29 protein-coding genes are annotated in these 42,599 nt (G+C 71.0%); 11 read left to right on the forward strand and 18 right to left on the reverse strand.

The features are described from left to right. Positions 1-295: 295 nt before the first annotated feature. From KDK95_RS20575 to KDK95_RS20590, 4 genes are all read right to left on the reverse strand, one after another. On the reverse strand, positions 296-1,603 hold the full coding sequence (locus KDK95_RS20575; RefSeq protein ID WP_307844509.1) for an RNA polymerase sigma factor: 1,308 nt from the start codon (positions 1,601-1,603) through the stop codon (positions 296-298). 406 nt (positions 1,604-2,009) lie between these two features. Continuing rightward, positions 2,010-3,920, reverse strand: a complete 1,911-nt coding sequence (dnaG, locus tag KDK95_RS20580) for a DNA primase (protein WP_212519855.1) — start codon at positions 3,918-3,920, stop codon at positions 2,010-2,012. Between the two features lie 81 nt (positions 3,921-4,001). Further along, entirely contained in the window at positions 4,002-5,252 is a 1,251-nt protein-coding gene (locus KDK95_RS20585; RefSeq protein ID WP_212519856.1) for a deoxyguanosinetriphosphate triphosphohydrolase, read from the reverse strand. 9 nt (positions 5,253-5,261) lie between these two features. After that, positions 5,262-6,650, reverse strand: a complete 1,389-nt coding sequence (locus KDK95_RS20590) for an MFS transporter (RefSeq protein ID WP_212519857.1) — start codon at positions 6,648-6,650, stop codon at positions 5,262-5,264. 91 nt (positions 6,651-6,741) lie between these two features. Between KDK95_RS20590 and KDK95_RS20595 the strand changes: the two genes are divergently transcribed. From KDK95_RS20595 to KDK95_RS20610, 4 genes are all read left to right on the forward strand, one after another. Continuing rightward, the gene (locus KDK95_RS20595) at positions 6,742-7,695 is read left to right on the forward strand and encodes a LysR family transcriptional regulator (RefSeq protein WP_212519858.1); all 954 of its coding nucleotides are present in this window, start codon (positions 6,742-6,744) and stop codon (positions 7,693-7,695) included. Positions 7,696-8,069: 374 nt separating this feature from the next. Next, positions 8,070-10,970, forward strand: coding sequence for a glycosyltransferase family 2 protein (locus KDK95_RS20600; protein ID WP_212519859.1), 2,901 nt, complete (start codon positions 8,070-8,072; stop codon positions 10,968-10,970). Next, positions 10,963-12,576: an ArnT family glycosyltransferase gene (locus tag KDK95_RS20605; protein ID WP_212519860.1), complete on the forward strand. Its 1,614-nt coding sequence runs from the start codon at positions 10,963-10,965 to the stop codon at positions 12,574-12,576. Before KDK95_RS20600 ends, KDK95_RS20605 begins: the two co-directional genes overlap by 8 nt. A gap of 206 nt (positions 12,577-12,782) precedes the next feature. Continuing rightward, positions 12,783-14,936, forward strand: a complete 2,154-nt coding sequence (locus KDK95_RS20610; RefSeq protein ID WP_212519861.1) for a carbohydrate-binding protein — start codon at positions 12,783-12,785, stop codon at positions 14,934-14,936. Between the two features lie 81 nt (positions 14,937-15,017). Here KDK95_RS20610 and KDK95_RS20615 read toward each other — a convergent pair whose 3' ends face one another. The 5 genes from KDK95_RS20615 to ppdK all read right to left on the reverse strand — a co-directional run bounded on the left by KDK95_RS20615 (position 15,018) and on the right by ppdK (position 22,745). Next, positions 15,018-17,375: an FtsX-like permease family protein gene (locus KDK95_RS20615; protein WP_212519862.1), complete on the reverse strand. Its 2,358-nt coding sequence runs from the start codon at positions 17,373-17,375 to the stop codon at positions 15,018-15,020. Next, positions 17,375-18,115, reverse strand: a complete 741-nt coding sequence (locus KDK95_RS20620; RefSeq protein ID WP_212519863.1) for an ABC transporter ATP-binding protein — start codon at positions 18,113-18,115, stop codon at positions 17,375-17,377. Before KDK95_RS20620 ends, KDK95_RS20615 begins: the two co-directional genes overlap by 1 nt. Next, on the reverse strand, positions 18,112-18,639 hold the full coding sequence (locus tag KDK95_RS20625) for a PadR family transcriptional regulator (protein ID WP_212519864.1): 528 nt from the start codon (positions 18,637-18,639) through the stop codon (positions 18,112-18,114). Before KDK95_RS20625 ends, KDK95_RS20620 begins: the two co-directional genes overlap by 4 nt. Positions 18,640-19,053: 414 nt before the next feature. After that, the gene (locus tag KDK95_RS36005) at positions 19,054-20,007 is read right to left on the reverse strand and encodes a glycoside hydrolase family 26 protein (RefSeq protein WP_212519865.1); all 954 of its coding nucleotides are present in this window, start codon (positions 20,005-20,007) and stop codon (positions 19,054-19,056) included. 20 nt (positions 20,008-20,027) lie between these two features. Then, a complete protein-coding gene (gene ppdK / locus KDK95_RS20635; RefSeq protein ID WP_212519866.1) occupies positions 20,028-22,745 on the reverse strand; it encodes a pyruvate, phosphate dikinase in 2,718 nt (905 codons plus the stop codon). Positions 22,746-22,890: 145 nt separating this feature from the next. Here ppdK and dusB point away from each other — a divergent pair, with 145 nt between their 5' ends. From dusB to KDK95_RS20650, 3 genes are all read left to right on the forward strand, one after another. Further along, positions 22,891-24,018: a tRNA dihydrouridine synthase DusB gene (gene dusB, locus KDK95_RS20640; protein ID WP_307844512.1), complete on the forward strand. Its 1,128-nt coding sequence runs from the start codon at positions 22,891-22,893 to the stop codon at positions 24,016-24,018. 98 nt (positions 24,019-24,116) lie between these two features. Then, positions 24,117-24,737, forward strand: coding sequence for a hypothetical protein (locus tag KDK95_RS20645; RefSeq protein ID WP_212519867.1), 621 nt, complete (start codon positions 24,117-24,119; stop codon positions 24,735-24,737). A 209-nt stretch (positions 24,738-24,946) separates the two neighbouring features. Next, a complete protein-coding gene (locus KDK95_RS20650; RefSeq protein WP_212519868.1) occupies positions 24,947-26,146 on the forward strand; it encodes an ROK family protein in 1,200 nt (399 codons plus the stop codon). Here the strand turns inward: KDK95_RS20650 and KDK95_RS20655 are convergent. From KDK95_RS20655 to KDK95_RS20670, 4 genes are read right to left on the reverse strand one after another with little or no spacing between them, the layout of a single operon-like run. Further along, positions 26,129-26,851, reverse strand: a complete 723-nt coding sequence (locus KDK95_RS20655; RefSeq protein WP_212519869.1) for a class I SAM-dependent methyltransferase — start codon at positions 26,849-26,851, stop codon at positions 26,129-26,131. The genes KDK95_RS20650 and KDK95_RS20655 overlap by 18 nt on opposite strands. Positions 26,852-26,884: 33 nt before the next feature. Next, positions 26,885-28,960: a glycosyltransferase family 39 protein gene (locus tag KDK95_RS20660; RefSeq protein ID WP_212519870.1), complete on the reverse strand. Its 2,076-nt coding sequence runs from the start codon at positions 28,958-28,960 to the stop codon at positions 26,885-26,887. Further along, the gene (locus KDK95_RS20665) at positions 28,957-30,018 is read right to left on the reverse strand and encodes a glycoside hydrolase family 26 protein (protein ID WP_212519871.1); all 1,062 of its coding nucleotides are present in this window, start codon (positions 30,016-30,018) and stop codon (positions 28,957-28,959) included. The genes KDK95_RS20660 and KDK95_RS20665 overlap by 4 nt, the downstream gene beginning before the upstream one ends. A 29-nt stretch (positions 30,019-30,047) precedes the next feature. Next, complete coding sequence (locus KDK95_RS20670; protein ID WP_212519872.1) at positions 30,048-31,559, reverse strand: glycosyltransferase family 2 protein; 1,512 nt, start codon at positions 31,557-31,559, stop codon at positions 30,048-30,050. A gap of 372 nt (positions 31,560-31,931) precedes the next feature. Between KDK95_RS20670 and KDK95_RS20675 the strand changes: the two genes are divergently transcribed. Next, entirely contained in the window at positions 31,932-33,287 is a 1,356-nt protein-coding gene (locus KDK95_RS20675) for a polysaccharide biosynthesis protein (protein ID WP_212519873.1), read from the forward strand. Positions 33,288-33,403: 116 nt separating this feature from the next. Here the strand turns inward: KDK95_RS20675 and KDK95_RS20680 are convergent, their stop codons facing one another. Together KDK95_RS20680 and KDK95_RS20685 are read right to left on the reverse strand one after the other, a co-directional pair. Next, positions 33,404-34,447: a phosphotransferase family protein gene (locus KDK95_RS20680; RefSeq protein ID WP_212519874.1), complete on the reverse strand. Its 1,044-nt coding sequence runs from the start codon at positions 34,445-34,447 to the stop codon at positions 33,404-33,406. Between the two features lie 148 nt (positions 34,448-34,595). Further along, positions 34,596-35,978 (reverse strand): glycine--tRNA ligase, encoded by a 1,383-nt coding sequence (locus KDK95_RS20685; protein WP_212519875.1) that lies wholly within the window; start codon positions 35,976-35,978, stop codon positions 34,596-34,598. Positions 35,979-36,179: 201 nt separating this feature from the next. Here KDK95_RS20685 and KDK95_RS20690 point away from each other — a divergent pair, with 201 nt between their 5' ends. Next, positions 36,180-36,626, forward strand: a complete 447-nt coding sequence (locus KDK95_RS20690) for a Fur family transcriptional regulator (protein WP_249161611.1) — start codon at positions 36,180-36,182, stop codon at positions 36,624-36,626. Here the strand turns inward: KDK95_RS20690 and KDK95_RS20695 are convergent. The 3 genes from KDK95_RS20695 to KDK95_RS20705 all read right to left on the reverse strand — a co-directional run bounded on the left by KDK95_RS20695 (position 36,623) and on the right by KDK95_RS20705 (position 40,300). Then, on the reverse strand, positions 36,623-37,714 hold the full coding sequence (locus tag KDK95_RS20695) for an IS630 family transposase (protein WP_212519876.1): 1,092 nt from the start codon (positions 37,712-37,714) through the stop codon (positions 36,623-36,625). The two genes, KDK95_RS20690 and KDK95_RS20695, sit on opposite strands and share 4 nt — an antisense overlap. Positions 37,715-37,950: 236 nt before the next feature. After that, the gene (locus KDK95_RS20700; protein WP_212519877.1) at positions 37,951-38,526 is read right to left on the reverse strand and encodes a GNAT family N-acetyltransferase; all 576 of its coding nucleotides are present in this window, start codon (positions 38,524-38,526) and stop codon (positions 37,951-37,953) included. Positions 38,527-38,605: 79 nt separating this feature from the next. Then, positions 38,606-40,300: an enoyl-CoA hydratase-related protein gene (locus KDK95_RS20705; RefSeq protein ID WP_212519878.1), complete on the reverse strand. Its 1,695-nt coding sequence runs from the start codon at positions 40,298-40,300 to the stop codon at positions 38,606-38,608. Between the two features lie 372 nt (positions 40,301-40,672). On the opposite strand from KDK95_RS20705, the gene KDK95_RS20710 reads away from it, so the two are divergent. Then, on the forward strand, positions 40,673-41,551 hold the full coding sequence (locus KDK95_RS20710; protein WP_212519879.1) for a DUF4097 family beta strand repeat-containing protein: 879 nt from the start codon (positions 40,673-40,675) through the stop codon (positions 41,549-41,551). Continuing rightward, the gene (locus KDK95_RS20715; protein ID WP_212519880.1) at positions 41,548-42,531 is read left to right on the forward strand and encodes a PadR family transcriptional regulator; all 984 of its coding nucleotides are present in this window, start codon (positions 41,548-41,550) and stop codon (positions 42,529-42,531) included. Before KDK95_RS20710 ends, KDK95_RS20715 begins: the two co-directional genes overlap by 4 nt. Positions 42,532-42,599 lie beyond the last annotated feature (68 nt).

Below are 42,599 nucleotides of genomic sequence, written 5' to 3' on the forward strand. Positions count from 1 at the left end.
ACCGGTTGCCCCCTTTTTCGGGCCGCCGGTCGCCCGTCCTTTGCACCAGCGGTCGTCCGCGCTTCGCACTGCCGGTCGGCCCCCGTCGCGCCGTTGGCCGCCCGACCTTCGCATCACCGACCGCCGGCCCGCCCTACACGCCACCGGCCGCAGACCTCCGCACCACCGACCGATAGAGCGCCCTACGCGCCAGCGGCCGATAGACCGCCCTACGCGCCACCGGCTGCGGATGCACCACCGACCGATAGACGGCCCTACACGTAGACCGCCCTACACGCCGCCCACCCCCTTCGCCCTACCGCAGGTAGTCCTTCAGCTGGTCGGCGTAGCAGTGGCCGCGGAGTTTGGCGAGGGTCTTGGCCTCGATCTGGCGGATGCGCTCGCGGGTCACGCCGAAGGTGCGGCCGATCTCCTCTAGGGTGTGCGGCTCGCCGTCGGTGAGGCCGTAGCGGAGCTGGACGACGCGCTTCTCGCGCTCGCCCAGGGTGGATAGGAGGGTGTCGAGGTGCTCCCTGAGCATCATCACGGCCACGGAGTCGGCGGGGGATTCCGCGTCGGCGTCCTCTATCAGGTCGCCTAGGGCCACGTCGTCCTCCTCGCCCACGGGGGCGTGCAGGGAGACGGGCTCCTGGGCTAGGCGCAGGACCTCGATGACGCGCTCCGTGGGGACGCCGAGGACCTCGGCGATCTGCTCGGGGGTGGGCTCGATCGAGTTGGCCTGGAGCAGCGCCCGCTGGAGGCGGACGACGCGGTTCATCAGCTCGACGACGTGCACGGGGACGCGGATGGTGCGGGCCTGGTCGGCCAGGGCGCGGCTCATCGCCTGGCGGATCCACCAGGTGGCGTACGTGGAGAACTTGTAGCCGCGGGCGTAGTCGAACTTCTCGACGGCGCGGATCAGGCCGAGGTTGCCCTCCTGGACCAGGTCCAGGATCGACATGCCGCGGCCGATGTAGCGCTTGGCGATGGAGACGACGAGGCGCAGGTTGGCCTCGATCAGCTTCCGCTTCGCGCTCTGCCCCTGCAGCACGAGTACGTGCAGGTCGCGGCGGTCCTCGGCGCGCAGGTCGAAGGTCGTCAGCAGGCGCTCGTCGGCGAACAGGCCGGCCTCCACGGCTCTGGCGAGCTCCACCTCCTGCACGGCCGTCAGCAGCGGGATGCGGCCGATCTCGCGCAGGTACTGGCGGAACAGGTCGCCCGCGGGCCCGGCCGAGTCGGCCCAGGCGGTCACGTGCGCCTCGGCCGCGGCCTCCTCCTTCTCGGTGGGCTGGGCCTCCTGCTCCTCCTGCTCCATCTCGGCGGGGTCGGGTTCGCGCAGGTTCCGCGACTGCGCCTCGGTCCGTGCGAGCGGCAGCTGCACGACCTCCGCCAGCGTCCCGCCCTCGATTTCGCCGATTTCGCCGACCTCGCCGACCTCGCTGGTCTCGACGCCCTCGCCCCCGACTTCGCCGACCTCGATGCCCTCGCCGGCCTGAGCGTCGTGCGCGCCCTGCGCGCCCGCGTCCGCCGCCGCCATCGGCTCCTCGTCCGTCTGCGCCGGCCGGGCCTGCGCCATCAGGGACTCCGGACGGGTCTGCTCCGGCGGATCGGCCGGCGGCTCCACGAGTCTGAGGATGCGCCCGCTCCGCGGCCCGCCGACGCCCGCCGGGGCGGCTGTGGTATCAGGATCCGTCAACACTCGGGCGAGCGCGCCGTCCATCCGAACTCCGTTCGCATCAACGGCCAGTGGATTGCGTGCGCGGGCTGCTGCACCCGCTCGGTCCCGCCGCACACTCGGCTCCACTGGCGATCCTTGGCTCGCACCGCCGGGCGCCAAGCTGGGACCGACGGCACTGTGGGTTCCTTGCGATACACCCCTACCCCGGCGCGCGCAGGTTTGCGCCTCCCGAGCCGAGGAACTTTGCGCTATTTACCGGTGCAGGTGCGCGGAATCCGGGTCAATCCGGGCCGCATCCCCCGCCCGTAATGTCCCGGAGCGCGGTGAAACGCCCCCCGCGGGAGCCCGGGTTCTACAGCCCGTAGCGGGACTTGAGTTGCGCGGCGTACTGTTGGTACTGCTGGAGTTGGCCGAACAGCGCCGCCTGCGCGTCCGGGTCTCCGGCGGCCCCGGCGCGCAGCATCTGGGCACGCAGCAACGAGATCCGCCGCTCCACGGCGCTGAGCCGGACGGAGCTCATGCACGTCTCGACGTAGTGCTGCTCGACCTGGTCGCGGGTCTTCGCCGTGCGCCGCACCTGGAGCGGCTCCACGAGCAGTTCGTTGATCATCCCGCGGACCCGGTCGTCCGCCGCCGAGGCCATGACCTTCTCCCGGAACTCGTCCGCCGACCGGGCGGCCGCGCAGCCGCCGGCGGCGGCGATCGCCTGCCAGACGAGGGCGTGCGCGGGCAGGGTGAACTCGTTCAGTTCGAGGTCGTCGAAGAGGGCTCCGGCGGCGCCGGGGTACTGCAGCGCCACCTTCAGCGCCTCCCGCTGCCGATACCGGTCCCGCGCGGGGACTTCGACGGCGGGGGCGGCGGGGACCGCGGCGGCGCCGGGCGACGGCGGTCGGTGAGCGCCGGGGCCGCCGCCGGACACGGCGGTCCGCTCCCGGCGCGGGGCGGCGCGGCGGACCTCGGCGCGCACGACCTGCTCGTCGAGGCCGAGCCAGCCGGACAGCCGCAGCGCGTAGCCCTGCCGCAGCGCGTCGTCCCGGATACCGGCCACGACGGGGGCCGCGGCGCGCAGCGCCTGCACCTGTCCCTCGGGCGTGTTCAGGTCGTGCTCGGCCAGCTGCGTCCTGATCACGAACTCGAACAGCTGCACCCGCGAGTCGACCAGGTCGCGCACCGCCGCGTCGCCGCGGGCCATCCGCAGATCGCAGGGGTCGAGGCCCTCCGGCTGGACGGCGACGTACGTCTGCGTCACGAAGCGCTGGTCCTCGGTGAACACCCGCAGCGCGGCCTTCTGGCCGGCCGAGTCGCCGTCGAAGGTGAACACGATCTTCGCGGACAGGAACTGGTTCCGGTCCCCGGTGAGCCTGCGCAGTATCTTGATGTGCTCCTCGCCGAAGGAGGTGCCGCAGGTCGCGATCGCCGTGCCTTCGCCGGCGAGGTGACACGCCATCACGTCGGTGTAGCCCTCGACGACGACCGCCTTCTGCTGGCTGACGATCTCGCGCCGCGCGAGGTCGAGTCCGTAGAGCACGGAGGACTTCTTATAAAGGGGCGTCTCCGGGGTGTTGAGGTACTTCGGCGAGTTCTTGTCGTCGGACAGCCGGCGTCCGCCGAAGCCGATGATCTCGCCGCCGACGTCGGCGATCGGCCAGATCAGCCGGTGCCGGAAGCGGTCGATCAGCCCGCGCTGCCCCTGCGAGGCCAGACCCGCCGTCATCAGCTCGCGCTCGGTGAAGCCGCGGGAGAGCAGCAGGCGCACGAGGTGGTCCCAGCCGTCCGGCGCGTACCCGATGCGGAACTTCTCCGCGGCCGACTGGTCGAACCCGCGACCCGCCAGCAGCTCGCGGCCCGCGCGCGCGCCCGGCGTCGCCAGCTGCTCGCGGTAATACTGTGCGGCGGCCTGGTTCGCCTCGAGCAGCCGCGCACGCTCGCTGCTCACCGCGCGCTTGGTGTAGCCGCCTTCCGCGTACCGCAGCTCGATCCGGGCCCGCTTCGCCAGCCGCTCGACGGACTCGTTGAAGCTCAGGCCCTCGATCTTCGTGATGAAGGTGATGACGTCGCCGCCCTCGCCGCACCCGAAGCAGTAGTACATGCCGCGCGAGGGCGTGACGTTGAACGACGGCGACTTCTCGTCATGGAACGGGCACAGGCCCTTCAGGTTGCCGCCGCCCGCCGAGCGCAGCTGCAGGTACTCGCCGATCACGTCATCGATCGGGGACGCGTCGCGCACCGCGCGCACGTCCTCATCTCTGATCCGACCGGCCATAGCTACAGATATTACCGCTCCGGACGCTCGCGGGATGAGCCGTCAATGCAGTGACCAGCGGGAAAAGTCGTACCGCGCCGGTCATCGTGTTCCGGCGCTGACAATGAGGTTGCGGTAGGTCGCGTAGGCCCTGGTGTCCGTGAAGGTGGCGACCTGGTCGACGATCACGCGCAGCCGGGCGGCGTCGTCCGGCGCGGCGGCGTACGTCTCCGCGTACGGCGGGTCGAGCAGGTCGGGCCGGTTACTCAGCCGTGCCACGAGGTCCTTGATCAGGTCGCTCTGCGTCCGGCGCAGCGCCAGCGCCCGATCGGTCTCCATCACGTAGCGCGCGGCGACGGCCTTCAGCAGCTCGCACTCCAGGCGCACGGTGCGCGGCACGACCAGCCGCGCCGCGTAGCGCCGGTGCGGTCCGGGGCCGTGTTCGTCCTTCGTCGCCTTCACCACCGGGCGGCAGAACCGGCCGATCAGCTCGCTCGACGTGCGCTTGAGCCGGGCCTGCGCGCCGAATGAGCCGTCGAAATCGGTCGGCCACCACTCCACGGACTGCAGGCGGTCCAGCGATTCCGCGAGCTCCTCGACCGAGGCGTCCGGGGCGTACCCGAGCGTGCGGCGGTAGAGCGCCTCGCGCTCCTCGTCGATCTTCAGTATCCGAAGATCCAGCTGTCCGGACACGATCGCGTCCTCGAGGTCGTGCACCGAGTACGCGACGTCGTCCGACCAGTCCATGATCTGCGCCTCGAAGCACTTGCCCTCGGCGTACTCGGGCGGGGTCGCGGCGCGCACCCAGCGGAAGACGGGCAGGTCGTCGCGGTACGTGCCGAACTTCCGCAGGCCCTCGCGGCGCCGCCAGGGGTACTTCGTGGTCGCGTCGAGCAGCGCGCGGGTGGCGTTGATCCCGGCGGAGCGGCCGTCGGCGGTGATGATCTTCGGCTCGAGCCGGCTCATGATCCGCAGGTTCTGCGCGTTGCCCTCGAAGCCGCCGATGTGCCCGCACACGTCGTTGAGCGCGTCCTCGCCGGTGTGCCCGAAGGGCGGGTGGCCCAGGTCGTGCGCCAGGCAGGCCGCCTCGACCAGGTCAGGATCGGCGCCGAGCGCCCCGGCGATCTCCCGGCCGATCTGCGCGACCTCGAGCGAGTGGGTCAGCCGGGTGCGCGGGAAGTCGGACTCGCCGGGGGCGACCACCTGGGTCTTCCCGGCGAGTCTGCGCAGCGCGGCGCTGTGCAGGATGCGCGCGCGGTCCCGCTGGAAGGGCGTGCGGTCGGTCGCGCCCCGCTTCTCGCCGCTCACCGGCTCCACGGCGTACCGCTCGATGTCCGAGGGCTCGTAACTCACATCCCAACGCTATCGGCTCTGGCTAGCCCTCCCGCCGAACGTGATGAGGACAAGCGCCAGCGCGGCCCCGACGAACAGGGCCGCGGCCGCGCCGCGCAGGTTCGCGACGCCGACCGCGCTGACCACCGCGACGCCGAGCGCCGAACCGGCCTGCCGTGCCGCGTAGAGCGCGCCCTGGCCGGTAGCCGCGTACCGCCCGGGCGCCGCTACCGAGATCTCGGAGGTGACCGCGGGTACGACCTGGACCGCGGCGAGGGAGAACATCAGCGCGCCGACGATGTAGATCCAGAGTGCCGCGTGCGATCCGGCGGCGATGAACAGGGCGGCGGCCAACGCGTAGAGCGTGAACCCGGTGACCTGCACGCGTCGGGCGCCGAAGCGGTTGACGGCGCGTGCGGTGAACGGCGGCACCATCGAGCAGGGCAGCGCGGCCGGCACGAAGAAGAGGCCTGTCTCCAGCGGGCTGAGATGGCGGACCGTCTGCAGCCAGATCGCGAGCAGGAACCAGAGTCCGTACCAGAGGTAGTTGGTCAGCAGCGCCGAACCGAGCGCCGTCCTCACCCGCGTGAGAGAGAACAGCACCGGCGGCAGTGCGGGCGCCGCGGTACGCCGCTCCACGAGGGTGAGCGCGCCGAACGCGAGTACTGAGACGGCGATCGCGGCCAGGACGACGGGGTTCGTCCAGCCCGCCGAACCCGACTCGATCAGGCCGAAGCTCGCGGCGCCGAGTCCCACGACGGACAGCAGCAGTCCGGCCACGTCCACGTTCCGCCGCGGGCCGCGTTCGGGCTCGCCGATGCCGCGGATGAGTGCGAAGCCCAGCAGCGCGAACGGTGGGTTCACCAGGAAGATCAGCCGCCAGGCGTCGGGCGAGTCCAGTGCGAGCAGCAGGCCGCCGAGCGCGGGACCCGCCGACAGGCCGAGCGTGGTCACGGCCGCCCAACTGCCGACGGCGCGAACGCGCCGCGCCGGATCCGGGTAGAGCACGCGCAGCAGGGCCAGGCTCGCCGGCATAAGTCCGGCGGCGCTCACGCCCAGCAGCGCGCGTCCCGCGATCAGCGTTCCGGCGTTCGGGGCGAGCGCGCACAGCACGGAGAAGACCGCGAATGTGATCAGGGCGCCGCGGAACACGCGGCGCGACCCGAGCCGGTCCGCGAGCGCTCCGGCCGCGAGCAGCAGTCCGCTGACGACGACGGTGTACGCGTCGGCGGTCCAGGGCAGCGCGGCCGCGGCGGAGTGCAGATCCTCGCCGATGCGGGGGAGGGCGACGTTGAGGACGGTGGCGTCGAAGTTGACCAGCAGCAGGCCGATGGTGATCCCGAAGAAGCGGCGGCGGGCCGCCGGATCCGCGGCCGTGGCGGCCGCGGCGGGCACGCGCGGCGGGGAGATCGTCGTCATGCTTCGAGCATCGGGACTCCGGGGGCGCGCCGACAGGCCGGGATCCCGGTGGGGCTATCGGAGCTTCCGATAGCCGTGGATAATGACCGGTATGCAGGCTCGGCACTTACGCGCGTTCCTGGCGGTGCTCGACTGCGGCGGCATCGCCGCGGCGGCCCAGCAGCTCGGATTCGCCCAGTCCAGCGTCAGCGACCAGCTGCGCGGCCTGGAGCAGGAGCTCGGTGTGCCCGTCTTGCACCGTACCAGCACCGGCACCGTGCCGACCCCGGCCGGCGAGCGTCTCGCGCCGCTGGCCCGGGAGTGGCTGGAGCTCGATGAGCGGCTGCGCCGCGAGGTGGTCGGCGCCCGGCCCCGGGTGCGGATCGGGGTCGTCGAGTCCCTCGCCACGGAATGGATGCCCGACCTGCTGACGGCCTTCGAACTCGGCGCCGCCGGGCCGGGCCAGGGCGCCGAGCCCTGGCTCGTCGTCGGCATGCGCGATCAGATCGCGGAGGACCTCGCGGCCGGCCGCCTCGACGTCGCGTTCGTGTTCGACAACGGCAACCCGACCGCGCTTCCGCACGCCACGATCGGCCAGGACCAGGTCGTGCTCGTGGCCGCCCCCGACCACCCGCTCGCCCGCGCCGGACGCCCGCTGACCAGGGACGAGCTGATGGAGGCCGAGTTCATGGTCGCGGACCACGGATGCACCTCCCAGTACCTGCTCGACCAGTACGGCCGGGACATCGGCCCCTTCACCCGGATCGGCATGCTGACCGGATCCACGGCGATGCTGCGCCGGATCGTGGCCAACGGACGCGGGATCACGATGGTGCCGCGGCTCGTGGTGGCCCGCGAGCTCGCCGACGGCGACCTGGTCGAGCTCGAACTCGCCCCGGAATGCTCGTTGCGGCTGGCCAGGGTCGGTATCGAGGCCCGCTGGCAGGCGCGGCTCGGCACCGTCTCCGAGCCGCTGCACGCCCTCGTGCGCCTCGCGCGCAGGCATGCGCCGTTCCCCGTCGCCGACGCCTCGAATGTTACGGATATTTCTGTTACACCAGCTTGATCGAATGTTTATTTGTCAAAACATCAGTGGTCTGACCATCTGGCGACCTGCGCTGATGAATTCGTTTGTCCGATTAAGGGATGGTATAAGGTCAGTTGACCCTCACTTTACCCGGACATGGCGCTGACGGGCGGTTACTCCACCTGGGGGTAGCGTGTGGTAGCGCAGCGAGAGCGCTCATTCACCCTGTGAGTTGAAAAAGTGTTTTGATTTTGCCTGTTCTTCACAGGCTGCGGATAGACTCGTGACTCGTTCCAGAGCACACACCCGGATACACATCACCGAAACCCGCAGGCTGGTGGGCCGCGGGCCTGTGCCGTACCGCGGACCCTGGGGGGTCGGACGGCCGCGCGAAAGGGTGGGGAAGCAACCGCATGACCGTTCTCGAAGACAGACCGCGCCCGAAACCCCTGCTGACGGGCCATCAGGACGCGGACACCGGGGTCCTCCCGGTCATCCAGCCGGATCCGATCGCCGCGCCGCCCGGAGAGGTGGCGCCCTGGGCGCTGTGGCTGAGCCGGTTCGGGCTGCTCGCCGTCGCCGTGGTCATCGCGGTCGAACGGCCCGGGCCGTGGCTTCCCGCCGCGGCCTTCGCATTCGCCCTCGGCCTGGCCTGGACGGCCGGCTGGCGCGGGCGGCAGCTGCGCAACATCGCCTTCGCCCTGGCGGTCTTCACCAGCGGCGTCAACTACCTGTCGTGGCGCTTCACGGTCATCGCGATCGGCGGGCATCCGCTGCCGGGCTGGATCATCGGCATCCCGCTCTACCTCGCCGAGATGCACGCCGCGATCCACACGATGGGCCTGCACATCGGCCTGTGGCCGCGCAACCCCCCGGCCGAGCCCGAGGCCTTCTACGGCCGCCGGTTCGTGCCGGAGGACCGTCGCGTCGACCCCTTCAAGTACCCGGTGTACGTGTTCGTGCCGACGGTGGACGAGGGCGAGGAGGTGCTGCGCCCGACGCTGACCGGCATCCTGGCGGCGCGCGCCGCGTACCTCGCCGAGCATCCGTACACGGATATCACGGTCGTCGTATGCGACGACGGGTTCGTCGCGAAGAAGGACACGGTCCCGGAGATCTCGGACCTGTGCCGCGAGCTCGGCGTGCTGCACGTGGTGCGCGACGTCGGCGGCGGCGCGAAGGCGGGCAACATCAACAACGCGCGCACGGTCGTCGGCGCCGAGGGCGACGTGCTGCTGTGCATCTTCGACTGCGACCAGGTGCCGCGCGAGGACTTCTTCCTCAAGCTGATCCCGGGCTTCGACGACCCGGAGGTCGGCTGGGTGCAGTCCGGCCAGTTCTACGGCAACCGGAAGAACCCCGTCGCCCGCTGGGCCGACGACCAGCAGTCGCTGTTCTACCGGCTGCTGTGCCCCGGCAAGGCGGCGCACAACTCCGCGTTCATCTGCGGCACCAACTTCCTGATGCGCGCCACGGCGATCGACTCCATCGGCGGCATCCCGACCGGCTCGATCACCGAGGACTTCGCCGCCTCCATCCGGATGGCCGCGAACTGGCGCTCGGTGTACTACACCGGCATCCTCGCCGTTGGCCTCGGCCCGCTGGACCTGGCGTCCTTCTTCAAGCAGCAGGACCGCTGGGCGCGCGGCACGCTCAACATCATGTGGGACCACTGGCGCGACCTGCTGCTGCCCGCGAAGAAGGGCGAGAAGGGCCTGACCGCCCAGCAGCGCGCGCACTACCTGCTGGCCACGACGCACTACTGGTGCGGGGTGCGCGACCTGATCTTCTGTATCGCGCCGATCGCGTTCGTGCTCACCGGCATCAGCGGCGTGCGCGGCGCGACGGCCACCGACTTCCTGATGTACTTCGTGCCCTACTTCGCGCTCTCGATCGCGGGCTTCTGGCACGCCGCGTGGGACATCACGACGTGGCGCTGCATCATCATCAACTACGGCTCGTTCCCGGTACTGCTGCAGGCGGCGTTTCGCGTCGTGATCGGCCGCAAGGGCGACTTCACGCTCACGCCGAAGAAGCGCGGCACGATGTCGCCGTGGCGGACCGCGCAGCTTCACCTCATCGTCGTCGCGGGCTGCCTCGTCGCGCTGGTGAAGCTGGCGCTGAGCTCGGGCGGCACGGCGTACTGGCTGGCCGGTTTCTGGCTGCTCTACCTGTGCATGATGTCCGGGATGCACATGATCCTCGTGGTCCTGGACACCCGCCAGGCCCGCAAGGAGCGGCGCGAGGCCGAACTGCACGGCGGACACGCGCCGGCCGAGGCGCTGATCCCGCGGCGTGACCCGCACCAGCGGAGGCACAAGGGGCGGCGACCGGCGCGCCGGCTGCCGAAGCCGCGCACGGCCGTCGCCGGGCTCGTGGTCGGCGGCGCGATGCTGTTCATCCTGGACACCAGCACGCTCGCCGCGCACTCCGACCCGCTGCACCTGACCGCCGCCTCACTGCCCGCGCATCCGTACGTCGGCGTAGGCGCCCTGGCCACGCCCTACGGCGGCAGCGGCGTGAAGGCGATCGAGAAGCAGCTCGAGGTCACGTTCGGCACCACCGCGCGGACGCAGGAGATAGGAGACTCCTTCGACTACGGCTGGGCCGACTCGATCTCGTCGAACGGCGGCGTGCCGTGGCTCACGATCGTGTTCTCGCAGAACGGCAAGTCGACGCTGAACTCGGCGCTCACCGCGATCGCCAACGGCAGCGACGACGCCCAGATCAGCTCGTGGGCGCAGCAGATCACCGCGTACGGCAAGCCGCTGTACCTCACGGTCCTGCCGCAGGCCGACCGCAACTACGCGGCGAGCTCGGGCGTGGCCAACGGCGGCATCCCGCAGGACGTCTCGCGGGCGTGGACGCACATCAGGGCGCTGTTCACGGCGGCCGGCGCGAACAATGTCTCGTGGGTCTGGACGCCCGGCGACCCGGCCCACGACCAGGCGTACACCCCGCCCGCGAGCCAGATCGACGCCGTGGCGCTGACGCTGGCCGAGTTCCCGAAGACGACCTGGGCGGACCCGGCGGCGCAGCTGGCCGCGGCGGCGGCGGCGCACCCCGGCAAGCAGCTGATGCTCCAGGTCTCGCTCGACGGCACCCCGGCCCAGCGCGTCGCGTGGCTGAAGAAGCTCCAGGCGGCGATCGCCGCGCGGCACGACGTGGCGGCGGTGGTCTACCAGGAGGCAGGCCCGGTGAGCGATCTGGCCGGCAAGGACGCCCAGCCGTGGGCGCTGACCGCGGACAAGCAGACCGTGGCCGAGTTCCAGCAGCTGGCGGCGGCGATGGCGAAGGTGGACAACGGTGGCTGATTCGCTGACGGTCATCCACACGGTCGACCCTGATTCGTACATCGGCCCGAGTCCGTGGGAGCGGTTCGCCGCGCACCGGGTGGGCCGCTGGCTGATCGGCCGGCTGCCGCTGCTCGCGGTGCTCGCGCTGCAGATCGCACTGGCGATCCGGCTGCACAACACCGCGTTCGAGGACGAGGCGCTGTATCTGTACGCCGGGCACCATGAGATCGCCTGGCTGCTGCACCACCAGGCCACGTACGACAACTACTCGACGTACTTCTCCGGCGCGCCGTTCCTCTACCCGGTCCTCGGCGCCGCCGCCGACGGCCTGTTCGGGCTCGAGGGAGCGCGCGCACTGAGCCTGATCTTCATGCTCGGCGCGACGTGCTGCGTGTGGGGCGTGACCAGGCGGCTCTACGGACGCCCGGCGGCGGCCTGCGCGGCGGCGCTGTTCGCCGTCGCCGCGCCGACGCTCTTCCTGAGCAGGCTCGCCACGTACGACCCGATGTCGCTGTTCCTGCTCGCGTTCGCGCTCTGGATCGTCGTCGCGACCGCACGCGGAATGGCGCCGCTGGTGCTGCTCGCCGTGCCCCCGGCGGTGCTCGCGGTCGGCACCAAGTACGCGGGTCTGCTGTTCATCCCGACCATCGCGCTCGTAGCGGTGTTCGTCGGCAGGTACGGCGGCCGCGTCAAGGGCACCGGTGAGGCGAGGCGCCGCGGCTGGCTCGCCTCGATCGGCCGAGGGCTGCTGTTCACGGGCTCGTTCGGAGTACTCGTATACGGCTGGCTCAAGCTGCTCGGCCACTCGTACGTCGCGGGCATCACGTCCACGACCACGAACCGCGCCAGCGGCGGCGACTCGCTCGGCTACATACTCAAACTGGCCGCCGAGCTGGGCGCGGGCGTCGCGATTCTCGCCTTCGCCGGCGTCTACGTGGACGCGAGACTGGCCCGGAGGAACGGCGAGAGCCGCGCGGCCGTCCTGGTCCGTATCCTGCTCAGCAGCGCGCTGGCGTTCACCGCGTTGCTGGCCCCCGCGTACCAGGTGCACCTGCACACGGCCACGTCCCTGCAGAAGCACGTCGGCTTCGGCCTGCTGTTCGCGGCGCCCGTCGCCGGGGTCGCCCTCGCGGGCCTGCTGCGCATCGGCGCCCGCGACCCGCGTCGACTCTTCGCGGGCCTGATGGTCTGCCTCGCCCTGACCTGGGCCGCGATCGTGCAGTCGACGCAGCTCTACGCCGGCTGGCCCAACTCCAGCCAGATGGTCGCCGACCTCAAGACCCAGGTGCGGCCGGTCACCGACCGCATCCTCGCCGAGGAGGACGAGGTCCCGCGCTACTACCTCGACGACCTGACCGAGCCGTACCAGTGGTACAGCACCTTCTCGTTCACGTACACGACCAAGAAGGGCCAGGTGCTCTCCGGCATCCCCGCCTACGAGCAGGCCATCGCCGACCAGTACTTCGGCCTCATCGTGCTGCGCTTCGGCCCGACGGCCGGCGTCGACAACACGATCGACGGCGACCTGATGGCCCAGAAGGGCTACAAGCTGATCGCGAAGGTCAAGGACAGCGACGAGTACGGCACCGGGTACTACTGGATCTGGCGCTCGGACAGCTCCTGACCGGCACCTCTCCGCCTGATGCGCCGGGGCGGGCGGGCGGCCGGAAGCCGCCTGCCCGCCCCTCGCCGTACCGGAACCCGGCGAACCGCTTGACAGCCGTGTTACGCGGCCGTAAACAGTTCCCTGATTGGAGAGCGCTCTCCCGATCCGCGCCACGCTCCGTCCGCACGCTCACACCGCGCGCTGCGCTGAAAGGGAACTCCAGCATGCCCGCACACTTCCGCGCCTTACTGACCAGCGCGGCCCTGCTCGCCGGGAGTCTGACCGGCGCCGCGGCCGCGGCCCTCGCCCTCGCACCGGCCGCCTCGGCCGCCGCCGTGCCGCCCGCGCCCGCCGGGTGGACCACGGTGTTCAGCGACGACTTCGCCGGGGCGGCCGGGACCGCGCCCTCGGCGCAGAACTGGTTCTACGACATCGGGACCGGCTACGGGACCGGCGAGACCGAGCAGACGACGAGCTCGACCGGCAACGTGTACGTGGACGGCAACGGGCATCTCGTGCTCAAGGCCGTCGACAGCGGCGGAACGTGGACGTCCGCGCGGATCGAGAGCACCCGCGACGACTTCCAGGCGCCGGCCGGCGGCGAGCTCGAGATGACCGCGTCGATCGAGCAGCCGAATCCGGCGAACGGGCTCGGCTACTGGCCCGCCTTCTGGGCGCTCGGCTCGCCGATGCGCACCGGCGGCGGCTGGCCGACGTCCGGCGAGATCGACATGATGGAGGACGTCAACGGCCTGAACGAAGCCTCGCAGACGCTGCACGACGCCGCCGGAAGCAGCGGGCACGCGCTGATGTCTTGCCCTGATACGAGCTCGTCCTGCCAGAGCGGCTACCACACCTACTCGGTCATCCTGAACCGCCAGAACACCAGCGCCGAGACGCTCGAATTCCTGATGGACGGCACGGTGGAGAGCACCATCACCGAGGCCTCCGTCGGCACGACGGCGTGGCAGGAGGCCGTCGACCACGGCTTCTTCATCATCTTCGACCTGGCGATGGGCGGGAACTACCCGAACGGCGTCTACGGCTCGACCACCCCGACCTCGGCCACGACCTCCGGCGCGGCGATGAGCGTGGGCTACGTCGCGGTCTACGAGGAGGGCGGCAACTCGACGCCCACCGGCACGGCCACCGCCACCGGCGCGCTCACCGGCATCAACGGCCTGTGCGCGGCCGACCAGGGCGCGCTGAACACCGAAGGCAACCCGATGGTGCTCGCCGCCTGCGACGGAGACCCCGGCGAGCAGTGGTCGCCGTACTCGGACGGCACGGTTCGCGTCCAGGGCGGCTGCCTCGACGTGGTCAGCGCGGGAACGACATCGGGCACCGACGTCGACTGGTATCCGTGCAACGCCTCGAACGCGCAGAACTGGACCTACGAATCCAACGGCGAGCTCGTCAATCCGAACTCGGGGCTCTGCCTCACCGATCCGGGCGGCAACACGGGTTCGAGACTTGACATCGAGACCTGCGCCGATACCGCCCAGCAGCAGTGGAAACTGCCCACCGGCACCTCCACCGGAGGCGGCTCGGGAACGATGACGGTCACCGCCTCGCAGTACGCCGCGCAGAATTCGACCGGCACCGAGGCGACCTCCGACACCGGCGGCGGCAACGACGTCGGCTGGATCAACTCGGCGAGCTGGCTGGAGTACACCAACGTCGACTTCGGGTCCGGATACAGCGGCGTCGAGGTGCGCGACGCCTCGGCGGTCACCGGCACCGCCATCGGCTCCATCCAGTTCCGGCTCGACTCCGAGACCGCGACACCGTTCGCGACCGTGAACGTGAACGGAACCGGCGGCTGGCAGACGTGGGTGACCAGCGCTGATACGGCATCGTCGCCGACACCGACCGGCACGCACACGCTCTACGTCACTTTCACGACGTCGACCGGCGGCAACTTCGTCAACGTCAACTGGTTCGAGTTCACCGGCGGCAGCACGAGCGCCGCGAGCCCGGTGACGGTGACGGCCTCGCAGTACGCCGCGCAGAATTCGACCGGCACCGAGGCGACCTCCGACACCGGCGGCGGCAACGACGTCGGCTGGATCAACTCGGCGAGCTGGCTGGAGTACACCAACGTCGACTTCGGCAGCGGCCTGTCCGGCAACGTCGCGGCGCGCATCGCCTCAGCCGCCACCGGCACGAACATCGGCACGGTCCAGTTCCGCCTGGACTCCCTGACGGCCACCCCGTTCGCGACGGTGAACGTCAGCGGCACCGGCGGCTGGCAGACCTGGGTCACCGCGACCGGCACGGCGAGCCCGATCCCGAGCGGCACGCACACGCTCTACGTCACCTTCACGACGTCGACGACCGGCAACTTCGTCAACGTCAACTGGTTCAAGTTCAGCTAGGCCGGAGGGCGAAGCCGGAAACGGCGCCGGCCTCTGACACGCCCCACGTACGTGTCAGAGGCCGGCGCAGGTGCGACGCCGCTATTCGAACCGGGCGCTGTCGGATCGGGTGATCCGGCCGAGGAACGGAAGCGTGCCGCTGATCAGGGCGAATGCGGCGAGTAGGCCGATGCCCATGGTCAGGTAGTAGGAGCCGGAGGGCGTGGGGACCGGGGTTCCCTTCGGGGCTACCTTGACCGCGGCGACCACGGCGAGGCCGTAGCCCGTCGCGATCGCGAGGACCGTGGCAGCGGACAGGGGGAGCAGGGCTTCGAGCAGGACGACCTTGTACAGCGCGCGGGTCGGCGTGCCGGTCAGCCTGAGGAGGGTGAAGGGGCGCTTGCGCTCGACGAGGCTGCCGCCAGCGGCCACGGCGAGGCTGCATCCGGCGACCAGCAGCGTGAGCACGATCGCGATGTTCGTGATGCGCTGGACGATGGAGGCGACCGACGCCCTGGCCTGCACAGCCTCGCCGAAGGTGCGCGGGGCGATGCCGGACTGCGAGAGCGGGGTGTGCGTCACCAGGAACGTGCGCACGACCTCCAGCGTCGTCGCGTTGTCGACCTTGACGAGCACGCCGCGCAGGTACAGGCCGCTGAAGTCCGCCTTCGCCGCCGGATTGCCGGGAGCGGCGATCGGCTCGGTGGAGTCTCGCGGGTTGTCGCTGGTCAGGTTGCTGGTGTCGGCTTCGATCGCGGGGTCGCCGGCGGCGCACGAGCCGAGCGCGGGCATCTGCGCGAGGGCCGCGCAGCTCACCACGGCGTCGTAGGACGCTGAGCGGTGAGGCGCCGGGCGCGGTCCGGAGCCGTTCTTTCCGCCGCCCATCGGCGGGGTCGCGGTCGCGTCCTTGGACAGCGAGTAGTACGGCATGACCTCGACGCCGCGCATCGCCTCCAACTGCCGCACGAGCGCCGCACCGGTCGCGGGCTCCAGGCCGAGCATCCCGGACGTCGTGGTAGCGGTCTTATTCGGGTCGCCGCCTGTGCAGTTGACGTTGTCGCCGCAGACGGGGGAGTAGGGGAACGTGTCGAGCAGGACGTTCGAGAGCGCCGTCGCGGACGGCGTCGCGTTCGTCTCGTTGAGCGTCGGCATGAGTCCGCCGAGCATCGAGCCGAGGAAGACGGCCAGCACCAGGCCGCTGACGGCGCGGAAGGAGGCCTTCGGTGCGTCCGCCAGCCGTCGGGCCGCGAGCAGCGAGGGCGCGCTGCCGGTGTAACGCGCCATCAGCCTTGCCGCCACGAAGGTCAGCCACGGCCCGGCGATGACGAGCCCGATCATGGCCAGCAGCAGGCCGGGGTATACGCCGGGGCCGATCTCCTGACTGTTCGTCGTCGCGATGCCGTAGCCGTAGAGCGCGATGCCGACCAGCAGCGGCAGGACCCGCAGGAAGCTGGGCTTCGGGGGCGTCTGCCGCCGCGTGACGCCGAGCGGCGAGATACGGATGCGGCGCAGCGAGATCAGCGAGGCGATCGTCGATGCGAGCGGCACGCACACCAGCAGCGCGAGGTAGCCGAGCGCGGTCGGGGTGACGGCGTACGAGAAATACTTGCTGCCGAACAGTGCCGCGTCCGCCAGCAAGGGCCGGAACAGCACGAACAGCAGCATCCCGAACAGTGTGCCGGCCAGTGCGCTGACACTCGCGTCGACCGACGAGATCACGGCGATCTGCCGGTTCGTCGCGCCGACCAGGCGCAGCGCCGCGTAGCGCTCCTCCCGGCGGGTGGCGGCCAGCCGCGTGGCCATGCCGATCAGGATGAGGATCGGCAGCACGAACGCGACCGCGCCGACCGCGAATGCGTAGCGGAAGTAGTTCGTCCACACGCTGGTCTGCGCGCCGCCCGCGATCGTCGAGACCTGGATCGTGGACGGCCGCACGGCCAGCTCCGACGGGCTGTAGCCGACGTAGACGACGAGGTCGTCCGGGCCGGTCAGGGCTCTGTCGCCGACGATGCCCGCCTGCGTGCCCGGGAACCGCTCGCCCAGCTCGTCGCGCGGGGTGGAGGCGAGCAGGGCCGCCAGCGCGGGCGACGCGTAGTACTGGCCGGCGTGCGGCAGTGCGCCGATCCCCGGCGGGAGCGGGGCGCCCGGGCCGAGGGCGGCGAGGTCGAGCTCGTCGATGGTCCGGCCCCGGAAGACCGTCTCGCGGTAGTTCCACAGCTCGCTGTGCGCGTTCGGGCCGGAGGCGGAGTACGAGTACGAGTACGACGAGCCTCCCGTGACCGTCGTGCCCACCGTGCTCTGCCAGCGCGGCTGATTGTTGGTGTACTCGAAGGCGTGGAAGTCGGCCAGCACGGCCAGCAGGATGGCGACGCCCGCCGCGACCGCGGCCATGGTCACCAGGAGGCGGGTGAGCGCCTCCTTGCCGCTGCGCAGTGTGAGGCGCAGACCGAGGCGGTACATCAGCCCGCCACCTCGTACTCGGTCAGCGCGGAGACCTTGCCGTCGCGGACCATGACGGTGCGTTCGGCGCACGCGGCGACCCGGGCGTCGTGGGTGACCACGACGACGGTCGTGCCCTCGGCCCGCGCGGTGCTCACCAGCAGGTCCATCACGGTCTCGCTGGTCAGCGAGTCGAGCGAGCCGGTCGGCTCGTCGGCGAACAGCACCTTCGGCTGCGGCACGAGCGCCCGGGCGATCGCCACCCGCTGCGCCTGGCCGCCGGACAGCTCGCCGGTCCGCCGTCCGCCGAGCCCGCCGAGGCCGAGCCGGTCCAGCCACGCGTCGGCGCGCCGGTAGGCCTCCTTGCGGCGGACGTCGCCGAGCAGCAGCGGCATCGCGATGTTGTCGGAGACGGTCAGCTCGGGGATGAGCTGGCCGAACTGGAAGACGAAGCCGAACGCGGTCCGGCGCAGCTCCGTGCGCCGGGCGTCGCTGAGCTCGTCGATGCGCTGCCCGTCGAACCGGATCTCGCCCTGGTCGGGGGTGTAGATCCCGGCGAGGCAGTGCAGCAGCGTGGACTTGCCGGAGCCGCTCGGCCCCATCACGGCGAGGATCTCGCCGCCGCCGACGGCGAGTTGCGCGCCGCGCAGCGCGGGCGTCTGGCCGAAGGACCGGTGCACGTCGCGGGCTTCCAGGAGGGACCGGCGCGAAACGGCCGGGCCCGGCTCGGGTTCTCGCGCCAGGGTCAGGTCTGTGCTCATGGCTTGCGTACCATTTCTCTGAGTGCGCTGAGCCGCGCCTCCGTGGCGTCGATCCAGCGCAAGTCCGCTTCGAGGTGGAACAGGCCGTAGTCGGCGAGCAGCACGTCCATCGTGGCGCCGCCGCGGCGCGTTTCGGTCAGTTCGCGCATGCGCCGCAGGTGCGAGCCGCGCTGCGCGTCGAGGTAGCGGGCCGCGTCGCGGCCCAGCATCAGGGCGAGGACGACCTTCGCGAAGAGCACGGACTGCAGGTGCGGCTCCGGCGGGGCCGGCTCGGCGAGCCAGGACTCGACCTCGGTCCGGCCCGCCTCCGTGATCGAGTACCGCTTCCGGTCCGGCCCGTCCCCCGGCTCGCTCGCCCCGACCGTGACCTTCCCGTCGCGCGCCAGCCGGCCGAGCGTCGAGTACACCTGGCCGAACGGCAGCGGCTTGTCCCGACCGAAGAAGGCGTCGTAGTCGCGCTTGAGGTCGTACCCGTGGCTTGGCTCGCGGTCGAGCAGCCCGAGAAGAGTCAGAGGAACGCTCACACCGGCAGTATGCACTCGGTGTATACCCTCGGTCAATACGTTACTGACCAGGGTGTTCGCGGAAACTGCTCACGTCAGCCGGATGGAGCAGGGCTGTGCGAAAACCCGGCGCGACCGAGGCGTTGCGCGCCGAGAGCGAGGGTTTGGCCGAGGCTCAGGACCCCTCGGCGGGGCCGATGGCCTGGTCCTGATCGACCGCTGCGGATCAGCCGGCTGACGCCCGGCCGGCCTGCGGCCTCGGCGGGCGCGCTAGGCCGTGTCTTCAGACTATCGCCGGGTCCGCGACGCCTGCCACGCACGCTCGCGGCGTTGCAGGGGCGGTTGCAGACGACCGAGTATGCGCCCGCCCCTGCGCCTTGCGAGCGCACGCGTCAGACGCCGCGGCCTGATCCGACGCAAGTTTGAAGACACGGCCTAGGAAAGCGCCAGCAGGAAGCCCGAGTTCCCGTCGACCCGCTTGCGGAACTCGACCGCGCCGACCGGATGGTCCTTGAGCGTGTAGTCCTTGCCGTTGGTGTCGAAGTCGAAGTAGACCAGGGCCTTGACGGTCTTCGGATTGGCCGCCGCGAAGTCGAAGATCAGGTTCATCGCGGCGGCGGTGTCCGGCTGCGGTTTCGCCGGCGCCCATTCCGCGACCATGAGCGGCTTCTTGCGCGCGGCGGCGAACTTCACGGTGTCGTCGAGTCCGCCCGCGCCGGTCATGATGAACGAGGTCACGGCGCTCTGCGGGTACGCGTCGATGCCGAGCCAGTCGACGTACGCGTCGCCGGGGTACCAGGTGTCGGGGCTGAGGCCGCCGGGCCCGTTCCACAGCGTGGGGCACCAGACGAACGCGGCGTTCGTCGCGCCCTCCTCCTGGAATATCTCGTACACGTGCCGCCAGGAGGCGATGAACTGGGCCGGGGTCACCCCCGGCAGGTTCCAGTCCGGGTACCAGCTCGCGTTCATCTCCCAGTCGAGCCGGACGAAGACGGCGCCGCCGTGCTTCTTCACCGCCTGCGCCTGGGCCCTGAGATACGCGTCCTTGCCGCCGTCGGTGATCTGGCCGCCGGTCATCGGCAGGTTCCACGAGATCATCGGCGCCATCCCGGAGCGGGTCGCGGCGTTGTCGAGGATCGGCTGCACGCTGCCGTCCGGCGTCGTCCACTGGTCGTAGATCGCCGGGTGCCGGCCGGAGCCCAGGCCGGCCGCCGCGTCGAAGGCGTCGAGCCGGCCGATGTCCGTGGACACCCCGAGGTACACCTGCCCGTCGGCGGGCTCGTACTTCGCCCCGGCCGGCTTCGAGCGGGACGCCCACGCCGACCAGGCGCCGACGGCCAGGCATGCGACCACCGCTATTGTGATCAGGTTCCTGACGCGTCGGCTCACCCGGTCATTGTGCCGCAAACTCAGCGTCGCGGGTTGCGTACCGCGGCGCGGGCGGCTTCCAATCGTGCAACGGGCACCCGGAACGGCGAGCAGGACACGTAGTCGAGTCCGGCATCGTGGAAGAAATGCACCGATTCGGGGTCGCCGCCGTGCTCTCCGCAGACGCCCAGCTTCAGCGCGGGACGGGTCTTGCGGCCCTCCCCGGCGGCCAGCGACACCAGCCGGCCCACGCCGTCCCGGTCGAGCGTCTCGAACGGGCTGACGCCGAAGATGCCCCGGTCCAGGTACGCCGAGAAGAACGCGGCCTCCACGTCGTCCCGGGAGAAGCCCCAGGTGGTCTGCGTGAGGTCGTTGGTGCCGAAGGAGAAGAACTCCGCGGCCTCGGCGATCTGGCCCGCGGTCAGCGCGGCCCGCGGCAGCTCGATCATCGTGCCGATCAGGGCCCTGATGTCGGCGCCGGTGGTCTCGGTGACCTCGTCCAGCACGGCCCTGGCCTCGTCGCGGATGATCTCCAGCTCCTGCACGGCGCCGACCAGCGGCACCATGATCTCCACCCGGGCCACGCCGCCGGCCTTGGCGACCTGCGCGGCCGCCTCGGCGATCGCGCGCACCTGCATGATGAACAGGCCCGGCACGACCAGGCCGAGGCGCACGCCGCGCAGGCCGAGCATCGGGTTCTGCTCGTGCAGCTTGTGCACGGCCTGCAGCAGCCGCAGGTCGGATTCGTTGTCCTCGCCGCGCGCCTCGGCCACCGCGACGCGCACCGAGAGCTCGGTGAGGTCCGGCAGGAACTCGTGCAGCGGCGGGTCGAGCAGCCGGACGGTGACCGGCAGGCCGCCCATCGCCGTCAGGATGCCGACGAAGTCGTCGCGCTGCATCGGCAGCAGTTCGGCGAGCACCTTCTGCCGCTCGGAGTCGTCCTCGGCCAGGATCAGCCGCTCGACCAGCGCGCGGCGTTCGCCGAGGAACATGTGCTCGGTGCGGCACAGGCCGATGCCCTGCGCGCCGAACCGCCGGGCGCGGGCCGCGTCGTCCGGGGTGTCGGCGTTGGCCCGCACGTACAGCGCGCGCTTCTCGTCGGCCCACGTCATGATCCGGTGCACGGACCTGACCAGCTCGCCGGCCCGCGCGGAGTCGGCGCCGAGCCGTCCCTCGAAGTACTCGACGACGGGGGAGGGGGCGACCGGCACCTCGCCGAGGTAGATCGCGCCCGAGGAGCCGTCGATCGAGATGACGTCGCCCTCCTCGACGACCACGCCGCCGGGCGCGGTCAGCCGCCGCGCCTTCGTGTCCACGTCCAGCTCCTCGGCGCCGCACACGCAGGTCTTGCCCATGCCGCGGGCCACGACCGCCGCGTGCGAGGTCTTGCCGCCGCGGGAGGTGAGGATGCCCTGGGCCGCGATCATGCCGCCGAGGTCGTCCGGGTTCGTCTCGCGGCGGATCAGGATGACCCGCTCGCCGGAGCGCGACCACTTCACCGCCGTGTACGAGTCGAACACGGCCTTGCCGACCGCCGCGCCGGGCGAGGCGTTCATGCCCTTCGCGACCCGGTTCGGCTTACCCGTCAGGTCGAACTGCGGGAACATCAGCTGCGCCAGCTGGGCCCCGCTCACCCGCTCGATCGCCTCGTCCGGGGTGATCACGCCCTCGTCCACGAGGTTCGCCGCGATCAGGAACGCCGCGGCCGCCGTGCGCTTGCCCACGCGCGTCTGCAGCATCCACAGCTTGCCGCGCTCGATGGTGAACTCGATGTCGCACAGGTCCCGGTAGTGGCCCTCGAGCACCTTCATGATGCGCATCAGCTCGTCGTACGAGGCCTTGTCCAGCTGCTCGAGCTGCTCCAGCGAGAGGGTGTTGCGGATGCCCGCGACCACGTCCTCGCCCTGCGCGTTCGCCAGGTAGTCGCCGTACACGCCGGAGTGGCCGGTGGCCGGGTCGCGGGTGAACGCCACGCCGGTGCCCGAGTCCGCGCCGAGGTTGCCGAAGACCATCGAGCAGACGTTCACCGCCGTGCCCAGGTCGTGCGGGATCCGCTCCTGGCGCCGGTAGAGCTTGGCGCGCTCGGTGTTCCACGAGTGGAACACGGCGTTGATCGCCAGGTCCATCTGCTCGCGCGGGTCCTGCGGGAAGTCGCGCCCGGCCTGCTCGCGCACGATCGCCTTGTACGCGTCGACCAGCAGCGCCAGGTCGGAGGCGTCCAGGTCGACGTCGCTCGTGGCGTTCTTGGCGCGCTTGGCGGCCTCCAGCGCCTCCTCGAAGTGCTCGCCGTCGATGTCCAGCACGGTCTTGCCGAACATCTGGATCAGCCGGCGGTAGGAGTCCCAGGCGAAGCGCTCGTCGCCCGCCACCGCGGCCAGCCCCGAGACCGAGACGTCGGACAGGCCGATGTTCAGCACCGTCTCCATCATCCCGGGCATCGAGAACTTCGCGCCCGAGCGCACCGAGACCAGCAGCGGGTCCGTCGGATCGCCCAGCTTCCGGCCCATCTTCTCCTCGAGCGCGGCCAGGTGGGCGGAGACCTGCTCGCGCAGCCCCTCGGGCGCGGCCCCGGCCGACAGATAGGCCCGGCAGGCGTCCGTGCTGATCGTGAAGCCGGGAGGGACGGGCAGCCCGAGGTTGGTCATCTCGGCGAGGTTCGCACCCTTCCCGCCGAGCAGATCCTTGAGGTCCTTGTGACCCTCGGTGAAGTCGTAAACGTATTTCGGCGCCTGAGGGGACGGCGCATCGAGCGTCGGCACGTAGGGCTCCCTGAAGTCCTCGCGTACGAAAAAAGGCTGCTGACCCGCACGACCAGCAACCCTGTTGACGTCTATAGACACTACCCGCGGGTAGATACGCTGTCGACGTGAGGGACCCCACGTCGCGCCGTGAGATCCTGGAAGGGTGAATCCCTCTCTCAGCTTCGGCCCGTACGCGGTGGACCCGCCGGTCGTCCTCGCGCCCATGGCCGGGATCACCAACGTCGCCTTCCGGCAGCTGTGCCGCGAGCAGGGCGCCGGTATCTACGTCTGCGAGATGATCACCACCCAGGCGCTGGTCGCCCGCAACCCCAAGACGTACAAGATGATCGAGTTCGGCGAGCAGGAGAAGCCCCGCTCGCTGCAGCTCTACGGCGTCGACCCGGCCACGGTCCGCAAGGCCGCCGAGATGGTGGTGCAGGAGGACCTCGCCGACCACATCGACGCGAACTTCGGCTGTTCGGTCAAGAAGGTCACCCGGCGCGGCGGCGGCTCGGCGCTGCCCTGGAAGCGGCAGCTGTTCCGGCAGATCGTGCGCGCGATGGTCGAGCCCGCGCGCGACGCCGGCATCCCGGTCACCATCAAGATGCGCAAGGGCATCGACGACGACCATCTCACGTTCATCGAGGCCGGGCAGATCGCGCAGGAGGAGGGCGTGGCCGCCGTCGCCCTGCACGCGCGCACCGGCGAGCAGCGCTACTCCGGCGAGGCAGACTGGGAGTCGATCGCGCAGCTCAAGCAGGCCCTCGACATCCCGGTGCTCGGCAACGGCGACATCTGGGAGGCCGACGACGCGCTGCGCATGATGCGCGAGACCGGCTGCGACGGCGTCGTGATCGGCCGCGGCTGCCTCGGCCGGCCCTGGCTCTTCCGCGACCTGGCGAACGCCTTCGCCGGCAGCGACGAGCGCACCATGCCCGCGCTCGGCGAGGTCGCGAAAATCATGCGACGCCACGCCGAACTCCTCGTACAGTGGCTGGGGGACGAGCGGGAGGGCGTCACGGGGTTTCGAAAGCACGTGGCGTGGTACTTGAAAGGCTTCCCGGTCGGCACCGAACTGCGCCGGGGCATGGCGATGGCCTCGAGTCTGACGGAACTGGACGACCTGCTCGGCAAGCTCGATCAGGACGCCCCGTTCCCGGCCGAGGTCCTCGGCAAGCCCCGCGGACGGACCAACGCCCCCGCGCGCGTCGTCCTGCCTTACGGCTGGCTCGACAACCGCGATGACGACACCGTCCCCGAAGGCGCGGAGCTCGACGACTCGGGTGGCTGAACCGGGGTGACGGGCGCGGGGAGCGCAGCGAGCCCGTCACACTTTTGGTGACTGTTGGTGCACATATGTGCACTCAGCGTTACCGTTGGGAGGTGCGTGTGACGAGGAGGGGCCGCGGATACGCCGTCGTGTTCGCGCTGGGGGCGGTGGCGGCGCTGTCGTCCGGCTGCGCGAAGGCCCCGGCGGACCCGCCCTTGATCCAGCCGACGACCGTGACCGCCGAGCACCAGGACCAGCGGATCACCCTGCCGGTCACCGTCGCCGTCGCCTTCCACCACCCCGCGCTCTCCGACCGCACCGAGTACGCCGTGCTGTTCACCGTCCAGCAGGCGATGCGCTCGATGGTCGAGGGGGAGTACGCGGGCACCGCGAAGGACCCCGAGCTCACCGAGTACTGGACCGGCAGCGGCCTGACCGAGGTCGACGCGCAGATAAGCCAGTGGACCGGGCACCAGCAGCAGCCGGTGGGAACCATCGTGCTCGAGGACACCGAGTACACCCCCCTCGACGACGGCCGTGCCGCGCAGGTCAGCTTCTGCGCCGACTGGTCCCATGTGGTCCGCGGCGAGTCCCGCACCCACGTGGTCGGCGCCGCCGTGCAGCCGAAGACCGCCCACCCGGCCTACGAGCAGCTCGGCCTGGTCCGCGAGTCCAACCGGCACTGGGCGGTCGACGCGCTCACCGTCACCGCCGATTCGGCGCAGTGCCCGAAGGGCTGAGCGCCCGTCAGGTGTTGACAGAAGTGCTGAGAGGCCGTCAGCATCACGGTGATGGCCGCCTCGCTCAGGATCCTGGTACAGCGCCGCCACATCGACTTCGCGCGATGCGGCAGCGCCCTGTGTCGTTCCCGGTGAGCGCCCCGGAACCCACTCCGCGGACGCAGTCCTGCCCCTGAGCCGTAACGCGAGCCGGAACCCGAGGAACCCCCGTGCCCACCCCTGTCCGGGCGGCCAACGCCGCCGCGGTGCTGCGCGCCGTACTGCTGCACGGCCCGGTGCCGCGCACCCGCATCGCCGAAATCAGCGGCCTGAGCCCGGCCACCGTCACCCGCCTCTACCCGCTGCTCGCCGAACGCGGTCTGCTCCGCGAACTCGACGAGCCCGACGCCGCGCAGACGGTCGGCAGGCCGCGCGTCCCGGTCGACCTCGACGCCTCCGCTTGCGCCGTGCTCGGCGCGCACCTCGGCGCGCGCCGCAGCCGGCTCGGCGTGCTCGACCTGCGCGGCAGGCTGCTCGGCGCCGCGGAGCTCGAGCACGAGGTTCCCGCGCCGCGCGCGCTGATCGACCGGGTCTGCGAGCGGCTGGGCGCGCTGGCCGCCCGGACGGCGGGGCCGCGACGGCTGCTCGGGCTCGGCGTGATCGGCGCCGGACCCGTCGACGCGGCCACCGGAACGCTCGGCGGGCACCCGGCGCTCGGCGGCCACTGCGTGGACCTGCGCGCCGAATTCGGGGAACGCATCGGCCTGCCGGTGTACGTGGACGAACACACGCGGGCGATGGCCGCGGCCGAGGCGCTGTTCGGCAGGGCGAGACGGGTCCGCAGCCTCGGCTACCTCTACGTGGGCGACGTCCTCGGCTTCGCCTACAGTGCTGAAGGCGACGTCCACCGCGGCGCCCACGCGGCGGCGGGCGACGTCACCCACCTCCCGCTCGGCGTGCCGCGCTGCGCCCCGGCGGACGCGGAGCCGTGCAGCTGCGGCGCGCGCGACTGCTTCCTCTCGCTCGCCGGAGAGGGTCCGACCACCGCGCGCGCGATGCGCCTCGGCGTGGTGCCCGAGCCGCGCATCGACCTCGTGCTCAAGGCCTCCCGCGCGGGGGACGAGCGTGCCGAGCAGCTGCTGCGCGAGCGCTCGCGCAGCGTCGGCGCCGCGGTGTCCGTCCTCGCCGGGATCCTCGACCCCGAACTCTTCGTCGTCGCCGGCGCGGGCCTGACCGAGGCCGCCGAATTCCTGCCCGAGCTGCGCGTCGCCACGCGCACGGCCGTCGTCCCCTCCGCCTTCGGAGCGCGCGTGAACGCCGTCGCCGCGGCCTCGCTCGTCATCGACCGCGTCTTCCGCGACCCCCTCGGCGCCGTTTCGGACGTCCGCGGCAGACGGTCCGCACCGATGAACTCACCGATCAACGGCTGACGCGGAGCGTCGTCCCGGATCGGCTCGCCGCTCCGGGACCGCGGTGACGAACAGGTGCGGGGAGGTGGGCAGGCTCGGGCCCTTGGCCGGGAACTTGAAGCGCTCGGCGGATTTCACGGCGAGGCCGGCCGGGCCGATCGCCCGGGTCAGGTCGCGGGAGCAGTGGCAGCCGGCGCCGATCAGCGGCCAGACGGTCGCGTCCAGCGCACGCTGCACGCGGGAGAGCGTGCCGCCGTCGGCGCGGACGTGCTCGAGCAGGCGCACCTCGCCGACCTTGCTGCCCGCCTGCAGCCGCAGCACGGAGCGCAGCTGGGTGAGGGCGTCGACCTGGTCGTGGACCGAGCAGAGCACGAGCGAGCACACGGCGGCGTCGAACTGCCCGGCGAAGGCCGAGAGATCCTCCGCGACGCCGTCCACGACCTCGACGCGCACCGGCGCCTCGGCCGCCGCCCGCCCGGCCAGCTCGCGCATCCTCGCCTCGGGCTCCACCGCGACCACCCGCTCGACCTCCGGCGGGTAGTGCGCGAAGTTCAGGCCGCTGCCCGCGCCGAGTTCGAGCACCTCGCCGGACAGCCCGGCGAGGAAGCGGTCGCGGTACTCCGCGAACCCGGCCTTGTCCATCGCCGCCGCACGGCCCGGATACCAGCTCGCGAATACCCGGTGCTGTCTGCGCGGGGCGGGGGACGGCTCCATCTGCTGCGCCACGCGCCTAGGTTATTACGCGCCGGGCACCGTCCACTACTTGCGAACCCAGACGTAGGACCAGGCGGGCCCGCCGCTGGTCGGGGTGTAGATCTTCGCGGCCAGCCGGTAGATCGGCGAGTTGTAGAGAGCCTGGGCGATGGCCTGCTCCGCCCCCGGGTTCGCGCTGAAGTCGTAGCTGACGACCTGGAAGTAGCCGGCCTGGATGGCATCGGCGTAGGCGGCGTCGCCGGTGATGTACTTACCCTGCTCGTCCCACCAGCCGAAGGAGAAGGCGTCGGTGATCTGCGAGGGCTCCGCGTACGGGTCGCCGCGCAGCAGGTAGATCGCGTTGGGTCCGTCGGCGAACAGGTAGTGCGCACCGGGCTTCTGGTACTTCACCAGCGCGGCGACCGCGGCGTACGAGTTCGTCCAGCTGTGGAACATCGACAGGGACTGGCCCATGCCGAGCGCGAAGGTCAGTACCAGTACGCCGATGCCGAGTTGCACGCGGTGGAAGTGCGGCCCGACGATGCGCACGAGGCCGTAGCCAGCCAGCGGCGCCGCGAAGAACAGCCCGAAGCCGACGTGCTTCTGGAGCGAGACCGCAGTGTGCAGATGCGCTTGGTAGAGCGGGGCCAGCAATGCGGTGCCGGCCAGCAAGACGGCCAGCGCCGTGCGCTGCCAGCGGTCCGGCGAGACCGCCGGATGGGCGTGCCGCCGCGGAAGCCTTACCACGAACACGGCGCCGATCAGCGCAATGACGAAGACGACGCCGATGTACTGGCCCGCCTGCTTCATCACGAGCGTCAAGGTGTCCGTGCCGTGGGCCCGGTTCGTCGTGGTCGCGCTGATACCTGCCGCCGCCGACGTGCCGGCGAGCCGGTACCCGGTGTAGAGGACGCAGGCCGTGCCGAGGCTCAGCGCGATCGGCCGGATCACGGCCCAGGCTCGGGAATACGGCGCGGCCGCCAGGAACGCGAGGACGAAGATGGTCGGCACGAACAGCAGCGAAACGTATTTCGTGCCCACCGCGAGCGCGGCGGGGAAGACCGCCAGCAGATAGAACGGGTAGTTGCTCGCGGCGAAGCGCACGACGAGGAACGTCGCGAGGGCCAGCAGGAACAGTGCGGGCGCGTCGTACGTGGCGAGACCGCCGAGGAAGAGCGTCGGCTCGGTGCACGAGAAGAGCGCCGCGGCGCACAGGCCGGCCCGCGTGCCGAACAGCCGCCGGGTGATCAGGTACAGCAGTCCCGTGGTGGCGAGCATGAACAGCAGGCTGAGCAGGCGCGCCGCGAAGATGCCGCCGATCTGGTCGGCCAGCGCGCCGAGCGGCGGGTAGAGCACGGGGGCGCCGGAGAAGTACGACCAGAAGTCGATTCCGGTGGACGTGCCGTGGAGCATGTGGGCCAGCTCGAGGTGTCCCGAGTACAGGTAGAGCGACTCGTCCACGAACGGGGAGTTGTTGTTGCGCAGCGAGAGCACCGCCTGGACGGCCATGATCGACCCGACCAGCGCCCGGCGCGGCCAGGCGCCCGTCCAGAACCCGGGACGCTGGGACTTCGCGGCCTCGGAGTCGTCGTCCTCGATCTTGATCGCGCTGATCAGCTCGGTCTCGGCGTGCATGGCCTTGGCGCGCAGCGACTCCGGCCGCATCAGGACGCCGGTCTCGTCGAAGGGCACGTGGTCCTGCCAGCGCGGCGGCCCGTGGAAGCCGCCGTCGTCCGGCTTGCCGCCGGGCTGCTTGCCGCCGGCCGGCTTCGCGCCGCCGGGAGCCTGCGGTCGCGTGTCGGGCGCCGCGGGCTGCTCACCTGTTGCGGGCTGCGTACCCGCCGCGGGCTGCGCGGTTTCGGCCTCGACGTCGGCCGAGCCGTTCGCGGCGGTCGCCGACCGCGGCGGGGAGGCGAACTCCGGCGGCACCGGAATCGGCTCGCGCTGCGGGTGGATCACGGCGACCGCGGCGGGGATCACCTGGGTGCTGTCCGGATCGGCGTCGAGCGCGCCGGTTCCGGCGCCCGCCTCGTCACCGGGCTCGTCCATCCATTCGGCGAACCGGTCGCGCAGGGAGGGCTGCGCCGGCGACATCAGCCGCGTCTCGGCGGACGATTCCGTCTCGATTCCTTCGTCGCTCATTTGGCCGTCGTCACCGCCCCGCTGAAGTCGCCCGAGGACAGCGCGCTCTTGAACGCGCCCAGGAGCGTGGGACGGTTCTCGATCCGCCAGTCCCCGCCCTTGTCGAAGTCGTACCAGACGAACCCGACTATGTCGGAGTGCTGCTCCACCGCGTCGAAGAGCTGGGTCAGCGATTCGAGCTCGTGGGAGCCCGACTCCACCGCCGTCTCCGCGATGATGAACGGCTTCTTGGTGAACCCGCGGACCTCGGTGAGCGTCGGAAGGTAGAGGGAGGAGTAGGTGTTCGGGCCGTCCTGCGTCCAGTAGCCGGTGACCCCGACCCAGTCCACGTACGCGTCGCCGGGGTAGTAGTCGGCGAGATGCACGCTCGAGACGGGATAGATGTCGTTGGGGTCCCAGATCCAGATGACGTTGGTCGCGCCCTCGTCGGTGAAGATCTTGTGGATGTGCTGCCAGGCCGCGACGAACTCGGCGGCCGTGGTGCCGGTCGTTCCCCACGGGTACCAGTTGCCGTTGAACTCGTGGCCGAAGCTCAGCGCGATCGGCACGTCCAGGGAGCGCACGGAGGCCGCGAACGCCTTGACGTACGTGTCGGAGGCGCCCGAGGCGATCTTCGCCAGCGCGGTGTTCCAGGGTTCCCACACCACGAAGTCCAGCGCCCCGTAGGACCAGGCGTTGGAGGCCGCGGAGGTGTCGAACGAGGTCCCCCAGGCGACGTAGTGCCCGATGATGTCCGGCTTCGTGCCGACCCAGGAGGCGAACTGCTTGGCCGGCGTCAGCGACTCGGGGGCTCCGTTGATCTCGACACCGAGGTACTTCTTACCCGGCTGCAGCAGCGGGGAGACGTCGTAGGCCGGCTTGAGTCCGGCCGTGCTTCCGGCCGAGCCCTTCGCCTGCACCTGCCCGGCCCCCGTCCACAGCGGCGCGGGCCCGCTGCCCACGGCGGTACCTCCGGCGACCGGATGGTACGGATCGTTCCAGTCCGCCGCCGAGGAGACGGTCGAACACGCGCAGAGCAGCGAGCCGAGAAGGGCCATCGCCGCCAGGAGGATGGGCACCCGCCGGCGCCCGGTCGTTCCGTGCCGCATCATGCTTCTGCTTTCTGGGGTTGGCGCAGCACCCGCGCGGCCGTCGCCGCGTAGAACAGGCCGGAGGCGAGGAAGAGGGCGTAGTCGATCGGGTCCCCGTTCCTCATCCGCCACAGCGCCGTGCCGACCCAGGCCGCCGCCGTCACGCAGGTCCAGCCGATCATCCCGATCCAGAACCGGCGGTTGCGGCCCTGCTTCTTCGACGAGGAGCCGGTGGGCTGCCAGCCCATGCGCTTGTTGCGCAGCACGTCGTAGATCGTGAAGACGTGGGCCCAGCCGTAGACCATCCGGCACGCGTACGCCTCGAGCCGGTAGGGCGCGCGGTGCCACAGCGGGAAGAGCAGGCCGGCGTAGATGAGCCCGGGGATGACCCACACCAGGTTCGCCACGCGCATCTCCTGCGGCCAGAAGATCATCAGCGCCATCGGCACCAGTGGGACGATGAACGTCGCCAGGGCCGTGTGGACGTAGTAGAAGAACCCCGACAGGTAGCTCAGCCGCACGCGCCAGGGCAGCTTCGTGCCCCAGAACTTCCTGCTGCCGAGCATGCTCATGTTGCCGGAGCACCACCGGTACTGCTGGTTGACGTAGGCGGCGACGTTGTCGGGGCACACGCCGGTGGACAGCGCGAGCGGGAGGTAGCTCAGCCGCCAGCCCTTGGTGTACAGGTCGAAGCCGGTGTGCACGTCCTCGGAGTGCTCGATCAGCGTCATGCCGCCGTTGGCCTCGAGCGCGGCCCTGCGGTAGACGGCGCACGTGCCCACGCAGATCGCGCCGTCGTAGTTGGACAGCGAGGTCTGGATGTTGCGGTAGAACAGCTCCTGCACGGCTCCCGCGCCGCGCTCGAGCCAGCTCTGCTGGTCCAGCACCCGGAAGAACTGCGGGGTCTGCACGATGCCGAGCGTCGGGTCCGCCTCCATGTGCGGCAGGATCTCGTCGAGGAAGTCCGGCCGCGGCGCGAAGTCGGCGTCGAGCAGCAGGATGTACGGCGCGTGCGAGATGCGGTAGCCGTAAAGCAGGTTGCCGGCCTTCTTGTACCAGCCGCGGTTGGCCCGGCCGGCGTAGACGAACCCGAACTCCCCGGCCATCCGCTGCAGCTTGGGGCTGGAGGAGTCGTCCAGCACGTACGCGGTGACCCGGCCCTTGTAGTGCTCGCGCAGGGCGGCGACGTTCTCCCAGGTGTTGCGCAGCACCTCGACCGGCTCGCCGCAGACCGGGAGCAGCACGTCGACGGCGGGGTAGGACTCCGGGGCCCAGGCGGCCGCGAGCCTGCGATGGCCGGCTATGTCGAATTCCGGTGCGGTCGCCGTCACCACCTGCGAGATCAGAAAGTAGACGACGGTGAAGCCGAGGAACGGAACGTAAGACCACATCCACGGAGAGAGCCGCGTCATCAGGATCTGGCTGTATACGAGTGCAATGAAGCTCAGCGAGGAAAAGATCAGCAGGATCCTGTTGCCGCGTCTCGCGTACGAGTATTTCTCCTGGTCGTCCGGGGGGACCGGAAGCAACCCGCCCTCATCGTGGCGCACAATCGCCGGATTCGCCGGCGGCCTCGTCGCGGCGGCGGGACCTTCATATGCCGCCGAGGGTCTGCGTGACCGTTTTGCCTGGCCGCGCCGCGTGCCGAGGGCTTCAGACATGAAGCTTCGTGTCCCCTCATGAACCGTTTCTGAGCTGTTCTCACGAGCTGCTGGGTCGAGATGCTACCGTGTGCGCCGGGTAAGCAGATCCCGCAACCGGAAATTTCCCGACGCGCCGGGGTGGGTGGACGCATCCTGTGCTAGCTTCGTAATTCTTCGGTGCCGCAGTGTAGCGGCAGTGGTGTGCGGCCGTCGCCCGGCTAACCGCCGCGGGCACGGACCTGCGTTGGGGAGGACACTGTGAGAAGCATCAATGAGCTGCTGGGCGATCTCCGAGCAACGGCGCCCCCGCAGGCCGCGGAGCTCTCGGCGGCGCAGGTGGAGCGGCTGCGCACGCTGACCAGGGAGCTGCTCGAGCTCAAGCCGCAGTCGCTGGCCGAGTACCGCCGCTTCGAGGGTGTCCGCACCCGATGTATCGATCTGCCGAAGCAGGAAATCGCGGCACACGTCGAGGGAGCGACGATCCTGGTGACCGGCGGTACCGGCTGCATCGGCCGGGTGCTGCTCGGCCAGCTGCTGCCGCACCGCCCCGCCCGGCTGGTGAGCCTCAGCCGCGGACGCACCGCCCTGCCGCGTATCGACGGCGTCGAATTCGTCTACGGAGACGTCCGCTACCGCTCCAGCCTCGACGAGGTCTTCGCGGAGATCCGGCCGGACATCGTCTTCCACGTCGCCGCGCAGCGCAACCCGGGCCTGGCCGAGGTCGAGGTGCTGCGCACCGTGGCCACCAACGTTTTCGGCACGCGCAACGTCCTGCAGGCCGCGGCGCGCTGCGGCGCCGGCACCGTGGTGACCGCCTCGACCGGCAAGGCCCTGCGGCCCTACTCGCCGGACGTCTACGCCGCCTCCAAGCGGATCGGCGAGTGGATCCTCGCGAGGACCGCCGCGACCGGCGAGCTGCGCCTGGCCGCCTCCCGGTTCACGCACGTGGTCGATAATTCGATCATCGGCGAGCGGCTGCGCTCGTGGTGCGCGAAGGACGAGCCGATCCGGCTGCACAGCGCGGAGATCGGCTTCTACATCCAGTCAGCGCTCGAGTCCGCGCAGCTGCTGCTCTGCGGCCTGCTCGACGCGCAGCCCGGCAACCTGCGGCTCAACGCCCTGCGCGACCTGGACTGGCCCGCGAGCCTGCTCGAGGTCGCCCTCGGCGCCGTCGCGCACACCGGCTCGGCGGCCCCGGTCTACATCGCCGGGTACGACAGCGGCTACGAGGAGCAGGCCTTCCCCGGCCTCTACGACCCGATGACCGCCGGCGACGTCAGCCCGCTGATCAACGTGTTCGAGGCCATCGGCGCCAAGGCCGCCGCCTCCGAGCAGGTCGACATGTTCATCCCGGACGTGCTGAGCGACGACGAGCCGGCGCAGCGCGCCCTCGCCGAGCTCGAGTCCGTCTGCGTCCCCGCGCTGACCGGCGAACCCGACCCCTGCGTCGTGCGCCAGAAGCTCGACGAGCTCTCCTGGGCCCTGCTGGACGCGACGGTCGTCGAGATCCCCAGCCAGTCCCGCGCCCGCGCCGTACGGCTCGCCGAGCGCTCGGTCGCGACGCTTCCCGAACAGCATCCGCACCACCGGCTCCTCGGCACCCTGCGTCCGTGAACCGCGGGCATCGATCGTAGGGCGGGCGGGCGCATACGGCGCCCGTTCCGCATTTCGGGGCAACTCCCTATTTAGGGTCACCACGCGCCGATTCGCCATACCCGACCGTCCGCCGGTCAGGACCGTGCGACCGTCCAGCAGAGCCTTGAGCAGCACGCGAGCCGCGCCGGATCCGTCGGGGCCGCGGCCCAGGCCACGGCCTCGGCGCCGTGGTGCTCCGCGATGCCCCGCATGAACCCGCGGTCGGGGAAGTCCCCCTCCAGCAGGCGCAGCGGCCCGGCCGTCAGCGAGAGCCGCTGGACGAGCATGTAGAGCGCGAGGCGGTCTTCGTCCAGATCGCCGGCCGAAACATATCGGTAATCCGCGTGCGTACGCAGTCGAAGAAAGACGTGCTCCCATTCGACGTCGTAGTACATGAGGTCTTCGATGTCGATGAGGACCGGCCGGCGGTCGCGGTCGACCAGGACGTGGTCGAGCCCGAGTTCGCCGTGGACGACGGAGTACTCGGCGCGCGGCCGGATCGCCGCCGCGAGGGCGTGGAGTCGTGCCTCCAGTTGGTCGTGCACCTTCGCGATACGCGGATCGCGCGCGGTGGCGTCCGCGAGACAGCGAAGGCCCCACGCGAGCGCGTCGGCTTCGCAGGAGCCTCCTCGGGACGTGCCGCCGCCGTCGACCAACGACACGTTGCCGTACGCCGGTGCACGGTAGTCGCGCATCGCCCTGAGACCTTCGGCCAGGCGCGCCATCGTCGGCGCGGCCCCCTCGGGATCGCGCGCGAGGAAACTCTCCAGGTTCCCGCCCGGGAAGTCCTCGACGATCGCGAGGTCGGCCGGGGCGTACGTCCGGTCGCGGTCGACGAGGTAGAGCCCGGGGACGCGCAGGCCGAGCGATTCCAGGCGCGCGCGTGCGACTTCGAACAAGCCGAGCCCGTAGCCGGGCGAGAACGGATCGGCGAGATCGCCGTCCCCGTCGCCCGCTTCCGCCGCCGGCCAGTAGTTCTCCGAGGCCTCCCACCGGTACGCGACCGCCGTCGTCTCGTCGTCCATGGTCAGCCGGTACACGCCCTTGCGGCTGCCGCCGGTCAGCCGCTCGACGCGTTCGAGCCGCCGCCCGCCGCCCAGCGCAGCCTGAGCCGCTCGCGCCAGTTCGTCCCGCGTCACGCTTCTCGGTGCCACCTCCACGCCCCTCCGCTTCGTCTCGGCTACCGACGGAGCCTACGGGAACGAACATCGGGCCGTCCCGCGGATATCGATCCGCGGAACAGCCCGACGTCGGGTGCCGCTGGGTGTCCTTGAGCGCCGCCGTGGGTCAGCAGCCCGGCAGGCGGGTGGCGAGGTAGGTCTCGACCTGGTCCAGCGAGACGCGCTCCTGGTGCATCGTGTCGCGCTCGCGGACGGTCACGGCGTTGTCCTCGAGGGTGTCGAAGTCGACCGTGACGCAGAACGGCGTGCCGATCTCGTCGTGGCGGCGGTAGCGGCGGCCGATGCCCTGGGCGTCGTCGAAGTCGACGTTCCAGTTGCGGCGCAGGTTGTTCGCCAGCTCCTTGGCCTTGGGGGACAGATCGGTGTTGCGCGAGAGCGGCAGCACGGCGACCTTGATCGGGGCCAGGCGCCGATCCAGCTTGAGCACCGCGCGCTTCTCCATCTTGCCCGCCGCGCTCAGCGCCTCCTCCTCGACGTACGCGTCGAGCAGGAACGCCAGCATCGCCCGGTTCACGCCCGCGGCCGGCTCGATCACGAACGGGGTGAACCGCTCGTTGTTCGGCTGGTCGAAGTACGACAGGTCCTGGCCGGAGGCCTTCGAGTGCGTGGTCAGGTCGAAGTCGGTCCGGTTCGCGATGCCCTCGAGCTCGCCGAACTCGTTGCCGCCGAACTGGAAGCGGTACTCGATGTCGACGGTCCGCTTCGAGTAGTGCGACAGCTTCTCCTTCGGGTGCTCGTACAGCCGCAGGTTCTCCGCCGAGACGCCGAGGCCGGTGTACCAGTCGAAGCGCTCCTGGATCCAGTACTCGTGCCACTTCTCGTCCTCGCCGGGGCGGACGAAGAACTCCATCTCCATCTGCTCGAACTCGCGGGTGCGGAAGATGAAGTTGCCCGGGGTGATCTCGTTGCGGAAGGACTTGCCGATCTGGCCGATGCCGAACGGGATCTTGCGGCGGCTGGACTCGAGCACGTTCTTATAGGACACGAAGATGCCCTGCGCGGTCTCGGGCCGCAGGTAGTGCAGGCCGGAGCCGTCGGCCACCGCGCCGAGGTGCGTGGTGAGCATGCCGTTGAACTGCTTGGGCTCGGTGAACTGGCCCTTCACGCCGCAGTTGGGGCAGTTGACGTCGGCCAGGCCGTGCTCGGGCGCGTGCTTGTGCTTGGCCTCGTACGCCTCTTCGAGGTGGTCGGCGCGGTACCGCTTGTGGCAGGAGAGGCACTCGGTCAGCGGGTCGGTGAACTCCTTGACGTGGCCGGAGGCCTCCCAGACCTCGCGCGCCAGGATCACCGAGGAGTCCAGGCCGACGACATCCTCCCGGCCGCGCACCATCGCCTGCCACCACTGGCGCTTGATGTTCTCCTTCAGCTCCACGCCGAGCGGGCCGTAGTCGTACGCGGCGCGCGAGCCGCCGTAGATCTCGCTGGAGGGGAAGACGATGCCCCTGGCCTTGGCCAGTCGGACGATGGTTTCGATCTTGTCGGCGGCCACGATGATTCATTCCTCTTTTTTCCGCCATCACGCCCGGCTGGCGTGCGGTCTTGCCGCATCGTACCGGGCGCGTCCGAGGGGTCGCCAACGAGATGACCCGCTGCTCGCGCGCCTCGCGCGGCCCGCCGGTCGAACGCGCGGGCGTCCGGTGAGTGGCACAATGAGGGATTGCGCCATACGGAGCTGAAGCGAGGAGTACCGATGCAGTCGCAGCCGCCAGGACCCGCCGGGGCGCGCACCGCCGTGCCCGCGCCGGGCCGCGCCACCCGGCAGCGCGCCGCGGTCACCTCCCTGCTGGACGAGACCGAGGACTTCGTCTCGGCCCAGCAGCTGCACGACCGGCTCCGGCACCGCGGCGACTCGGTCGGCCTGACCACCGTCTACCGTACGCTCCAGTCGCTCGCCGAGACCGGCCAGGTCGACGTCGTGCGCACGGACGAGGGCGAGTCCGTCTACCGGCGCTGCAGCAGCGGCAGCCACCATCACCACCTCGTGTGCCGCAGCTGCGGGACGGCGGTCGAGGTCGAGGGCCCCGCGGTCGAGGCGTGGGCCGGCAAGGTCGCCGCCGAGCACGGCTTCATCCAGGTGGAGCACACCGTCGAGATCTTCGGAACCTGCGCGAACTGCGCCGCGAAACCGGACAGCTAGTGTGACGCGCCTGAAATCCGTTGTAGATATCGGGCGAGGGAGTCGAGGATCTCTTCGGCGGTCTTCTTCCACGCGAACGGTTTCGGGTTGTCGTTCCAGGTCGCTATCCAGTCGCGCACGTCTTGTTCGAGGGCTTGCACGCTGGTGTGGACGCTGCGGCGCAATAGTTGCGAGGTGAGCATCCCGAACCAGCGTTCGACCTGGTTGATCCAGGACGAGCCGGTCGGGGGGAAGTGGACGTGGAAGCGCGGGTGACGGGCGAGCCACTCCAATATCGCCGGGGTCTTGTGGGTCGAGAGGTTGTCGCACACGATGTGCACGTCCAGCTCCGCAGGTACTGCCTTGTCGATGGTGACCAGGAACTTCTTGTACTCGGTGGCGCGGTGGCGGCGGTGCAGCTCGCCGATCACCGTCCCGTCGGCGATGTTGAACGCCGCGAACAGGCTGGTGGTGCCGTGCCGGACGTAGTCGTGGGTGCGCCGCTCGGGCATCCCGGGCATCATCGGCAGCACCGGCTGCGACCGGTCGAGCGCCTGCATCTGCGACTTCTCGTCCACGCACAGCACCACCGCGCGCTCGGGCGGATTGTGGTACAGCCCGACGACGTCGACCACCTTCGCCACGAACAGCGGATCGGTCGAGATCTTGAACCCGTCCTGGATGTGCGGCTTGAGGTCGAACCTGCGCCAGATCCGCCCGATCGTCGAGGCGGACAGGCCGCTGCGCTCGGCCATCGACGAGCGCGTCCAGTGCGTGGCGTTCGCCGGCAGGGACTCGAGAGTGGCGCTGACCACCTCCTCGACCCGGTCCAGCAGGATCGAGGGCGGACGGCCGGGCCGCGGCTCGTCGGCGAGCCCGGCCATCCGGGAGGCGAGGAACCTCCCGCGCCACTTGCCCACCGTCGGCATCGAGATACCCAGGTCATCGGCGATCTGCGTGTTCGTCGCGCCATCCGCGCTCGCCAAGATGATCCGGCACCGCATCGCGTACGCCTGCGACGAAGACGCCGCCCGGACAGCACGCGTCAGCTCCGACCGTTCCGCATCCGTCAGCGTCAACTCGGCCTTCGGCCGACCCGTCCTCGCCACCACATCATCGTACTCTTATTCAATGGACTTCAGGCGCGTCACACTAGGGCGTGTTTTGAAACTAGCGTCGGATCAGGCCGCGGCGTCTGACGCGTGCGTTCGCAAGGCGCCGGGTCGTCCGCATACTGGGCGTACGTGGGCGATCCGGCAACGCGGCGAGCGTGCGTGGCAGGCGTCGCGGACCCGGCGATAGTTCCAAAACACGCCCTGGGCTCCGCGCGCCCCGCGCCGCCCCGCTACGGCGTCACCCACACCATGCTCCGCCCGGTCTCCGCCGGCGCCTTCGCCTCGTCGTCGACGATCCGGTCCAGCCGGAAGCCGAGCCGCTTCGGCACGGCCGCGCTGCGCACGTTGGCCTCGTCGCAGTGGATTTCGATCCGGTCGATCCCCGGCAGGCCCAGGCCGATCTCGGTCATCCGCTCGGCCGCCCGCGTCATGATCCCGCGGCCGGTCACGTCGCTGCGCAGCCAGTAGCCGATCTCCAGCCCGCCGGGGCCGAGCCGGTCCATCAGCGAGATCGCGCCGATCTGCGTGCCGTCGGCGCCGAAGACGCCGTAGTTGAAGGCCCGGCCGACGGCCCAGGACAGGAAGCCGCGCTCGATGAAGTCGCGCTGGTCCTCGATCTGGACCGGCTCCACGCACCAGGGCATCCAGGGGCTCAGCTCGGCGGAGCTGGCCGCGATCGCCGCGTGCAGGCCCGGGGCGTCGTCCCTGGTGTACCGGCGCAGGTGGAATTCGCCTATCTCGACCCGCCCGGGCGGGTAGGCGCCGAGCGGCAGGGCCTTCGGCGGTTCTTCGGGGGTGTCAGTCATACGGGTCGATCTTGCCGAAGGCGCGTCGGCGGGGCAACCGCTTTCCCCGTCCGCTCCCGCCGCCGTCCCCGTGCCCGGGCTACGCCCGGTCGAGCTGCGCCGCCGCACGCAGGTGCTCCGGGGTCCGCTTCGGCGCTTCCTTGCGCACGAACGCGCGGCGCAGCGCGTGGTACGGCGCGGCCGGGTCGTCGAAGATGGCGCGCATCCTGGAGAGCTCGGCCTGCCGGTAGCGGTTCAGCGGGTGCACGGACTCGTCCGCGGCCAGCCGCTTCGCCTTCTGCGCGATCCGGGTGCCGATGTCCGCCCTGGCCGCCAGCTCGAACGCGTCGGCCCACACGGCGTCGGTGAAGTCCGACGGGTCCACGTCCACCAGCCGCTCGGCCAGCCCCCCGCGCAGCGCGGCCGCCGCGCTGACCGGCAGCGCCGCCCCGGTCAGCCGGTCCGCCTCGGCCCGGCCGACCCGGCGCGGCAGCACGTAGGTCCAGTACTCGGAGCCGTAGAGGCCCATCAGCCGATAGTGCGGGTTGAGCACCGCGCCGCGGCGCAGCCAGACCTCGTCCGCCGCGAAGCCGAGCACCGCGCTCCCCGCCGCCGCGTTGCCGCCCATCGCCGCCACCACGATCCGGTCCGACATCCGCAGCACGGCCTCGACCACGTCGTCGATCGCGTTGATGTTCGCCCAGGACTCGGCCGCCGGGTCGTCGGCCGCCTCGATCACGCCGAGGTGGATGCCGTTGCCGAAGAAGTCCCGCCGGCCGCCGAGAACCAGGACCCTGGTACGCCGGGTGGCCGCGTGCCGCAGCGCCTTCAGCAGCCTGCGGCAGTGCTCGGTGCTCAGCGCGCCGCCGGGGAAGCCGAAGCTGAGCATCCCGACCTCGGCGCGCTCCCGGTAGGCGATCTCCGGCGAGCCAGGGCACTCCGGCAGGTGGCCCACGGACCCGGACAGCGCGAGCGCGGCGGGCAGCTTCACCCCGGCCGGGCCGCCGGGCCGCCGCTTCGGCTTCGCGTGGCTGAGCCAGACGGCGCCGTCGGCCGTCGCCCGGCACACGGCGCCGGTCCGGGTGGCCAGCAGCGTTCCCGGCCGGCCGCGCAGCGCGTACTCGGGCTCGCCGCCGTAGAGGTAGAACTCGCGTCCCTCGACCCTGTCGAGCACGCCCGGGCTGGAGTCCGCCGCGCGCAGCAGGGCGCTGACCCGATCGGTCGAGTCCAGCGCCCAGTCGATCCGGCGCAGCTGCTGCGGGAACACGCCGCGGGTCACGCACTCGCGCTGCGGGCGCGGCCGCAGGCCGGCGGCGAAGCGGCGCACCGCCTCGTGCACGGCGGTGCTCGCGGCGTCGGCCAGCTCGCCGCGGTAGAGCTCGCTCTTGCCCACGCCGGGCGGGATCCGGAAGTCCGCCGTCGCCCAGACCGGTCCCGCGTCCATCTCGGCCACGGCCTGCAGCACGGTCACGCCCCAGCTCTCCGCGCCCAGGTGCAGCGCCCAGTCCAGCGACGCGGGCCCGCGGTCCCCGGCCGGGCCGGGATGCACGATCAGGCAGGGCAGCGCGCGCCAGACGTCCTCGGGTATCGCAGTGGTCAGCATCGGGGCGACGCAGAGGTCGAACCTGGGTGGAGCCCCGCCGTCGCCGCCGCCCGGCCCGAACACCGCCTCGCGGACCTCGCCCTGCCCGCAGGACGCGATCACCACCTCGAGTCCGTGCCCTTCGTCCGCCAGTTCGGCGTGGACGCGCTGGGCGAGACTGTTGAAGGCGGTCGCGATCAGCAGGATCCGCACGGAAGGGGTCCTCTCCTCGGGGACTGTCGCCGGAAGCACGGTGACAGAAGCACCGTACGAACGGGCGTTCTGCGGAGACCAGGCCGCACCTGGGGGTACTCGGAGCAAGGCGGCGTCGATACCCGCCCAGCCGTGCGCCGTGGCGCGCCCGTGGCAGACCGCCCGCGACGAGACCGGACGCCGTGGACGATCGTGCGGCGAGCGCCGTGGCGCGCCGGGTGGCGGACCCGTACCGCGCCCCCGACGCGGGTTGATCCACCCGGGTGACGGCAGCGCTTGACTTTCCGGAAACGCGATATATCGTGGTTCTCGAGCGACGCGATACATCGCGTTTCCAGGATACGCGGAGAACGGAAGGAATCGGGGAGGGCCATGGGCGAGAAGTGGAAGATCGAGCAGCCCGAGCAGCTGGCGATCGGCGAGGGGGTGCGCCGGCTGCGCCTGTCGGCGGTCGGCGGCCGCATCAACGTGCTGGGGGTGGACGGGCCCGCGGCGCTCGAGGTCAACCGGATCAGCGGCCCGCCGCTGAACGTGGAGCTCGAGGACGGGGAGCTGACCGTCAAGCACGGCGAGGACCTCAAGAGCGGGCTGTGGAGCTGGATCACCCGCGGCGCGAAGCAGGAGGTGGAACTGTCCATCTCGGTGCCGCCGGACGCGCTGGTCGAGGTCACCGTCGTCTCCGGTCCCGTGGTCGTCTCCAACTTCCACGAGCGGGTCACCGTCAAGGGCGTGTCGGGCGAGTTCACCCTCGCCGGGGTGTACGGGCCGACGAGCGTCAGCACCGTCTCCGGCGCGGTCACGGTCGAGCAGGCCACCGACGACCTCAAGGTGCGGGCCGTGTCCGGCTCGATCACCGTGCTCGCCGGGGCGGGCGGCGAGATCGAGCTCAACACCGTGGCCGGCGCGATCACCGTCGACCTCGAGGACCCCATGCCCGGCCGGGTGCACGCGACCTGCGTGTCCGGCGCGCTGACCGTGCGCCTGCCGCACGACCCTGACGTCGAGGTGGACATCAGCTCCACCAGCGGCCGCGCCACCACGGCGTTCCCCGAGATCACCCGCAGCAGGCAGCCGGGCAGCTCGCGGCTGCAGGGCGTGATCGGCAGCGGCGCCGCCCAGCTCAAGGGACACACCGTGTCGGGATCCATCACACTGTTGCGGCGCGAAGCCGACGAGGACGCCGACGTTCAGGACGTTCAGGACGCGAAGCCGGGCGACACCGGCGAAGAGGGAATCGAGGACGCACGATGACTCCGGTCTTCGGACACGGCCGGCTCCGGCTGTACCTGCTGAAGCTGCTCGACGAGAGCCCCAGGCACGGCTACGAGATCATCCAGCAGCTGCGCGAGCGCTTCGCCGGCCTCTACTCGCCGAGCGCCGGCACCGTCTACCCGCGGCTCGCCCGCCTCGAGACCGAGGGCCTGATCCGGCACGAGACCGACGGCGGCCGCAAGGTCTACCAGATCACCGACGCGGGCCGCGCCGAGCTCGCCGCTCGCGCCGACGAGCTCGAGGAGCTGGAGACCGAGATCCGCGCCTCCGCCCGCGACCTGGCCGAGGGCATCCGCCAGGAGGTGCGCGAGTCGGCCAAGGCCGTGCAGCAGGAGCTCGCCGACCAGGCCCGCCGCGCCCAGCAGGAGGAGCGCGGCGAGGACGCCAGGAGCGGCGGCCCGTGGGGCGGCTGGGCCGGCATACCGCCGTGGGCCCCGCAGCCGCCGGGATCCGCTGACTGGAACCGCGAGCAGTGGAGGGAGTGGAAGCAGCAGCTCAAGGACCAGGCCCAGGACTGGAAGCACCACCAGGAGGAGTGGAAGCAGCAGCAGAAGGAGTGGCGCGAGCAGCAGAAGGACCAGCGCCGCGAGTGGCGCCAGCAGCAGCGCGACTGGCAGCGCGACTGGAAGGAGCAGTGGGCGCGCCAGTGGAAGGAGCAGTGGCAGCAGCAGCAGCGCGACTGGGAGGCCGGCGGCGGCGCGCAGAGCTGGCGCGGCTGGATCGGCGGCCTGGCCGGCGACACCGACTTCAGCCAGCTCGGCGATCTGCTGGGCTACCTGCGCCGCGAGGGCGGCCCGGTGGCGGACGCGTTCCGCCGGCACGGGACGCTCAGCGCCGAGGAGCAGGCCGAGGTCAAGGCGATCATCGACAGCACCCTGCAGCAGCTCAAGGACCTGCTCGACGGCGGCCCGCGCGACGCGCGACCGGAGCCGGAGCCGGAGCCGGAGCCGGAGGAGTAGGCGGCGCAGCGCAGAGGTGCGGCGCAGAGGCAACGCGGCGGGGACGCCGGGGAGCCGGGGCCGGGGAC

This window comes from Actinospica acidithermotolerans, assembly GCF_018139625.1.
Classification (GTDB): domain Bacteria; phylum Actinomycetota; class Actinomycetes; order Streptomycetales; family Catenulisporaceae; genus Actinospica; species Actinospica acidithermotolerans.

What these genes read in the sequence shown, in the direction of transcription:
- KDK95_RS20610 (WP_212519861.1), top strand. Translation starts at nt 12,783, where the DNA reads ATGCCCGCACACTTCCGCGCCTTACTGACCAGCGCGGCCCTGCTCGCC.
- KDK95_RS20615 (WP_212519862.1), bottom strand. Translation starts at nt 17,375, where the DNA reads ATGTACCGCCTCGGTCTGCGCCTCACACTGCGCAGCGGCAAGGAGGCG.
- KDK95_RS20715 (WP_212519880.1), top strand. Translation starts at nt 41,548, where the DNA reads ATGACTCCGGTCTTCGGACACGGCCGGCTCCGGCTGTACCTGCTGAAG.
- KDK95_RS20620 (WP_212519863.1), bottom strand. Translation starts at nt 18,115, where the DNA reads ATGAGCACAGACCTGACCCTGGCGCGAGAACCCGAGCCGGGCCCGGCC.
- KDK95_RS20690 (WP_249161611.1), top strand. Translation starts at nt 36,180, where the DNA reads ATGCAGTCGCAGCCGCCAGGACCCGCCGGGGCGCGCACCGCCGTGCCC.
- KDK95_RS20590 (WP_212519857.1), bottom strand. Translation starts at nt 6,650, where the DNA reads ATGACGACGATCTCCCCGCCGCGCGTGCCCGCCGCGGCCGCCACGGCC.
- KDK95_RS20710 (WP_212519879.1), top strand. Translation starts at nt 40,673, where the DNA reads ATGGGCGAGAAGTGGAAGATCGAGCAGCCCGAGCAGCTGGCGATCGGC.
- dnaG (WP_212519855.1), bottom strand. Translation starts at nt 3,920, where the DNA reads ATGGCCGGTCGGATCAGAGATGAGGACGTGCGCGCGGTGCGCGACGCG.
- KDK95_RS20700 (WP_212519877.1), bottom strand. Translation starts at nt 38,526, where the DNA reads ATGACTGACACCCCCGAAGAACCGCCGAAGGCCCTGCCGCTCGGCGCC.
- KDK95_RS20600 (WP_212519859.1), top strand. Translation starts at nt 8,070, where the DNA reads ATGACCGTTCTCGAAGACAGACCGCGCCCGAAACCCCTGCTGACGGGC.
- KDK95_RS20660 (WP_212519870.1), bottom strand. Translation starts at nt 28,960, where the DNA reads ATGAGCGACGAAGGAATCGAGACGGAATCGTCCGCCGAGACGCGGCTG.
- KDK95_RS20595 (WP_212519858.1), top strand. Translation starts at nt 6,742, where the DNA reads ATGCAGGCTCGGCACTTACGCGCGTTCCTGGCGGTGCTCGACTGCGGC.